The organism is Limnohabitans sp. INBF003 (assembly GCF_055396645.1).
Map to the genome: position 1 here is coordinate 1,690,110 of NZ_AP029222.1, position 56,929 is coordinate 1,747,038.

Below are 56,929 nucleotides of genomic sequence, written 5' to 3' on the forward strand. Positions count from 1 at the left end.
GAAATGGATCGGCGAAACCCAAGGGCCGCATATGCGACTGCGGGCCTTCTGGCGGCGGCGGCACATAAGGTGCGGCCATGGTGGGCAAATCTGCGCTGTTGGCAGCGACTGGGGCAATGGACGTGGCGTCAACGGTCATGGCAATCCGATCATCGGCAATGCGTTCAGATTACCCGGCGTGCACATGCTTGAACAGTCAGGAAACTACCAAGATGGTGCACAAATACACGGTGTGGCAAGCCCACCTAGGTGCTTTGCACTCAGGCCACGGGCAAGTGGGCTTGAGCCGATTGATGCAAGTCAAGAATCAAATCGTGCGCTGACTCCAGGCCTGTGGAAAAACGCACCAAGGTGCCACGCTTCAAATGCGCGGGCCAGCCCTGACGCATCGAGGCCAAGTCATAAGGCACGACCAAACTCACCGGCCCACCCCAGCTGTAGCCAATTTTGAAGAGCTTCAGGTGGTCGCAAAAAGCATCGACCTGCGCCTGGCTGTAACGGGCATCGATCATGACGCTGAACAAACCGGCGGCCAAGCCTGTGCCAGGGGTGCGTTCGCACACCGCTTGCCAATGCGCGTGACCGGGTGAGCCTTCAAATGCCGGGTGCAAGAGCTGTGCACATTGGGGCTGCGATTGCCACCAACTGGCCAATGCCCTAGCGGTCTGGTCATGCGCCTGGTAGCGCAACGCAATGCTGGGCAAAGAACGCAACACGGCTTCGGCGTCGTTGGCGGCCACGCCCAAACCCAAGCGCATGTGGCACAGCTTGATTTTCAGATGCAGGGCCGCGTCACGGGTGATGATGCTGCCCATCAGCACATCGCCTCCGCCACTGGGGTATTTGGTGAGGGCATGGGCGCTGATGTCAACAGCCAGACTGCCCTGCTCACCAGAGCCCGCGGCATCTGCCAGCAAATCAAACGGCTTGAAGGCCAAACCAGCACCCCAAGTATTGTCCAGAGCGGACAAAACGCCGCGAGCTTGGCAAAGGCGCACCAGCTCGGGCAGATCCGGAAACTCCATGCTGACCGATCCGGGTGCCTCCAGCCACACCAAGCGTGTGCGCGGGCCGATTTTGCGGGCCAGATCTTCCGGGTCCATCGGGTCGTACACCTGGTGCGTGATGCCGTAATGGCGCAACTCGCCTTCAGCCAGCGCCTTGTTGGGGCCGTACGCATTGTCTGGCAGCAGGACTTCATCACCCGTCTGTAAAACAGCCAAAGCCACGGTGGCCAAAGCGGCCAAGCCACTGGGCACCAGAACGCACTGGGCCCCACCTTCAAGGGTGCACAAACGCTCTTCGAGCGTGTAGGTTGTGGGTGTGCCGTGCAGGCCGTAGGTGTAGGCTGATTTGTCCTTCCATTCACGCTGGCGCATGTCGGCCACCGTCGGAAAGTAAACCGTCGACGCTTTGAACACGCCCTGCTGTGGCGCGTCAAAACCGGTGGGCGGCGTATAGGGGTGATGGATCAGCTGGGTGATGTCTCTGTGTGCTTTGCTCATCCCCACATCCTAATGCAAACGGCCTCCCGTAGGAGGCCGTTTGCAGGTGAAAAGAGGCGTTTAAAACAACGCTCAAACGCTCCACTTTTCCAGCAACTTCTCAGGACGCATGTTGTCATACGGCTCGAAGGGCTGGTGGATCCATGGGTTGGTGGGCAGATCATCGACCGAGTAATCGGGCTTGAAGGTGGAGACGCCTTTGGTCCAGATTACGGCAGTGCGCAATTCGGTCACGGGCTTGTAGTTGTTTTTCAACTGGTCCACCACGGCACGCAGGGTATGGCCGGTGTCGGCCAAATCGTCAACCAGCAGCACTTTGCCTGCGATCTCGCCTTTGGGTGTGGTGATGTAACGGGCGATGTCCAGATGGCCTTGGACCGTACCGGCTTCGGCACGGTAAGAGCTGGTGGACATGATGGCCAAGGGCTTGTCGAAAATGCGCGACAGGATGTCACCTGGGCGCATGCCGCCACGGGCCAGGCACAGGATGTTGTCAAACTCCCAGCCGGACTGGTGAATCTTGATGGCGAGTTTTTCAATCAGGTTGTGGTACTCGTCGTAGCTCACGTACAGGTGCTTGCCGTCTTCGGTCAACATGGGATTACTCCAAAAAAAATCAGGGGTTGAGGTCAGTGTCTGTTTGCCAAACCCGGCGCTCAGGCGCCAAAGGGGTTGTGCAACAAAATCGTGTGGTCGCGGTCAGGGCTGGTGGACACCACGTGCACGGGCACGCCCGTGACTTCGGCGATGCGTTCCAGGTAGCGGCGTGCGGTCGCGGGCAGCTTGTCCATCTCGGTGACGCCGACGGTGGTTTCTGTCCAGCCAGGAATCACTTCGTAAATCGGCTTGCAACGGGCGATCTCGTCCGCGCCCATGGGCAGGATGTCGATGGTTTCACCGTCCAGCTCATAGCCTGTGCACAGCAGCAACTCTTTCAGGCCATCCAGCACATCGAGTTTGGTGATGCACAAGCCCGACAGACCATTGACCTGTGCACTGCGTTTGAGCAAAGCGGCATCAAACCAGCCGCAGCGGCGCGAACGGCCAGTGGTCACGCCTTTTTCAGCGCCGACAGTCGACATGTGGTAGCCGGGTGTGCCGGGAGTTTCCCAGTCAAGTTCCGTAGGGAAAGGGCCGCCGCCCACACGGGTGCAGTACGCCTTGGTGATGCCCAAAATGTAGTGCAGCATGCCTGGGCCCACGCCCGAACCGGCAGCGGCATTGCCTGCCACGCAGTTGCTGGAGGTCACAAACGGGTAAGTGCCGTGGTCCACATCCAGCAAGGTGCCCTGAGCGCCTTCAAACAACAAATTGGCACCGGCCTTGTGGGCGTCGTTCAGCTCGCGCGAAACGTCGGCCACCATGGGCAGCAGCTCTTTGGCGTAAGCCATGGCTTCGTTGTAGGTGGCGTCAAAGTCGACAGGCGCAGCGCCCAGAATATTGACCAGAATTTCGTTGTGCAAAGCCAGGTTTTCGCGCAGTTTGTTGGCAAAACGCTCGGGGTATTTCAGGTCTTGCACACGCAGGGCACGGCGGGCCACTTTGTCTTCGTAAGCAGGGCCAATGCCACGGCCGGTGGTGCCGATCTTGGCGGTGCCAGCTTTTTCCTTGGCAGCTTCACGGCCCACATCCAATGCCACGTGATAGGGCAAGATGAGTGGGCAAGCCTCGCTCACGCGCAGGCGTGAACGCACCTCAACCCCGGCTTTTTCAAGCCCTGCAATTTCTTCGAGCAATTTGGGCACCGACAAAACCACACCGTTGCCGATGTAGCACTTGACGCCTGCACGCATGATGCCGCTGGGGATCAGGTGCAAAGCGGTTTTCACGCCATTGATCACCAAGGTGTGACCTGCGTTGTGGCCGCCCTGGAAACGCACCACGCCCTGGGCGCTTTCGGTCAACCAGTCGACCAGTTTGCCTTTGCCCTCGTCGCCCCATTGGGTGCCCACGACGACCACGTTACGGCCTTGCTTCATGTTCATGCTTGAAATGTTCTTTCTCAAAGAGCCTGTACCAACCACTGCCCCGCCGCTTCAACCAGCTCGCGGTCACAATGGAATTCGTCAACTTCGCTTTCGTGCCCGGGCAAAACACACACCACGGTTTCACCCTGGCTGCGCAATACGGCAATGGCCGAGCGCAAGCTCGCCGAGTTGCCCCAAGGCGCCCGGATCGCTGCACGCAGCGCCAAAGGTGTCACAGCCGACACCAATTCTTTCAAATCGAGGCTGAAGCCCACCGCCGGGCGATCGCGGTCAATGCGGTGACCAAATACCGCACCCACGCCGTCATAACGGCCGCCACGGGCCAATGCATCGGATGCGCCTTTGGCATAAATGGCAAAACGCATGCCGCTGTAATAGGCATAACCACGGGAGTCGCCCAGGTCAAAACTGATGGCAGCCCCCGGAATTTGCGCGGCCAACCAGCGCAATTGCGCCAGGGCTTCGGTGATCGCTGGGGTTGTGGGCAAGCGTTTGGCGGCCTCGTCCAGCACGCTGGCGTCGCCGTACAAGTTGACCAGCGTCAGCAAGCCATCGCGGTTGGCGGGCGCAAAGCCAGCCGTCAGACGCGCAATGGCGCTACCGTCCTTGATGGCCAGTGCGGCATGGATCTCGTGGCGCAAAGCGTCAGAAATAGCCTCGGCCTGCAGCAGACTGCCCACGATGCGGGCATCGGCCAGGTCCACCTGCAAATCGCCCACACGGGCAGCACGCAAGCAGTCCAGCGCCAACTGAAGGATCTCCAGATCGGCCTCAGGGCCGGCGTGGCCGTAAATTTCAGCGCCCAATTGCAAGGGTTCACGCGTGGCGTGAGGCCTTGCTGGGCGGGTGTGCAAAACAGGGCCGCAATAGCAAAGACGCGTCAGGCCTGCGCGGCCCAGCAAATGCGCGTCAATGCGGGCCACTTGGGGCGTGGTGTCGGCTCGCAAACCCAAAGTGCGGCCAGACAACTGGTCCACCAGTTTGAAGGTCTGCAAATCCAGCGCTTCGCCCGTGCCGGTGAGCAGGGACTCCAAATGCTCCAGCAGCGGCGGCATGACCAGCTCGTAGCCATAGCCACGGGCGGTATCAAGCAGTTCGCGACGGAGTTCTTCGATGTGGCGTGCCTCGGAAGGCAGCACATCGGCAATGTGATCCGGAAGGACCCAAGCAGACATGAGGATGGAGGGGGACTGTTAAAAACGAGATTTTACCGGCTTGCAGGCCCGTTTCCGGGATTCGATTCAGGAAACAAGCCAGAACAGCAACAATCCCGTGAGGACCATGAACATGCCGAAGAAGCGGATTTGCCCGTCTTCGAGCTGCAGCAGCTGCTCAAACAGGCGTCGCCAGCGCAGTGGCGACACCATGGGCATCAAGCCCTCCAGGATGAGCATGACGCCCAACGCCAGCAGGAGGGTTTCCAGCAAGACTTACTTTCGGGCAGGCGTGTTGCCCGACGAGCCGCGCATGCCTTTGAAGAACTCGGAGCTGCCCGGATCGAGCACCATCACGTCGCTTTTGCTGTTGAAGCTGGATTTATAGGCTTCCAGGCTGCGGTAGAACTGCGCAAACTGCGGGTCCCGGCCAAACGACTCGGCATACAGACGAGCCGCCTGTGCATCGCCCTGCCCTTTGATTTTTTGGGCTTCGCGGTAGGCGTTGGCCACCGTCACTTCGCGCTGACGATCGGCATCTGCGCGGATTTTTTCGCCTTCAGCACCGCCGGTCGAACGCAACTCGTTGGCCACGCGCTTGCGCTCGGCCTCCATGCGGCGATAGACCGACTCGGTGATGGTGTCCACATAGTCGGCACGGGTGATGCGCACATCCACCACATCCACGCCCCAAGGCTTGGCACCCTTGACCACAACCAGCACAGCCGCTTTCACGTCGTCCATAAGCTCTTCACGCTTCAGAGACAAAAGCTCTTTCACCGTGCGCTTGTTGATCTCTTCCTGGAAAGCATTGCGCACCACCCGGTTGAGCTGGCTGGTACCGGCCTTTTCGTCCAGACCCACGTTGCGAATGTAGGCCTGTGGATCGGCAATGCGCCAGCGCACATACCAGTCGATCACCACGCGCTGCTTTTCAGCGGTGAGCATCGGCTCGTTGTCGGGGCTGTCCAGCGTCAGCAGGCGCTTGTCAATGTAATTGACGTTTTGCAGCGGGGGGGGCAGCTTGAAGTGCAGGCCCGGCTCGGTGACGACTTCCTTGATTTGACCCAAGGCATAGACCACGCCGAATTGGCGCTGGTCGACCACAAACACGGTGGAGCTGAACAGCACAAAGGCCACCAGCAAGGTAGAAATCCACAATCCAATGCGATTCATTTTCTTTGTCCTTATCGTGGATCGCGGTCACGCGAACGCTGCAGGTCACGTGAACGGGTGTCCACAGCCCCATTGGCCGCGGCGGCAGGCACTGCTGCTGCAGCAGGCACATCAGCGACGGGCGGGGTCACGGTGGTGACCTGTTGCATGATTTTGTCGAGCGGCAGATACAGCATGTTCGAGCCCTGCTTGCTGTCCACCAGCACCTTGGTCACGTTGCTGTAAATCTGCTGCATGGTGTCGGTGTACAGCCGGTCGCGCATGACTTGCGGGGCCTTTTGGTACTCGGGCAGGATGGTCTTGAAGCGTTGGGCATCGCCTTCGGCCTGTGCCACGATGCGCTCGCGGTAAGCATCGGCCTCTTCTTTAAGACGCGATGCTGCACCGACAGCGCGGGGCACCACATCATTGGCGTAGGCTTGGGCTTCGTTCTTGGCGCGTTCGCGCTCTTGACCGGCTTTGAGCACATCGTCAAATGCAGCCTGCACCTGCTCAGGCGGACGCACGCCGCCTTGCTGCAAGTTGATGCCCACCACCTCGATGCCCACTTTGTAGCGGTCCAGGATGCTCTGCATTTTTTCGCGCACACGCGGTGCAATCTGGTCGCGCTCTTCGGCCAGGGCCGAGTCCATCTTCATCTTGCCCACCACCTCACGCACGGCAGTCTCGGCGGACTGCACCACGGCTTCGGTCGGGTTGCGGCTTTCAAACAGGTAGGCACGGGCATCGTTCAGTCGGTACTGCACGGCAAACTTGATTTCGACGATGTTTTCGTCTTCGGTCAGCATGGCCGACTCACGCAGGCCTGTGGCCTTGATGATGTTGTCGCGGCCAATGTCCACCGAGCGGATCTGCGTCACGAACACCAACTCGTGGCGCTGCACGGGGTAAGGCATGCGCCAGTTGAAGCCAGCGCCCACGGTGGAGTGGTACTTACCGAATTGGGTGATCACGGCTTGCTGGCCCTCTTGCACAATGAAAAAGCCCGTGCCCAGCCAAACCAGCAAAGCGGCCGCCAAAATGACGCCCAAACCAAGATTTTTGAGGAAAGCAGGCATGCCGGGGCCACCAGAGCCACCACCCGACCCGCCAGAACCTTGCGGGCCGCCTTTGCCACCAAACAACTGGCCCAGTTTACGGTTGAAGTCACGCCACAGCTCATCCAGATCAGGAGGACCGCTTTGTTGTGGCTGCTGACCGCGGGGCTGCTGCCAAGCGTCCGGCTTGGGGCCAGGCGGCGGAGGCACATCGCCTGCTGGCTTGTTGCCCGCATCGGGGGTTGATTTGTCGTCGTCCCGACCCCAGCGTGGGTCATTCAGATTGAACATGCCTCGGAGCTTTGCCGGGAGCAAGGACCATCGCAGGGCTGGCAGGTGAAAATTCATGGTGAAGTGTCTTTGTCAGAATGACGAATCCGCATTGTGCCGAATTCGGTTGGACTTCAATGCAGATCACCCGGATATTCCCGGGTCATGTCACGGGGATCTGCGGGTTCTTGAACAACTGGGGGCAAGGCGGCTTTGACGATGCCCGCCAAAGCCGAGCGCAGCAGGTCCAGGCCCGTGCCTGATTTGGCACTCAAAAATACCCTTGGCACGGCCACACCGTCTTGCTCGTACTGGTCCTGCATTTGCAGAGGGTAGCGTTCCGGATCGAGTGCATCCAGCTTGTTGAACACCAGCAACTGCGGCACAGTGTCGGCCCCGATCTCGGCCAGCACCTTTTGCACTTCGGCCATTTGTTCCGGGAAATCCGGATTGGCCGCGTCCACCACATGCAGCAACAAATCGGCTTCGGTCGCCTCTTGCAAGGTGGCTTGAAAAGCCTCCACCAGACCGTGCGGCAAATCGCGGATAAAGCCCACCGTGTCGGACAAGGAAACCGAGCGGCCAGCCTCACCCAAATAGAGCTGTCGGGTGGTGGTGTCCAAGGTGGCAAACAACTGGTCAGCGGCAAAGGCCCGGGCTTTGACCAAGGCGTTGAACAGCGTCGATTTGCCCGCGTTGGTGTAACCCACCAGCGAAATGTTGAAGGTGTCACGCCGCTCACGTTGGCGGCGCTGGGTGTTGCGCTGTTTTTTGACCTTGACCAAGCGCTCTTTGATGCGCTTGATCGAATCGTTGATCATGCGGCGGTCCAGCTCGATCTGCGTCTCGCCCGGGCCACCGCGCATGCCAATGCCACCGCTTTGACGCTCCAAGTGCGACCAGCGGCGCACCAGGCGGGTGCTCAGGTACTGCTGTCGGGCCAGCTCGACCTGCAATTTGCCCTCGTGGCTGCGGGCACGCTGACCAAAGATTTCAAGGATCAGCAATGTGCGGTCGTTCACCGGCAAGCCGATGTGACGCTCCAGATTGCGCTGCTGCGCCGGGCTCAGGGCCTGGTCAAACAAGACCTCGACCGCGCCGTGCATCAGGGCCAATTCCTTGATTTCGTCGGCCTTGCCACTGCCGACGAACAAGGCCGGATCAGGCGCTTTGCGTTTGCAGGTCAGGCGGGCGACGGGCTTGAGCCCGCCGGATTCGGCCAGCAGACCCAGCTCTTGCAGGTCGGCGTCGAAATGCGGCAGCCCAAAGTCAACGCCGACCAGTAAGGTCGGCGCGGGTGAGTTGGAAGATGTTTCAGACAATGTCAACAAGCTCCGGCGGTGGCTTCCAACCGCGGGTCGGGCAAAAACCGAATCAAGCGGTGATTTCGCCGGTTTCGGGTGTGCTGAAAGTCACAGAACGACCGGGAACGATGGTCGAAATGGCATGCTTGTAAACCATCTGGGTGACGGTGTTGCGCAAAAGCACGACGTACTGGTCAAACGATTCGATCTGGCCTTGCAGCTTGATGCCGTTGACGAGGTAAATCGAGACAGGCACATGCTCTTTGCGCAGTGCGTTCAGGAAGGGGTCTTGCAAAAGTTGACCTTTGTTGCTCACGATATTCTCCGTGTTCAGAAGTTTTGAAGAGAGTGACCTTACCACAGGGCAAGATGTCGACTTTTGAGGAAATCCGATTTCCTCAAATATCAACTGGATTCTTTGTCCGCATAAGGATTGGAGGATGTCTTCATCTCAATCCGCAGTGGCGTGCCGGCCAAACTGAAGGCTTTGCGGAAGCGCCCTTCCAGAAAACGCTTGTAGGTGTCGGTCACGTGCTCCAAGGAATTGCCATGAACCACGATGACGGGTGGGTTCATGCCGCCTTGGTGGGCATAGCGCAGCTTGGGGCGGAACATGCCGCCACGCTGAGGGCTTTGGAACTGCACGGCCTCGAGCAACAGGCGCGTCAAAATGGGCGTGCTCATCTTGCACATGGCCGACTTGTGCGCCTGGACGATCGAAGCCCAAACGGGGCCCAATCCCTGGCGCTTTTTGGCCGAAATGAAGTGCATGTTGGCAAAGCTCAAAAACGGCAACCGGTTTTCAATCGAGCGTTGCACCAACTGGCGCTGGTATTCATCAACGGCATCCCACTTGTTGATGGCCAGCACCATGGCGCGGCCGCTTTCGAGCGCATAGCCCGCAATGTGGGCATCTTGGTCGGTCACGCCCTGCTCGGCATCGAGCAAGAGCAAGACCACGTTGGCCGACTCGATCGCTTGCAGGGTTTTGACGACCGAGAACTTCTCAATGGCTTCAAACACTTTGCCCTTGCGGCGCAAGCCTGCGGTGTCGATCAGCTCGAATTTTTGGCCTTGGCGCTCAAAAGGCACCGAAATCGCGTCACGCGTGGTGCCCGGCATGTCAAAAGCCACCAGGCGCTCTTCGCCCAGCCAGGTGTTGATCAGGGTGGACTTGCCCACGTTGGGGCGCCCGGCCACCGCCAGCTTGATGACCGAGGGGTCTTCCTCGGTTTCTTCGGGCTCATCGGGCAGGTTGAGCAACTCGAAAGCCAACTCCACCAGACCACGCGTGCCTTGGCCGTGGGCTGCCGAGATGGCAATCACCTCACCCAGACCCAGCTCATAGAACTCGGTCAGCTGAATGCCTTCGAGCATGCCTTCGGCCTTGTTGGCCACCAAGAGGCAAGGCTTGCCGATCTTGCGCAGGTATTTGGCAATGTCATGGTCTTGGGCCGACAAACCGCCGCGCGCATCGACCACAAAAATGACCACATCGGCCTCGGCCACGGCTTGCTGCGTTTGCTTGGCCATCTCTTTGTAGATGCCCGTGCTGGCATCGGGCTCAAAACCGCCCGTATCGATCACGATGAATTCTTGACGGCCTTGCTTGCCGTTGCCGTAATGGCGGTCACGGGTCAAGCCCGCAAAATCGGCCACGATGGCATCCCGGCTCTTGGTGAGTCGGTTGAACAGCGTAGATTTGCCCACATTGGGGCGGCCTACCAGGGCCAGTACAGGTTTCACTTAAAAATTTTCCGATCCATCATTCAGGGCGAAATCCGAAGACGCCCCCGGTGCGTGTCACCACCACCAAAGTTTGGCCAGCGGCCACGGGTTTGCCCACAATGGCGCTGCCGTCTGTGCTCAAGCGTTGCAAGGGCTGTCCATCCTGACGCGCCAGAAAGTGAACCAAGCCCTTGTCATCGCCCAGCACCACCGAGCGACCCAAGACCAAAGGTGCGCTCAGACCCCGAAAGCGCAAGACGTCTTGCGTCCAGGCAGGCTGACCACCTTGACGCTGCCAAGCCACGACCTTGCTGTCGGACTCGGTGCCAAAAACCAGATTCTCATCACCGTCCAGGCCTTCGTGGCCTTGCGCGGGGCGCGTCCACAAAGTGGTGCCACGGTTGCCGTCCACACACGACACCGCCGACTGGAATGCGCGTACGCACACCGCATTGCCCTGGCGGCTGGCCCCTGCGACCAAGTCGACCAGACGCTCCACCTCGTTCGTGCCGCGCGACGAACCGATCAGGGTTTCCCAACGCACCGCGCCCGTGTCGGGGTTCAACGAGGCCAAACGCCCTCCCCAGCCCGCCAGCAAAGTGTCGCCAAATGGGATCAACAAACCGGCCTGCTGCAACACCAGCGGGTCACCCGTGCGCTGCTGGGTCCAGAGTTTTTGCCCGGAGGCACCATCCAGCGCCGTGACGGCACGGTCACCCGTCAGCACAAAAACGCGGGCACCGGCCACCAAAGGTGCTGTGTACGACAAGGCGGGCAAACGGTAACGCCAAATGACTTTACCCGCCTCGATGGCCACCACTTCGTTGTTTTGCGTGATCACGGCAAAACGCTGACCGTCGCCACTCACACCCGCCTGAATGGGGGCATTGAGGTTGAGGCGCCAAACGTCCTGCCCTGTGCTGGCATTGATCAAGGCCACTTGACCTTGTGTGGAGGCCACCGCCACTTGGTCGCCGTGAACAGAGGCAAACAAGGGAGAGGTCACGGCACCGATGGTGTTGGACCAGACTTTTTGCACTGCCACCTGACCCGACACAGCAGGCAACGCAGCAGGTTGTGGTTTTTCAGGCGCGCTGGAACACGCAGACATGGCGATCGCCAAGGCCCCCAACAAGGTCAAGCGGGTCCAGGTGTGCGAAAAAACAGTCATCACTTTGGGGTCTCCGAAAGAACAGCCGCGTCAGGCTCGATGCCCAAGGCATTGAGTTTGGCTTGCACCAAACGACGGTAATCAGGGGTTTCGGCCAGTTTTTGCCACGCTTGCTGGTAGGCCGCAATGGCTTCAACCGTTTGGCCTTTGGCTTGCAGCACATCGCCACGCAGGTCTGCGGCCAAAGCCAACATGGCCGGTGTGAACTCCTGACTCAATTGCTTCAGGGCTTCGTCGTAAGCCTTGGCTTCGAGGTGCATGGCTGCCAAACGCAAGCGGGCAATATCGCGGTAAGCCTTGTCAGGGGCACCATTGGCCACCCAGCTCAAGGCGTCACGCGCAGCGTCGGCTTTGCCTTGGGCCTGCAGGGTTTTGGCGGCCAGCAAAGCCGACTGTTGGGCAAATTGAGTGGAACCGAACTTGTCTTTCATGTCAGACAGACTGCGCTCCACGCGAGCGACATCACCTGCCGCTGCTGCACGTTCGACTTCGTCATACAGCGCGGCCGCTTTGGCGGCTTGGCTGCGCTCCCAATACTGGTAACCGTTCCAGGCGGCGTAGCTGCCCAAAATGGCAATGAGCACCCAGGAAATCAGGTTGCCCCAGGTCTTCCAGAAATGCTTGATCTGGTCGAGTTGTTCTTGTTCTTCGAGGTCGAGTGGAGTGGCCATGGTGTTTTTACTGCTGTGTCCGCATCAAAGCGTGGATTGTAGGCTGTGGGCCCAGTCGGCCACGGTGTTCAAAGGCGCGGTGCATTGAGCCCCTTCGCCATCGCGCAATGACTTGATGGCCACCCGCCCTTGCGCCAGTTCGTCGGCCCCGAAAATCAGTGCAAAACGTGCGCCGGAGCCATCGGCCTTCTTGAATTGGGACTTGATGCTGCCCATGCCGTCCCCCCCTCCGCCACTTGCACCCGCATGCATCTGCGCCGACAAACCACAGGCGCGCAGGGTCTGCAACACCTGCATGGCCACCGGCAAAGCGGCGGTTTCGGGGATGATGGCGTACACATCGGGGGCCAGGTCGGGCAAAGCATCGCCCTGCTCCTTGACGAGTTCGAGCACGCGCTCGACACCCAGCGCCCAGCCCACGGCAGGCGATGGTTTGCCACCAACTTGCTCAACAAGATAGTCATAGCGGCCGCCGCCGCAAATGGTGCCCTGCGAGCCCAGGCTGGTGGTGATGAACTCGAACACCGTGAGGTTGTAGTAGTCCATGCCCCGCACCAGGCGCGGGTTGATGCTGTAGGCCACGCCGTTGGCGTCCAGAATCGCTTTGACCGCATTGAAGTGGGCCAAAGAGGCCTCGCCCAGAAAGTCCAGCAAGCGGGGCGCGGCCTCGACCACGCTTTGCATGGCCGGGTTCTTGGTGTCCAGAATGCGCAGCGGGTTGCTGTGCAGGCGACGTTTGGCCTCTTCGTCCAGCACATCGCTGTGCTTTTCCAAGTGGGCGATCAGCGCCGCGCGGTGGGCCTGGCGTTCGGCGGGTTGGCCCAGGCTGTTGAGTTCCAGGCGCACGTCTTTCAGACCCAGCACCTTCCACAGGTCGTTGGCCAGCAAGATCAGCTCGGCATCGACCTCGGGGCCACCAAAACCCAGCACCTCGGCACCGATCTGGTGGAACTGGCGGTAACGGCCGCGCTGCGGACGCTCGTGGCGGAACATCGGGCCCATGTAATACAGGCGCTTGCCGCCTTCGTACAGCAGGTTGTGTTCGACCACGGCGCGCACCAGCCCTGCCGTGCCCTCGGGGCGCAGGGTCAGCTGCTCGCCGTTCAGGCGGTCTTCAAAGGAGTACATCTCCTTTTCAACGATGTCGGTCACCTCGCCCAGGCCGCGCACAAACAGCGCCGTGGGTTCGACAATGGGCAAGCGCACATTGCGGTAGGCATAGCGGGCCATCAGGCCGCGCACTTGCGCTTCCAACCACTCCCAGCGCGCCGAATCGGGCGGCAGGATGTCGTTCATGCCCTTGACGCCCACCAGCTTTTGCGGTTTAGCGGCTTTTTCAGCTTTCAGGGGGGTGTTTTCTTTGGGGGATTCGCTCATTTTTTCTCGGCAGATCCGGAACCAAAACGGTTCTCGATGTAATTTTCAACCAGCACCTGGAACTCTTGCGCAATGCCCTCGCCGCGCAAGGTCAAGCGCTTTTCACCGTCAATGAAGACCGGGGCCGCAGGGGCTTCGCCAGTGCCGGGCAGGCTGATGCCGATGTCGGCATGCTTGCTCTCACCGGGGCCGTTGACGATGCAGCCCATGACCGCCACCTTGAGGTTTTCCACCCCGGGGTAGCGCACGCGCCAAACCGGCATCTGGGCGCGCAAAAAGTCGTCAATCTGTTTGGCCAGCTCCTGAAAGGTGCTGCTGGTGGTGCGGCCGCAACCGGGGCACGCGGTCACGCTGGGCACAAAAATGCGCAAGCCCAGCGACTGCAAAATCTCAGACGCGATCACCACTTCTTGCGTGCGCGCTTCGCCCGGCTGCGGCGTGAGCGAGACGCGGATGGTGTCGCCAATGCCTTCTTGCAACAAGATGGACAAGGCGGTGGCCGAGGCCACGGTGCCCTTGGTGCCCATGCCCGCTTCGGTCAGGCCCAAATGCAAAGCGTAATCGGTGCGGTGCCCCAATTCACGGTAAACCGAGATCAGATCCTGCACGCCCGAAACCTTGCACGACAAGGCGATCTGGGCCCCGTTCAAACCCATGGCTTCGGCACGTTGGGCCGACGAGATGGCAGAGCTGATCAGCGCTTCGTACATGACCTGACGCGCTTCCCAGGGTTGGGCGCGCTGGCTGTTGACATCCATCAACTCGGCCAGCAGCTCCTGATCCAGGCTGCCCCAGTTCACGCCGATGCGAATGGCTTTGTCATAGCGCATGGCCGCTTCGATCATCTGACCGAACTGCACATCGCGCTTGTCGCCCTTGCCCACGTTGCCGGGGTTGATGCGGTATTTGGACAGCGCTTCGGCACACGCCGGATGATCGGTCAGCAGGCGGTGGCCGTTGTAGTGAAAGTCACCGATCAAAGGCACGTCGATGCCCATCTTGTCGAGCTGGTCGCGAATGTGCGGCACAGCCTCGGCAGCTTCGGGCGTATTGACGGTGATGCGCACCATCTCGGAACCGGCCAAGGCCAGCTCCTTGACCTGGATGGCGGTGCCGATCACGTCCACCGTGTCGGTGTTGGTCATGGACTGCACGCGCACCGGGGCGCCGCCGCCGACAGTGACGACGCGAGAACCCCAGACCACTTTGGACTGGCGGCTGGTGCGTTGTGCGGGCACAGCGATGGCAATGGCCGAAGGCGTGCTCATGGCTGCACCTCGAAACGTGCCACATTGACCTTGGTATGGGGTTTGAGATCGAACGCCTGGCCTTTGAACGTGACCTGAATGGCGTCTGCTCGGCCAATCACCACATTCACGGCTTGTGGGGCTGGCACACGGTTCGTTTCGCCCGCCTTCAACACACCACTCCAGACCACCTGGTTCTTGGTGTCGCGAACTTCGATCCAGCTGCTTTCTGTGGCGGTGAACTGCAATTGTGGTGCTTGCACGCTGGCAACAGACATTGGCGACTTGGGTGCGCTGTGGGCAGCCGCTGGAGGATTTTGAATGGCAACGGGTGTCTCGACAGCAGCAAGCGATGGCGATGACGCGGGCAGTGTCGCCACGGTGGGGACCACAGACACGGCCCCCAATGGCGCGGCATCCGCCGCAGAAGTCGAGGTCTGCGCGTCAGGCGCAGACATGACTGTGCGCACCTCGGGCTGGGATGTGGCGAATTGAGCCGACAAATCGTCCAGCCACACCCACTGCGAAGGGCTTGGCAACCAGATCAATGCCGCAATCATGACCAGCATGCTGACAGCGGCCCACCAGGCACGCGCAGGAATTCGAGGCGATGCGCCACGCATCCGGCCAAAGTCAGCGGGACGCTCATACGCTTGACGCACAGCGCCATGCGGCTCCAGATAAGTCCCGCCATGCGGCAGCAAAGACAAAATGGGCACAGGGTCGATGCGCAATTGCCGACAAACACTGGAGGCCAGGCCACGGACAAAAACAGGACTTTGCCCAAGCTGGTATTGGTCAGCCTCCAAAGCCTCCAACTGGCGAACCGGAATCTTCAGGGTGACGGACAAAACAGCCAAATGCACACCCGCCCGAAGCCGCGCAGCTTTGAGCAATTGCCCGGCGGTTTTTGCAGCCTCCGGTGCGCTTTCAGGCCTTGCCTGAACTTCATCCGGCCTTGGGTTTTCAGACATCACCAGACTCCTGGGGTTGAACAGAAGAAGCAGGCACCAGCATGATGGTGCGTTGCTGCGCCATGCGGCTTTGAACTTGCGTGCGGTCTTTCACATCACCGGCCAATTGCCCGCAAGCGGCGTCAATGTCGTCGCCTCGCGTTTTACGGACCGTGGTCACCAAGCCCGCTTCCTGCAGCTGTTTGGCAAAGGCCTGCACGCGTGCACTGGACGAGCGCAGCAAACCGGAAGCCGGGAAAGGATTGAAGGGAATCAGGTTGAACTTGCAGCGCAAGCCTTGGCGGGCATGCTTTTGCACCAGATCAATGAGCTGGCTGGCGTGCTCGGGCTGGTCGTTGACGCCATCGAGCATGCAATATTCAAAAGTGATGAAGTCGCGCGGCGCATGGGCCAAATAACCGATGCAAGCCTGCATCAGTTCATCCAGCGGGTATTTGCGGTTGAGCGGCACCAAGTTGTCACGCAATGCGTCGTTGGGGGCATGCAGCGACACCGCCAATGCCACCGGGCAATCGGCCGACAAACGCTCGATCATGGGCACCACGCCCGAAGTGGACACAGTGACACGGCGGCGTGACAGGCCATAGCCATGGTCGTCCAGCATGGCGCGCAAGGCGGGCACCAAAGCCGAATAATTTTGCAGCGGCTCCCCCATGCCCATCATCACCACGTTGGAGATGACACGGTCTTCGGTTTGCAGGTGCTTGCGTAAAAAATGCTTGGCAAACCACAGCTGCGCGAGGATTTCCCCGGTCGTCAGGTTGCGGCTGAAGCCCTGATGGCCAGTAGAGCAAAAACGGCATCCGACAGCACAACCGGCCTGGGAAGAGATGCACAAAGTGCCCCGGTCGTCTTCGGGAATGAACACCGACTCGATGGCATTGCCATCGCCAACGTCAAACAGCCACTTGATGGTGCCGTCGGTCGATATGTGTTGACTGATCACGGGCAGCGCTGAAACGTGCGCGTGAGATTTGAGTTTTTGGCGCAGTGATTTGGCCAAATCGCTCATCTGATCGAAATCAGCAGCGCCCCGCTGGTGAATCCAGCGGAACAACTGGGTGGCTCGGAAGCGCTTTTCGCCCAGCCCTTCACAAAAAACGGCCAAACCATCCAGATCAAATTCAAGAAGGTTGGCCGTCATGAAGGTCGGGGTCGCGCTGGAGCCGCGACGCTATCAGCGTGCGTAAACGTTCATGCCGGCGAAGAAGAAAGCGACTTCAGCGGCAGCAGTTTCAGGAGCGTCAGAACCGTGCACAGCGTTGGCATCGATGCTGTCAGCGAAGTCAGCACGGATGGTGCCAGCGTCGGCTTTCTTGGGATCGGTTGCGCCCATCAGGTCGCGGTTCTTGGCGATGGCGTTTTCGCCTTCCAGGGCCTGGATCATCACGGGGCCGGAGATCATGAAATCAACCAGATCCTTGAAGAAAGGACGTGCGCTGTGCACAGCGTAAAAAGCTTCGGCTTCGCCGCGCGACAGGTGAGCCATGCGGGCTGCGACCACTTTCAGGCCAGCAGCTTCAAAACGGGCATAGATTTGACCGATGACGTTCTTGGCGACTGCGTCGGGCTTGATGATGGAGAGAGTGCGTTCGATGGCCATGGTATTTCCTGTAACGAAAGTGTTTTGATGCATTTTTGCCCTGCGGCAAAGCCCGCTATTCTACCCTGAGCAAACCTGCAAATTGACGCCGTGGCAGCACATGCCCCCACGGCTGGAGCCGAAATTAACGGCTGCGGCCACCGCCGCCACGCCCACCACGGCCTGGACCGCCGGGGGCTTTTTTCAAGCGGTTGAAGCTTTCGGCACCAATGTACTTGGCTTCGCTTTTCGGCGCATCCGATTTAGCGTGCAAGCCGGAACCACCTGGCGCCTGGTTGGGCTTGGCCGCCGGTTTGGCACGCGGCACAGCCGTACCCGCCCTGCCCTGACCACCCGTGCGGGGACGGCGGTCGTTGCGGTCGGTTTTTGAAACCGGGCGCGGCACGGCTGTCCGGGTGCGATCAAGGGTGCCTGCAGCACGCATGAGCGCACGGATATCGGACTCGTCCAACTCCAGCCACGCGCCCCGGCGCAAGCCGTGCGGCAACACCATCGCACCGTAACGGATACGGATCAAGCGGCTCACGGCATGGCCCACCGACTCCATCATGCGGCGCACCTCACGGTTGCGGCCTTCAGAAATCGTGACGCGGTACCAGCAGTTGGAGCCCTCGCCGCCGCCGTCTTCGATCGAGCCGAACTGCGCCGGACCGTCGTCGAGGTTGACGCCGTCGAGCAGTTTTTGTTTTTCGTCTTTGCTGAGCGCACCCAGCACGCGCACCGCATATTCGCGCTCCAGCCCGAAACGGGGGTGCATCAACTGGTTTGCCAATTCGCCCGAGCTGGTGAACAGCAACAGGCCTTCGGTGTTCAGGTCCAAGCGGCCCACCGATTGCCATTTGCCGTTTTGCAGGCGTGGCAATTTGCGAAACACCGAGGGGCGATTTTGCGGATCATCGTGGCTGACGATCTCGCCTGCCGGCTTGTGATAAGCGATCACCCGGGCGGGCGGCGGGTCAATACGGATATGGATGGGCTTGCCGTTGACCTTGATCTGGTCACCGTATTGGACGCGCTGCCCCACGTGGGCAGGCTCGTTGTTGACCATGATGCGGCCTTCAGCGATGAGCTTTTCCATCTCGAGGCGCGAACCCATGCCCGCTTGCGCCAGGACTTTGTGCAGTTTGGGCGAGTCAGTCTGAGGGGCCAGCACGCGCTTGCCCAGGTCGATGGCGACGTCTTCGGAGGCTTCTTCATCGTCAAACTGACCCGACACCACATCGGCCAGTTCAATCGGTTTGTAGGTCGACTCGGTGTGCAGATCCGCCTTGGGTGCGCGGGCTGCGGTATCGGGCGTGGACGAACGCTTGTCGTCGTGAGGTTCTTGGTTCATGTATTGGAGGACTCTTCGCCATGCAGCGGACGGTCAGGGTGGTTATCTGGGTTCGCAGACAGGCTAGGATCATCGCTGTGATCGGGAGGCGCGCCAAAGGCGTCTTGAGGCTCAACAGCGGCGGCCGGTTCAGCCACCGCATCGGGCACGATGGGCATGTCAAAAGGCAAGGCGTTGATGGCCTCTTCCAAAGACAAAGAAGGCTGCACAGGCAGTTCACCCACCAGCCCTGACAAGGCAGATGTTTGACCGTCCACCTGCGAGAGCATGGGCAATTGGTCCAGTGCAGACAAGCCCAAATCGTCCAGAAACTGGCGTGTCGTGGCATACAAACCGGGGCGACCCACGGTTTCGCGGTGGCCAATCACTTCCACCCATCCACGGTCTTCCAACTGCTTGAGGATTTGTGAGTTGATGGTCACGCCACGGATGTCCTCCATGTCACCACGGGTCACCGGCTGGCGGTAAGCAATGATGGCCAGGGTTTCGAGCACCGCACGGGTGTATTTGGGCGGCTTTTCGGGGTGGAGGCGGTCCAGAAACGGGCGCAACTCGGGGCGACTCTGAAAACGCCAACCGCTGGCCACGCTGGTCAGTTCAAGGCCTTTTTGAGCCCATTCTTGTTGTAAATCTTGCAGCATTTGCCGCAGGGTGTCGGCCCCGAGCGCATCGTCAAATAACACGCGCATGTCGCGCAATGACAAAGGCTGACCTGCTGTGAGCAAGGCCGTTTCCAGGACACGCTTGGCTTGCGCCGTATTCATGTGTCGATCTTTCGGGAAAAAAACGCCTCACGGCGTCGAAGGTGCAGAGGTGATGGCTGTTTCTGCGAAAAAACAGCCCCGTTCTGGAGAGCTTGTGCCCATGGCCAAGCCCTGAATGCGCTCAAACCAGCGAATCTGGCTCAAGCTCCCTGAGTGGGCTGATTGTAGCTGAGCCCCCAAACAGCCAGGGCATCGGCCATGTCTGCGGGCAAAGAAGACCTCAGGTCAATCGATTGACCGGTGATCGGGTGAACAAACGCCAAATGCCAGGCATGCAAGGCCTGGCGCTCCATGCCTGCGGCTTTGGCACCGCCGTAAACGGCATCCGCCAACAAGGGGTGCCCGATGTGCGCCATGTGAACCCGAATCTGATGGGTGCGCCCCGTGTGCAGAGTGCACTGGACCAGACAAGCTTGATTGTTTTGATCCAGCACCTCGATCGTGGTTGCAGCGGTCTTGCCGGACTGGTACGTCAAATCCACCACCGCCATGCGCAAGCGGTTGGCAGGATCGCGGCCAATGGGTGCCTCGACGGTCATGGGGGACGGTGCTGTCCAGGGCTTGTGGGCGATGGCCAGGTATTGGCGATGCACGTCACGGGCCGCTATTTGCTGCACCAGGGCATCCATCGCCTGACGCGTGCGCGCCACCACCATCAAGCCGCTGGTGTCTTTGTCTAGGCGGTGGACAATGCCCGCCCGGGGCACATCGGAGGCCAGTGGGTCCAAAGCCAACAGCCCGTTGAGCAAGGTGCCGCGCCAGTTGCCCGGCGCTGGATGCACGACCAGACCCGCCGGCTTGTTGATGACACGCAGGTGCGCATCTTCATAGACCACATCGATCGGCATGTCCTCGGGCACAAACGCCTGCGACTGCGGCGTGGCCCGCAGCGTGACCTCGACCCGGTGACCCAAGCGGACTTTGGTCGACACTTTGGTCACGACCCGGCCATCGATCAGGGCGTCGCCCTGTTCGATCAGTTGTTGCAGGTAGTTGCGAGAGAACTCGGGCACCATTTGTGCCAAAGCGCGGTCCAGCCGCTGCCCATGCAAAGCCATTGGCACCAGGCTTGTGCGCACCTCTTCGTCCGACGCTTCCAGCGCACGTTCGCCATCTTCCAGCAAGGCGGAGGCTTCATCCATTTCGGGGTCGGTCGATATAATCAAGGGGTTCAACAGTACAAGGGTGTCACAGATGCGAAGCTTCAGATTATCGATGGTTCCAGCTGGCCTGGTTTTGGCCGTGGGCCTGTTTCTGTCGGGCTGCGCCAATACCCCCAAAGATGTGACCGCAGGCTGGACACCCGAAAAGATTTACGCCGAGGCGCGTGACGAGGCCAACGCAGGAGCATGGGACAAGGCCATTGGCTTTTATGAAAAGCTGGAAGGCCGCGCTGCGGGCACGGTTCTGGCGCAGCAAGCGCAGATCGACAAGGCTTACGCCCAATACAAAACCGGCGACAAAATCCAGGCCATTGCCACCTTGGACCGCTTCATCCGCCTGCACCCTGCCAGCCCCGCTCTGGACTACGCGATCTACCTCAAAGGCTTGGTCAACTTCAACGACAACCTGGGCATGTTCTCGTTCATCACCAAGCAGGATCTGTCTGAACGTGACCAAAAAGCCGCCAAAGACTCTTATGAATCCTTCAAAGAGCTGACCACGCGCTTCCCCACCTCCAAATACGCCCCCGAAGCACGCCAGCGCATGCTGCACATCGTGAATGCCTTGGCCGCTTACGAAGTCCATGTGGCCCGCTATTACGCCAGCCGTGGCGCGCATGTCGCCGCCGTGAACCGCGCGCAGCAAGCCATCGCAGAATACCCAGGCGTGCCTGCTGTCGAAGAAGCTCTGGGCATTTTGATCAGCTCATACGACGCCATGGGCATGAGCGCCTTGCGCGATGACGCCAAGCGCGTGCTGGAGAAAAATTTCCCCCAATCCGACTACCTCAAGGCCGAAGGCGTGAAGAAGTCGTCTAGCTGGTGGCGTCTGTGGTGAATTGACGCAGCGTCGATAAAAACTCGGGGTGCCCGCTCAGGCGGCGCATCTCCGGCAGCCCCCGGACCAACCTGCGTCCATACGACATGGTGGTCAATCGGGTGTCACACACCACCAACACACCGCGGTCTGTTTCACTGCGAATCAAACGCCCTGCCCCTTGTTTGAGTGCCACTGCAGCCTCGGGCAACGCATGGTCGGCAAACGCACTGCGGCCCTCGCGCGTGATGCGCTGACTTCTGGCCTCGAACAGCGGATCGCCTGGTGGCGGAAACGGCAGCTTGTCGATGACCACCAGCTGCAGCGCATTGCCGGGCACATCAAAGCCCTCCCAAAACGATGCAGAAGCCACCAGCACACAACCGGCGCGACCTTCTCCTGCGCCCTCCCTGAACCGCTCCATCAAGCGCCTCTTGGGGCTTTGGCCCTGTACCAGCACCTCGACATTCGCAGCCGGGTCCAGACGGGTCTGTAAATATTCACCGATGCTGCGCATGGCGTTCAGCGTGGTCGTGAGCACCAGTGTCCGGCCCCCCAGCAACTCCACCGCCTCCACCACCAGCTGCGCCACATGGCCCGCATGCCCCGGGTCACCCGGTTTGGGCAAATGCTCGGGCACATAGAGTGCGGCTTGCTGCGCATAGTCAAAGGGGCTGGTGACTTGCATCACCTGCGCCGAGGTCAAGCCACAAGGCTCGGTGAACCAGCGCAAACCAGGTTCATCGCCCAGCGTGGCCGAGGTGAAAATCCAGGCGCGTTGGCCAACGCCACTGCCTTGCGGGGCTTGAGCGCCTGCACTGTGGCGGGGATCTCCGGCCATCAAGGCTTGAATGGACTCGGGGTCTGAGGCCTCACCATCCAGAGCCTCATCACCCAAGGCCAAGGGGGCTTGCACGGGTTTCGTCAAAGCAGAAAACGCCTGAGCAATGTCCAGAGGCGACTCCACCAAACGAAGTTGCGCGCTGACTTCTGCCCAGCGGACGCCTTCGGGGTCGGGTGCGTTTGAAAACAAATCGGTCTTTTGGCTCAACTCGCGTGCACGCTCAAACAAGCGCTGAAAATCCGGTGCCAATTCGGCCACAGTTTCCAGGCCACTTTGCAATTGGTCCAAAGCCTGCACCACATTTTGCAGCGCAGGGGTCCATTCAGCGCCTTCGACACCTTCGGGCATCGCGTCTGTCCAGCGCAAACGAACTGAGCCCCGGTGCATGCCCGCAGCCAGACGCAAATCACGGGAAGACTTTTCCAGCCGGTCCGTCAGCGCATGCCAATCGACCAAACCCCGTGCCAATTGCAGGCCTGTGGCCAGCACATCGCGCGACAACTCCAGCAGCTGAACAGTTGACAACTGCTTGCCCAGAAAATTGACCCCGATCTCGTTGAGCTGGTGCGCTTCGTCGAACACCGTGACTCGCACGGTGGGCAGCAGCTCGGCCACACCCGATTCACGCACCGCCATGTCGGCAAAAAACAGATGGTGGTTGATGACCACGACATCGGAGGCCATGGCCTCTTTGCGCGCCAAGTTCACATGGCAGGCGCGGTAACGCGGGCAGCTCGAGCCCAGACAGTTGTCACGCGTCGAGGTGACCAAGGGCCACAAGGACGAACGCTCATCCAAGCCTGACAGCTCCGCCATGTCACCCGTGCGGGTGGCCTGCGACCAGGTTTCGATCTTGGCCAGCGCACGCTGTGCACCGGGCTGGGCCGCTTCGGCACTGTGCCTAGCTTGCTCCATGCGGTGCAGGCACAGGTAGTTGGAACGCCCCTTGAGCAAGGCCACACGGATGGGCAAACCCAAGACCTCCACCAGCCGGGGGATGTCGCGGGAAAACAATTGGTCTTGCAAGGCCTTGGTCGCCGTCGACACCAAGGCCCGCTGGCCGCTCAGCAGCACGGGCACCAGATAAGCATAGGTTTTGCCCACACCTGTGCCCGCCTCTACCACCAACTGGCCGCCATGCTCCAGGGTTTCGGTGACTGCCATGGCCATGTCGGTCTGCCCAGTCCGGGGCTGAAACCCGGGCACCGCCTGCGCCAAGGCACCATGGCTTGACAGGGTTTCGGAAACCCGTTGAAGAAGCAAGCTCAAGCAGGCTCCTTGGGGTCCAGCATCCACTGCAACTTGGCCATTTGGTCACGCAAAGCCAAGCGGCGTTTTTTCAGCCGCCGCAGCAGCAACTCGTCCAGCGGCTGAGTCGCGAGCACGGCTTGGTCAATCAAGGCATCCAGATCGGCGTGTTCCATCTGCCATTCGATCAACTGCCGCTGGGGCGAACGCTGATCGTCAAAGTGGTCGTGCGTCATGGCGTGCTGCGGTTTTCTGGCTGCTTGCCTTCAAGCCGGAGATGGCGCTGTTCGGTGCGCCACTGGCGCTCTTGCGCATTCAACAGCAAGTCTTGCTGCCGCAAGGGCTCCAGCGCTTCACGGCGTTTTCTTCGGGCATCGCTCAGGCAGGCATTCACTGCAAATTTTTGCCAGCAGGCTTTCGCATCGTCCTGGTAAACAGCCATGACCGCCTCGCGCTGCTTGGCGATCTCTTCGCGCTGCACACGGATGAATTCTGGCTCGCCCACCAAAGACTGAGCGCTCAGAGCGCCTGCGCTCAATGCGGCCAAGACCGTCAAGATGAAACGTTTCATGTGATGTGCGTGTCCACAGTGCGGTGCTCCAGCGCCAGAAATTCGCTGGACTGCATCTCATGCAGACGCGAGACGGTGCGTGGAAACTCGTGCGACATCGGGCCCGAGGTGTAAAGCGCCTCGGGTGCCACGGCGGCCGACATGATCAGCTTGACGCGGCGGTCGTACAGCACGTCGATCAGCCAGGTGAAACGCCTCGCCTCGGAGGCCATGCTCACCGGCATGTGCGGCACGTTGCTCAGCAGCACCGTGTGGTACTGGGTGGCAATTTCGAGGTAATCGTTTTGCGAACGCGGGCCACCGCAAATGGCTTTGAAGTCAAACCACACCACATCGCCTGCACGGCGCTTGGCGTTGATTTGCCGCGCCTCGATCTGCAGCGCCGTGTCTTCGTCTGGGCCCGTGGCCAAGCGGTTGAAGGCGTCGTTCATTTCGCGGTCAGCCTGCTCGCCCAAGGGCGTGTGGTACAGCTTGACCATCTCCAGCGTGCGGCGGCGGTAGTCGGTGCCGTTGTCCACATTGAGCACCTGCATGCGCTGGTTCAGCAAGGCAATGGCGGGCAGGATGCGGTCGCGGTGCAGGCCATCGGGGTAAAGACCGTCGGGCTCAAAATTGGAGGTGGTGACAAAGCCCACGCCATTGTCGAACAAGGCCACCAGCAAGCGGTGCAAGATCATCGCGTCGGTGATATCGGCCACATGGAATTCGTCAAAGCATATCAAGCGGTAGCGCTTGGCCATGCGCTTGCCCAACTCGTCGAGCGGGTTGACCGTGCCCTGAATCGCAGTCAGTTCGCGGTGTACCTCGCGCATGAACTCGTGAAAGTGCAAACGGGTCTTGCGCTGGATGGGCACCGCCGCAAAAAAGCAGTCCATCAAAAAGCTTTTGCCCCGCCCCACCCCGCCAAACATGTAAACCCCTTTGGGGATTTCGGGGCGGCTGCGTAACTTGCCCAACAAACCCGAGCGCTTGGACTTGTAGGCGGCCCACTCGCTGGCACAGCGTTCCAGCGCCTCAATGGCTCGCAATTGGGCAGGGTCACTTTGGTAGCCCCGTTTTTGGAGTTCTTCTTCGTAAACGGCACGAACGGACATGGGTGGCTTGCTCTTCGATTCAAAAACAAAACCCGGGACAAAGCCCGGGTTTTCAGGGATGCAAGAACTTTACCCCAACTCGCCGCCAACCACAGTCAGCGGCGGGTCAAAAGCTCAGAAGTTCAGGGTGCGCTTGTCCACCGCCAAAGCGGCTTCTTTCGTTGCCTCGCTCAAGCTGGGGTGCGCGTGGCAGATGCGGGCGATGTCTTCGGCGCTGGCGCGGAATTCCATGGCCACCACGGCTTCAGAGATCAGCTCGGACACCTGTGGGCCCACCATGTGGACACCCAGGATTTCGTCGGTCGTGGCATCGGCCAGGAATTTCACCATGCCGGTGGTGTCGCCCAATGCGCGTGCACGGCCGTTCGCGAGGAACGGGAATGTGCCGGCCTTGTACGCCACGCCGTCGGCCTTGAGCTGCTGCTCGGTGCGGCCGACCCAGGCGATTTCGGGGCTGGTGTAGATGACCCAAGGGATGGTGTTGAAGTTGACATGACCGTGTTGGCCGGCAATGCGCTCGGCCACGGCAACGCCCTCTTCTTCGGCTTTGTGCGCCAGCATCGGGCCACGCACCACATCGCCCACCGCCCACACGCCGGGCAGGTTGGTTTTGCAGTCAGCGTCCACCACAATCGCGCCACGCTCGTCGAGCTGCAAGCCCACAGCCTCGGTGTTCAGGCCGATGGTGTTGGGCACGCGACCGATCGAGATGATCAGCTTGTCCGCGTCCAACACGATGGCTTCGCCTTTGGCGTTGGTGTAGTTGACGGTGACGCCCTTTTTGCCATTGACGATCTCGCCGACTTTCACGCCGAGTTCGATCTTCAGACCTTGCTTGTCAAACGCCTTCTTGGCTTCTTTGGCGATTTGCTCGTCCACAGCGCCCAGGAAGGTGGGCAGGCCTTCGAGGATGGTGACTTCGGAGCCGAGACGACGCCAGACAGAACCCATCTCCAAACCAATCACGCCGGAGCCGATCAAGGCCAGCTTCTTGGGGACAGCGCCCAGGCGCAGAGCGCCGTCGTTCGAGAGCACATTGACTTCGTCAAACGGCGTACCGGGCAAGGCGCGGGCGTTCGAGCCGGTGGCGATGATGACGTGCTTGGCGGTGATGGCTTCTTCGGTCTTGCCTGCCACGTTGATCGTGTAGCCGCCTTCGGCTTGGCCGGCAAAGCTGCCGCGACCGTGGAAGAAAGTGACCTTATTTTTCTTCAGCAGGTACAAGATGCCGTCGTTGTTTTGCTTCACAACGCTGTCCTTGCGGGCAATCATCTTGGCCACATCCATCTTCACGCCGGTGGCGGTGATGCCATGGTCTGCGAAGTGGTGGTTGGCGTGTTCAAAGTGTTCGCTGGACTGCAGCAAAGCCTTGGAGGGGATGCAACCCACGTTGGTGCAGGTGCCGCCAGGGGCTGGGCCACCGGCTGCGTTTTTCCACTCGTCGATACAGGCGACCTGGAAACCGAGTTGGGCAGCGCGGATGGCTGCAATGTAGCCACCGGGGCCACCGCCGATGACGACGACGTCGAATTGTTTGCTCATGGTATTTGTCTTTTGGATGAAAAACGCCCCCTGGGCAGGGGGCATTCAAAACAAGGGAATCAGATGTCGAACAGCAAGCGGGCTGGATCTTCCAGCGCTTCCTTCATGGCGACCAGGCCCAGCACGGCTTCACGGCCGTCGATGATGCGGTGGTCATACGACATGGCGAAGTAGTTCATGGGGCGAACCACGACTTGGCCGTTTTCCACCATGGCGCGGTCTTTGGTCGCGTGCACGCCCAAGATCGCGGACTGGGGTGGGTTGATGATGGGGGTGGACATCATCGAGCCAAAAGTGCCACCGTTGGAGATGGAGAAGGTACCGCCGGTCATCTCTTCGATGCCCAGCTTGCCGTCTTTGGCTTTTTGGCCAAACTCGGCAATCTTCTTTTCAATCTCGGCAAAGCTCATCTGGTCGGCGTTGCGCAGGATAGGCACCACCAGACCGCGTGGCGAGCCCACAGCGATACCGATGTCGAAGTAGCCGTGGTACACGATGTCGTTGCCGTCCACCGAGGCGTTGAGCACGGGGAATTTCTTCAAGGCATGCACAGCAGCCTTGACGAAGAAGCTCATGAAGCCCAGCTTCACGCCATGTTCCTTCTCGAAACGATCCTGCATGCGCTTGCGCATGTCCATGACCGGGGCCATGTTGATTTCGTTGAAGGTGGTCAGGATGGCGTTGGTCGACTGCGATTGCAGCAGACGCTCGGCCACACGGGCGCGCAGACGGGTCATGGGCACGCGTTGCTCTGGGCGGTCACCCAGGTTAACGGCAGGCGCGGCCACTTGGGCCAGTGTCTTGGTCGGCACGCCTGTGGGGATCACGGCGGCAGTGGACTTGACGCCACCGGCCACGGCAGACAGCACATCACCCTTGGTGACGCGGCCGTCTTTGCCGGAACCAGTCACCGAACCTGCAGCCAAGCTGTTGTCGGCCATCAGTTTGGCGGCAGCGGGCATGGCCACGCCAGCCATGTTGCCACCGGTGGCTGCGGCTGCGGCCACAGGGGCAGCAGCGGTTGCAGCAGCAGGTGCGGCTGCTGGCGCCGCAGCGGCTGCACCTGCTTTGCCTTCGGTGTCGATGCGGGCAATCAATTGCTCGGCAGCCACGGTGCCGCCATCGGCCACGAGGATTTCCGAGATCACGCCAGCCGCAGGTGCCGGCACTTCGAGCACGACTTTGTCGGTTTCGATTTCGATCAGGATTTCGTCAGCAGCGACGGCTTCGCCGACTTTCTTTTTCCACTGCAGCATGGTGGCCTCGGCCACGGACTCGGACAGTTGGGGGACTTTGACTTCTACGATAGCCATGTTGAATTCTCTTTAAAGTTGTTCGGAAAGATCACTTGGTCAGCACGAAGCCCTTGAGCTTCGAGAAGGCCGCTTCGATCAGTGCTTTTTGCTGGTCCTGATGCAGGTGTGAATAACCCACCGCAGGCGATGCGGACGCTGCGCGACCTGCATAACCGAGCTTTTGACCTTCGAGCATGTTCTCGTGGATGTTGTGCTGGATGAAGAACCAGGCACCCTGGTTCTGTGGCTCGTCCTGGCACCACACGATGTCGGTCGCGTTGGGGTACTTCTTGATCTCGGCCGCAAACGCCTTGTGCGGGAACGGATAGAGCTGTTCCACGCGGATGATGGCGGTGTCGTCAGCGCCCTTGGCTTCGCGGTGCTTGACCAGGTCGTAATAGACCTTGCCCGAGCAGGCAATCACGCGCTTGACCTTGTCGGCCTTGATGTCCTTGGTTTCGCCAATGACGGTCTGGAAACTGCCTTTGGTGAATTCGGACACTGGCGATGTGGCGTCCTTGTTGCGCAACAGCGACTTGGGCGTGAAGATGACCAGCGGCTTGCGCAGGTCACGCACCATCTGGCGACGCAGCACATGGAAGATCTGGCTGGCCGTGGTCGGCTGCACGATCTGCATGTTGGTGTCTGCAGCCAGCTGCATGAAACGCTCTACGCGGGCCGAGCTGTGCTCGGGGCCCTGGCCTTCGTAGCCGTGCGGCAGCATCAAGGTCAAACCGTTCACACGGCCCCACTTGACTTCACCCGAGGCAATGAACTGGTCAATCACGACCTGTGCGCCGTTGGCGAAATCGCCGAACTGGGCTTCCCAGATCACCAAGGTGCTGGGGTCGTTCGAGGCGTAGCCGTATTCAAAGCCGAGCACAGCTTCTTCGGACAGGATCGAGTCGATGACGACGAATGGCGCCTGCTTGTCAGAAACGTTTTGCAGGGCGACGTAAGTGCCGGTGTCCCACTTCTCACGCTTTTGATCATGGATCACGGCGTGGCGGTGTGTGAAGGTGCCACGGCCGCAGTCTTCGCCCGACAGGCGCACGGGGTAGCCACTGGCCACCAAGGATGCGAAAGCCATGTGCTCACCCATGCCCCAATCCACAGGCGTGTCGCCACGGCCCATGGCTGCGCGGTCGTCATAGACCTTCTTGACCAGCTGGTGCGGTGTGACCGACTCGGGGATGGTTGTGATTTTCTCGGCCAGACGCTTCCAGTCGGCCAGGGGGATCGAGGTGTCACCGGCATCGGTCCACTTCTTGCCCATATAAGGCGCCCAGTCCACGGTGAACTTGGTCTTGAAGTTGGTCAGGACAGGTTCGGTCGTGTTCTTGCCAGCGTCCAATGCCGCGCGGTAGGCCTTGGCCATGTCGTCGCCAATGGTCTCGCCCAAACCTTGGGCAGACAGCTTGTCTGCAAACAACTTGCGGGTGCCGGGGTGGGTCGCGATCTTTTTGTACATTAGCGGCTGGGTCAAGGCAGGGGTGTCCTGCTCGTTGTGGCCCAGTTTACGGAAGCACACCACGTCCAGCACGACGTCTTTCTGGAACGTCATGCGGTATTCGAGGGCCAACTGCGTGGCCAACACCACGGTCTCTGGATCGTCCGCGTTGACGTGCAACACAGGCGCTTCGACCATCTTGACGATGTCGGTGCAGAACACGCTGGAGCGCATGTCGCGTGGGTCAGAGGTGGTGAAACCGATCTGGTTGTTGATGATGATGTGGACCGTGCCGCCTGTGGAATAACCACGGGTCTGGGCCAACGCCAGGGTTTCCTGGTTCACGCCCTGGCCACCAAAGGCCGAGTCACCGTGCACCAGCACGGGCAGCACTTGCTTGCCCAACGGGTCATCACGGCGGTCCATGCGGGCACGCACCGAGCCTTCCACCACAGGGTTCACGATTTCCAGGTGCGAGGGGTTGAAAGCCAGCGACAGGTGAACGGGGCCACCCGCGGTGTTCACGTCCGAGCTGAAGCCTTGGTGGTATTTCACGTCACCGGCAGGCAGCTCCTCGGGGGCGGTGTGGTCGAACTCGGCAAACAGGTCCGCAGGCAGCTTGCCCATGGTGTTCACCAGCACGTTCAGACGGCCACGGTGGGCCATGCCGATCACGACTTCCTGCACGCCTTGCGCGCCAGCGGACTGGATCAACTCGTCCATCGCCGCGATGAAGCTTTCGCCACCTTCCAGCGAGAAACGCTTTTGGCCGACGTATTTGGTGTGCAAGTAGCGCTCCAGGCCTTCGGCTGCGGTCAGGCGGTCGAGGATCTGCTTTTTCTTTTCAGCGCCGAAGTTGGGCTTGCTGCGGATGCTTTCGAGTTTTTGTTGCCACCAGCGCTTTTCAGCCTGCTCGGTGGTGTACATGTACTCGGCACCCAGCGTGCCGCAATAGGTCTCGCGCAGTGCATTGAGCAGCTCGCGCAAGGACATGTTGTTCTTGCCGAAAAACGTGTTGCTGGTGTCGAACACGGTTTCCTGGTCGGCGTCAGAGAAGCCGTAGAAAGCGGGGTCGAGGTCAGGAATATTGGGGCGCTCGGTGCGCTTGAGCGGGTCGAGGTCGGCCCAGCGTTGGCCGACGTTGCGGTAAGCGGCGATCAGCTGCTGCACAGAAGTGCGCTTGCGGCCCATCTCGACGTTTTCGCTCGCCATGACCACTTTGGTGCCACCGGCTTTGGCGCGTTCGGCGAAAGCATTGATGACAGGCTGGTGCGGCACGTCTTTGGCGTTGGAGCCGTCCACTGCAGGAACGTGCTGGAGGGCATCGAAGTATTCGCGCCACGAATCGGGCACGCTGCCGGGATTGGCCAAATAGTTTTCATACATCTCTTCAACATAGGGCGTGTTGCCCCCGAAGAGATGGGTGTTGCCTGAATAGGCAGAGTAGACGGAATTTGTCTCGCTCATGTTTCGCTGACCTCCGTTTCCCTCGGGGAAACATTAGTTGGTTGAGATTTACCTTCCGCGACACGGCTGAACCGGTTGGCGGATGCGACTGTGGCATGGGAAGGGCCTGAGTAACTCGCGCATTGTGCCATGGCTTGTCCGATGTCTAACTTACAGGTGCCAGAAGTCCGGATGAAAAAAGACCCCGCCAAAGGCGAGGTCCAGGGTCATCAGCCTTTGATCAGATCAACGATCTGCTGCAAGGCAGCAGGATCGTCCATCGTGGTCAGGTCGCCAGGGTCACGCCCTTCGGCCACCGCCTGAATCGCGCGGCGCAACAATTTGCCGCTGCGCGTCTTGGGCAAAGCCGTGACAAACAGCACCCGCGAAGGCCGGGCCACCGCGCCCAGCTGCGAGTCAACCACCTTCATGACTTCGCCTTCAAGCTTCAGGCGCGCTGCCGCGTCAGTCAGGCCCGTGGTGTCCTTGGCAATGGCAAATGCCATCGCCACCTGCCCTTTGAGCTGGTCGGCCACGCCCACCACCGCCACTTCGGCCACATTGGGGTGGCTGGAGATGCTTTCCTCGATCTCGCGGGTGCCGAGGCGGTGACCGGCCACGTTGATCACGTCGTCGGTGCGGCCCAGAATGAAGTAATAGCCGTCTTCGTCGCGCACCGCCCAGTCAAAGGTGCTGTAGACCAGCTTGTTCGGCACCGTCTTCCAGTAGGTCTTGACGAAACGCTCGTCGTCGCCCCAGATGGTTTGCAGGTTGCCAGGTGGCAGTGGACCTTCAATGGTCAACACGCCTTTCTGGTTGGCACCGGTCAGTTCTTCGCCCGTCTGGTCATCGACCAGTTTGACGTTGTAGCCGTAAATGGCTTTGCCGGGCGAACCGAACTTGCTGGGCGCTTTTTCCACGCCGTTGCAGATCGTCAGGATCGGCCAGCCGGTTTCGGTCTGCCAGTAGTTGTCAATGATCGGCTTGCCGTTCAGGCCTTCGGAAATCCACTTGGCGGTCGGCTCGTCGAGCGGCTCACCGGCCAGGAACAGGGCCTGCAGGCTCGACAGGTCGTATTTGGAGAGCAGCGCAGGGTCTTGTTTTTTGAGCACACGGATGGCCGTGGGCGCGCTGAACATGACGTTGACCTTGTATTTCTCGACCAGGCTCCACCAGATACCGCCGTCAGGGCGGATCGGCAGACCTTCGTACATGATGGTGGCCATGCCGCCGATCAGCGGGCCGTAGATGATGTAACTGTGACCCACGACCCAGCCGATGTCGCTGGTGCAGAAAAATGTGCCGCCAGGCTTGCCCTGAAAAATGTGCGGCATGCTGGCCGCCAAAGCCACGGTGTAGCCGCCCGTGTCGCGTTGCACGCCTTTGGGTTTGCCGGTGGTGCCCGAGGTGTAGAGCGTGTAGCTCGAATGGGTGGACTCCACCCACTCGCAAGGCACCACGGTATGAATGTGTTTGGCGCGCTCGGTGGCGTAATCCACATCGCGACCCGCGACGGGCGTGAAAGCCACCAGCTGGCGGTCCACCATGATCACGTTGGCAGGCTTGTGAGCCGACAAGTTAATGGCTTCGTCTAGCAAAGGCTTGTAAGGCACACCCTTGCCGCCACGCGAACCGGCGTCGGCGCTGATGATGACTTTGGGCGAAGCGTCTTCGATGCGGGTGGCCAGCGAGTGCGAGGCGAAACCGCCAAACACCACCGAGTGAATGGCACCCAGACGGGCGCAGGCCAGCATGGCGAACGCGGCTTCGGCGATCATGGGCATGTAAATCAGCACGCGGTCACCTTTGACCACGCCCAGGTCTTTCAGGATGGCGGCCATGCGCTGCACTTCGGCATGCAGGTCACGGAAGGTGTAGGTTTTTTCCTGATCGGTCTCGGTCGAGACAAAGATCAGCGCAGGCTGGTCAGCCCGCTCGGCCAGGTGGCGGTCTACCGCGTTGTGGCACAGGTTGGTTTGACCGCCCACGAACCACTTGGCAAAGGGCGGGTTGCTGTAGTCGCAGATTTGCTGCGGCTGGACTTTCCAGTCCACCAGCTTGGCCTGCTCGGCCCAGAAGGCGTCGCGGTCGTTGATTGAACGTGCGTGAAAGTCAGCAAAGCTGCCCATGAAAGTCTCCTGAATGCCTGCAAAAATGAACTTTTGGAGGGTGTGTCAGGCCTCTGACGGCCACCCTTCTGAATTCATAATTATGGGCAAGGGACTTGCAACAAGCTGACTTTATGCCGCGCAAGTCTTGGCGCACGACGGACCCCTGTTCAAGACCTCATCCATGCGCTCAAAGATCACTTGAACAGGCTTTGCAGCAGCTTGAAATCCGGGTGTTCAGCGGTGCGAATCCACTCAAAAGCCACCATCTCGGCCGTCACCAACTCGGCCCCTGCCCCGGCCAGACGGTCGTAAGCGGCATCGCGGTTGCGTTCGGTGCGCGAACTGCAGGCATCGGTGACCACCCAAACCTCGAACTCGTCTTCGAGCAAATCCAAGGCGGTCTGCATCAGGCAAATGTGCGCTTCACAACCGGCCAGCACGATGGTTTTGCGCTCTTCGGCGCCCGCCTGGGGCTTTTGCAGGTGGCGCGGCAGGCTTCGGGCATTGCCACGCGGAGCTTGAACCGGCTCGGGCTGCAGCCATTCGCCCAAGCCCTCTTCCACCGCGCTGAACTGCATCTTGGCCAGCACTTTGCGGCAGTGGCTGCGGATCTCGGGGGGCATTTCACCCAAGCGCGATGGGTTTTGCTCAGTGCCCCAGGTGGGCACGTCCAGGGCTTGGGCCAAAGTGGCCAGCTTGGCCGCATTGGCCCAGACCGCGTCGGCGTCCAGCATCACCGGCTTCAAACGGGCCTGAAAATCCACCAGCACCAATTGGCTTTCATCTGCATCCATCAACATAAACGTTCCCTCTGTAATGGCCGTGATTGTCGCAGGAGGCCAGTCGGGCATCCGTTATGCTCGAAGAAACCGAACCCCACAAAAAATGAAAACACAAATTGACCACCTCGTGGTGATGGCCTCTACGCTGGACGCGGGCGTGCAATGGTGCGAGGAAACGCTGGGCATCACACCCGGCCCAGGCGGCGAACACGAAAAATACGGCACCCACAACCGCCTGTTCAAAATCGCGTCGCCCAAATTTCCTTTGGCCTATTTTGAAATCATCGCCATCAACCCGGCGGCGGTGATTCCCAAACGCTCACAAGTGCCGCGCTGGTTCGACATGGACAACAAGGCCTTGCAAAAGGCGGTGTCCGAGCAACCCAGGCTGATCCACTTTGTGGCCAGCACCGAAGACGTCAAGGCCGCCCGGCATGTGCTGCGCACCCAAGGCATCGAACGTGGGCAGGTGGTGCATGCCAGCCGCAAGTCCGGCAAAGGCACGCTCAACTGGCAAATCACCGTGCGCGAAGACGGTGAGCGGCTGTTTGACGGCACCCTGCCCACCCTGATCCAATGGGGCAAGCCCGATGCGACCGAGCCGCTGCGCCTGCACCCGCGCAACAGCTTGCCCCGCTCGGGCGTGACCTTGCAAAGCCTGAGCGTCAGCCACCCCAGTGGCGTCAAGCTGCAAACCGCTTACACGTCGATTGGGCTGGAAGACATCACCGTGGACACCAGCCCCGCCAATTTGGTGGCCACCCTGCAAACGCCCAAAGGCTTGGTGACCCTGCAAAGCCTGGGGCTCTGAGCCCGATTCATGGCACCAAATCCTGGTGCAAAATGGCCTTGCGATGACACCAGACTCGGCTATGCACCGTACTGCACAACGCGGTCATCGTGCTAACGGCTCCTTCGGGAGCCGTTTTCTATGGCCTTGGCGTTTGTTGAATCAAGTGGCCTTGTCGTCTTCGGGCAAGGTGGCCAGCAAGGCCATGCCCGCTGCCATGACCGCCGCCGTCAGCCACAAAGCCCCCTTGAATGTACCGGTGGCCTGCGCCATGGCACCGGCCACCACCGGGGCAATCACCTGCGCCGCCCCATAGCTCAAAGTGAGACGGGCCATGGCCTTGCCCGGGTTGTGTGGGGCGCGCCGCCCCACCAGCGCCAGCGTCATGCTGACGATGCCGATGAAGGTGGCCCCATAACCGATGGCACCGCCCAGCGCCGCTGCCAGTGAGCCCGACATGGCGGGCAAGATGACCGACGCGGTTTGCAAGCCAAACGCCAGCAGCAAGGCCCGGGTGTCACCCCAGCGCCGGGCCACCTTGTCCCACAAAAACACCGCAGGCATGGCCGCCAGGCCCACCAGCGCCCAGGCCAATGCGCCCTGCCCGGCCAAGGCCGGTTCGCGCTCCACAATCGCGACCGTGAAGGTGGCGCTGATCACAAAACCCCAACCCGCCGCAAAGTAGCTGCCCGCCATGGTCAGCATCCACCGGCGCGACACCTTGGGGCTGGCCTCTGCACTGCCCAGGGCAGCCGGTGCAGGCGGCACTGGCGGACGCCACAACCAAGCGGGCACAAAGAACACCAGTCCGATGGCTGCCATGGCCAGCCATTGGTGCGACCACAAAGCCCAAATCTGCGACACGCCCCAGACCCCCACTGCAGACACCACAATGCCCAGCCCCAGCCCGATGAAATGCACGCCCAGTTCGGGCCTGCGCCCCTGACGCATCAGCCAGCCGAGCACCAGTCCGGCCCCCAGCAACATGCCCGTGGCACCGCACAAGCCGCCCAGATAACGCCACAGCGCCCAAGCGGGCATCCAGGTGGACAGCGCCATGCCCGCCACCGTGAGCAGCGACAGCCACAAGCCCATGCTGTAGAGCCGGTGCCGCCAGCGCACATCGTCGATCCACGCCGCTGCCAGCGCCCCCGAGATGTAGCCCGCGTAATTGATCGCAGCCAACGCCCCGGCGCTGGCGTCGTTCAGCCCGGTTTGCAGTTGCAAGGCGGGCAGCAAGGGCGTGTAGGCAAAGCGCGCCAGCCCGATGGTCAGCACCAGCCCAAAAATGCCGCCGATGATGACTTGCCAAGGCTGCAGCGAAGGGTGTGTGGAGGAATCTTTCATGTCAGGCGCAAGTATCCACCCAATGCCCCACGCCAAGGCAGACCGAAACGACAGCGGCTGACACCTTGGCAACACATCGGGCAAGACACCGGTGAATCACGGGCAAATCACGGGCAACAGCCCCCGGCGTCGCAGACATGACAAGCACAGGGGCAGTGCAAAGGGTTTTCACCATGCCTGCAATCGGCCATGCCGCCTAAAGTGAAATGCCAAGGAGGAACCTTCATGCGTCCACGTTTTGCCCCCATCCGCTTGCTGAACTCACCCACCTCAAGGGCCATGGCTTCGCCGCTTCGGCGCAGTTTGGGGCTTTTGCTTTTGGGCTTAGGGGCATTGGTCGCCACAGGGGCCAACGCCCAAAGCTTTCCGACCAAACCCTTGCGTTTGGTGGTCACCTTTCCGTCGGGCGGTGCGCCCGACATCCTGGCCAGGCTGTTCAGTGAAAAGGCCCAACTCGGCTTTCCCATCGTGGTGGACAACAAGCCCGGAGCAGGCGGCAACATCGGTGCCGACATCGTGGCCAAGTCGCCAGGCGACGGTCACACCATCGTCATGGGCACGGTCGGCACCCACTCGATCAACGGGGCGCTGTACGAAAAAATGCCTTACGACATGGTGAAGAACTTTTCACCCATTTCACTGATTGCGTCGGCCCCCAACTTGCTTGTGGTCAACAACGACCTGCCCGTCAAAACCGTGCCCGAACTCATCGCCTACATGAAGGCCAATCCCAACAAGCTGTCATTCGGCTCCCCCGGCATCGGCACCTCGGTGCACGTGTCGGGCGAGTTGTTCAAATCGCTCACCGGCACCAGCATGACGCACGTGCCCTACAAAGGCCGGCAATACGCCATCCCCGACCTGATCGGCGGCAGCATCCAGCTCATGTTTGACAACATGCCTTCGGCTTTGCCCATGGCCAAGGAAGGCAAGATCCGCGCACTGGCCCAAACCACCGCCACCCGCTCGCCCGCCGCACCGGATGTGCCGACCGTGGCCGAATTTGTGCCCGGTTTTGAGGCCACCACCTGGTTTGCCCTGTTTGCCCCGGCCAATGTGCCGCGCCCTGTCATCGACAAACTCCACGCCGAAGTGGTGCGTGTGTTCAAGCTGCCCGAAGTGCAGGACAAGCTGAAAACCCTGGGCCTTGACCCGGTGCTGTCCAGCCCCGACGAGCTGGCACGCTACCAGGCAAGCGAGATCACCAAGTGGGCCAAAGCGGTGAAAGACTCGGGCGCTAAGGCGCAGTAAAGCGCAGTGAAGCCCAACTGTGTGCTGAAAGGCGTGATCAAAGGCGTTTTAAAAGGCGTGCACAACGCCTGAGTGGTTCAGCGTCGGGTGCCGGGTTTGGCAAAGTCGGCGTCAACCCAGGCTTGGGCCGTCTGGCGGTTGAGTTTGAAGCCGGCATCCACCCGGACTTCGGCCAATTCGTCGCCGCCATCGTCTTGCGCGCTCAGCACCGCATAAGGGTTGTCGTCATCGGGCACGATGCGCAACAGCACGGTGACGCGGCTGTCCTGGCCGTTCACGGTCACGCTCTGGTTCAGTTGGGCGTGCAGTTGCTGCTCGCTGCGGCGCACAAACTCGCTGGCGGTTTTCACCAGCGTGATGAAGGCCGTGCCGTCCAGCGGCTTGGGGTTCTTCTTGTCGCGGCCCATGGTCCAGGGGCCGATCAGCGCTGGCTCGGATTCACCGTCCTTGTACATGGCCACCGCCCAGCCGTCGTCATCGTCATTCTTGATGACCTTAGCAGTCCATTGCTCGTTTTGCCAAAGGCGGGGTTCCTGAACCAGGGGCGTGTCTTGTGTGTCGTCGGTCATTGTGAAACAGCAAAAAAGTTATGGCGATCATGCCTCAAGGCCGCAAGTGCAAGGCCAGCAACAGCACTTGGCTGACGCCCTGCTCGCGCAAAAGTGCTGCCGCCACGGTGGCCGTCCAGCGCGTTCGCACGTCGGTGGCCACCAGCAGCACCGGCCCGTTGGGCATGGCGGCGTCGCTCGTCCAGCGAATGACCGACTCCAGATGCGCCACAACGGGGGTGGAGGCGGCATCCTGAGGCGCGGGTCCGCCCGTCCAGCTGAAACCATCGAGCAGCATCAGCCGTCCCTTTTGCGCGATGTGCTCGGCCATGCGCCGGTTGGACGCCATGTCGGGTGCAGGCAAGGGCACCACACACACCGGACGGGCGGGCCAGCGTTTGGCCCAGCGCCCCAGCGTGGCCACCGCACCCGCCAGCCACTCGGCAGGCACCTCACCGGGCGCGGCGGTGCGCAAAGCCTGCAGCTCGGCCATCCAGCCCGGATCGTCGGCAAACGAAACGGCCCGGCCGGCATCAAAGCCCTGGATGCCGCCTTTGCGCCCCACCCCGCCCGGCCAGCGCTTGCGCGGCTCGATGTCCACGTCCATGCCGCGCAAAAAGTCGCGGGCGGCGATCAGTTTGTCTTGCGAGGGCGCAAGCCCCGGAAACGGCAAATGCCCGGTGCACACCGAGCAGCGCCCGCAAGGCGCGGGCGATGGGTCGTCCAAAGCGGTCTGCAAATAGGCCATCAGGCAACCCTGACCATGCGCGTACTGGCGCATGATGCCCGCCTCTTGCTGGCGCACTTGGGCCAGCGCCGTCCACTTGGCAGTGTCGTGCACATAGGGCACGCCCGTGGCGCGCCAGGCCGAACCGTCTTTGTCCACCACGCCCTCGACGGCCAAAATTTTGAGCAAAGCCTCCAGCCGCCCCCGGCGCACGCCCGTGTCGGCTTCCAGCTCGATCAGGCTGTGCCCATCACCGGCCAGGCTGTGCAAGACCTTGGCCGCTGTTTGCGGGTCGGGAATCGACGCGGTGGCGAAATAATCCCAAATGCGTTCATCAGCGTCTGACGGCAGCAACACCCCTTCGGCATGCGCAACAGCGCGCCCTGCCCGGCCGACTTGCTGGTAATAGGCCACCGGGGTGGACGGCGAGCCGACATGCACGCAAAAACCCAAATCGGGCTTGTCGTAACCCATGCCCAGCGCCGAGGTGGCCACCACCGCCTTGACCTGGTTGTGGCGCAGGCGGTCCTCCACTTTCTGCCGGGTGTCCGCATCGGTCTGGCCGCTGTAGGCCTCAACCGCATGGCCGAATGTGCGCAAAAACGCGGCAAGCCGCTCGGCTTCGGCCACCGTCAACACATAAATGATGCCCGAGCCGGGCAGCTGCTCTAGCGCGTCGGCAATCCAGGCGTAACGCTGCAAGGGCGACAAACCGGGCACCACCGACAGCGTGAGCGAGGTGCGGGCCAAAGTGCCGCGGAAGGTGACCGTGCCCGCGCCCAATTGAGCGCCAATGTCGTGCGTGACCCGCTCGTTGGCCGTGGCCGTGGTGGCCAGCACGCTGGCCGTGGGCGTTGACAGGAGCGCCCGCGCCAGCCGCTGGTAGTCGGGCCGGAAGTCAAAACCCCAATCGCTGATGCAATGCGCCTCGTCGATCACGATCAGGCCCACCCGGGCCAGCAAAGCGCCCAGCCGGGCCGCAAAGCGCGGGTTGCCCAATCGCTCGGGCGAAACCAGCAGCACGTCGATGGCGTCCGCATCGAGCCGCTGGAACACAGCGTCCCAGTCGTCGATGTTGGTGGAATTGACCGTGGCCGCCTTCAGCCCCGCCCGCTCGGCCGCGCTCACCTGGTCGCGCATCAGCGCCAGCAAGGGCGACACCACCAGCGTAGGCCCCGCGCCCGTGCTGCGGATGGCGTGGGTGGCCGCCCAATACACCGCCGACTTGCCCCAGCCCGTGGCCTGCACCACCAGCACCCGCGAGGCCGGTTGCAGCACGGCGTGCACCGCGTCCACTTGGTCAGAACGCGGCTGCGCCCCTGGCCCGGCCAGACGGGCCAGGATGGTGTGCATGTGCTGTTCTGCGAATTCGCGGGATATTTGGTCGGCTTTGGTCATGTTGGCGCTCCCCTGACGCCTTGGATGGCGTTTGTAATGAAGTCCATTTTGCGGCCAAAGCTTCATCCCTCAGCCGAAATTGCATGGTCTTTTGCCAACGGGCACCCAACGGCACACCAGACATCAGACGCATCAATGCCACGACATCCCAGCTTTGGCAGAGATGGACTCGTGAACCGTCATTTTGAGCAAATCATTTCAATTATTTTCAATTTTTTCGACAAATTCCAATGAGAAATCCCCAATTAGGGATATGCAACCAAATCATTCTTCTTGAAAATTGAAATGCAAATTCAATGATGATTTTGATATTTAGAGCATTGAAATGAGCAAAAAAACCAGATCCCAAAGGACCAACAAAACAATATTCATAGGTTTTAGATGCGCAAAAGTGCGTCAAAGCCCATGACCGGTAATGAATATCAGATGAGATCACCTGCCACCATGCTTTCTGCAACAGACACTCCAGAACCTCAAATCTCTGAATTTTTGACCAGCTCCCAAGCCGCAAAACGTTTGGGTTTGTCCATGGCCACCATTCAAAAACTGGTCGACAACAACATCCTGCAAGCCTGGAAAACCTTTGGTGGGCACCGTCGCATTTCACTGGCCTCGGTTTTGAACTACCAGACATCGAACACATCCAGCCAGCAAACCAGCGCACCGAGCAACAGGCCCTACCAAGTGTCGATGGTGATTGAATCGCCTGAACTGATCAAACGCCTGACCAAAGACGCCACACAATGGCAACTGCCCCTGAAAGTGTCATTTTTTGAGTCGCTGACCGAAGCCCTGCTGGAGTTGCTGAACCAAAAGCACGACTTGCTGATCATGCAAATGAGCTCCCCGCGCAAGCAGCAGGAAAAGATTCTGGAAATCTTGCAAAAATTCATGGGCTCACGCCACACACTGGCCCACACCTTGATCTTGACGCCCGAAACAGACTTGCTTCCCCCCTCCAAGCCGGGAGACAGCGCGGGCGGCATTCAAGTGGTGAACAACGATTTGTCCTCCTTGTGGCTGTCGGCTTATCTGGCCGGTTTTGTGGCCCAGCGCCGCAACTGAGCGCCAAGGCCTCAACCGGAGGGGCCATGCGCCCCAACCAGCGCCCTCGTATTTAGGGCAAAAGCCTCATGCGGTGCTGCACAGCTTGGGGCTGCTGTTGCAAACCCACATACCCGCCTTGTGCCCACCGCACAGCCATGCTTCGGCTGCGTGGGTCAAACGCATGGCCTGACTGGCCGGTCTGGTAAATGAACACAGACTGATCGGGTTGCGCCAAGTCGTACACCGCACGCATGGATGCGGCATGCCGGTTGGCAAAAGGCGCTTGTTTGTCATTGGCCCAGTACTGCCCCACGTTGACGGTGAACAAATCGCCAGCACTTTCCACGCGCACATCAAACAACGCATTCAGATAAGGCACTTTGCCAAAAGGCTTGTGGCTGCTGATGGCCGGGTGCCAAGCGCCCCAGCGCCAGGCCTTCACATCGCGCCCTTGACTGGCGGAGATGCGATCAAGTGCCCTGTCCAGCGCCGCAGCCACCTGCACCGAACACCCGGATGTGCCACACCAGAACGCATCGGACCGGTCCAGAATGCCTTCTACGGCAGCCCTGAAATGGCGCTTGCCATACAGGGACTGAAAGCGCTCAGCCCCCAAATGCGGGACCAACAAGCCCCGCGTCAGCTCATCGGCCCAGACGTTCAATACCAGCGCAGCCGCGCTGTCGGTGCGCATCTGGCCATCAAATTCAGCCACCAGCTTCAAGGCAGCGGGTGCCAAAGGGTGCGATGACGGCTGACTGGACAGATGCTTGCCCAATTGGGTTTGCAAGGCCTTGGCCCCCAAGGACAGCACATCGTTCTGGATGGCCTGCATGGATTCACGGTTGTGCTTGGGCGTGGCGGCCAACAACTGCTCGATGCGCTGAAAACGCTCGGGCGTGGTCCAGTCGCCTCCCACAAAGTGGGCATAGCCTGGCGGCAGGATGTTCTGGTTCGCGGTCGCGTGCCAGCCTTTCTTTTCAATTTGGGCGCCATCCACGGCCGGGTTTTGTGCATAAGGCAACCAGCCCGTCCAGTCGTACTGGGCCAGCCAGCCCGGAGACGGCGCCACACCGCGAATGTCGTTTTGGGCGGTACGCATGGGCACCTTGCCAACGGCCTTGTAAGCCACTTCACCCAAGGTGTCGGCCATCACCACGCTTTGCATGGGCGCATGGTGCTCGGCAAAGGCCTGCTGCAACTGCGGCACGGTTTGCGCCCAATTGGCCTGCATGCCCGCATCGATGGTTTTGTTGTCAGGCGTGAGGGCCGACCAGCGCAGGCTGACGGCATAACGGTTCGTGTCGATCACGCCTTGGTATTGCGGCTGCACATCACTGATAACCGGGCCATGACGGGTGCTACGCACCTTGAGTGCCACATCGGCTTGGCCTTTGACGCGGATGGTTTCGCTGCGTTCGGCAAAAGCGGCCCAGCCCTCTGGCGTGCGGTATTGGCCAGGTTTGGCCGCATCCATTTGCTCCAGATACAAATCCTGCACATCCGGGCCGGTGTTGGTAAAACCCCAGGCGACGCCCGATGTGCGCCCCAGCACCACAAAAGGCAAACCGGGCAAGGTGGCACCGATCACATCCAGCGCCGGGTGTTTTTGCCCCCCGGGCAACTCACCCGCTGGGGCTTTCAAGTGGGCGTAGTACCAGATGGCCGGGGAACTCAAGGCCAAATGCGGGTCGTTGGCCAGCAAGGGCTTGCCCGAAAACGTGTGGCTGCCGGGCACCACCCAGTTGTTGCTGCCCTTGCCTTCCAGAATGCCCATGTCACGCACCCAGTCGGCAGACCATTGGGCCAAAGGTGTGTTGGCGGCAGGCAAAGTGGCCGCCTTGGCCGCATCGGGGGCATAAACGCCCAAGCCACGGTACAAAGCCGGCAAGTCCACCGCTGTGGCGGGCTTTTCGCCGGGGTAAGCGGGCAGCAATTGCCACAGTTGCGCGTTGTTCAGCACTTGGCCAGCGGACAAACGGGCAAACTCCTGCCCCCAATTGCCGCCCAGATCCAGCGCCATCATCAAGGCCCAGCCCACGCTGTCTTCGGGCGTCCACGCTTGGCCATTTTTGCCACCGGCTTGGGTGCCCAGCAGCTTGAACTCGGGCGACGGGCGCACCGCACCGCTTTGCCAAGCCGTCTGAATGCCCTCGCTGTAAGCCTGCAGCGCAGCTTGGCTCGCAGGCGACAAACCCTTGAGTTGCTGCTGCGCCATGCCAATGATGCCCAGGGTGCGCATCAGTTTGTCGGTGTCCAGCGTGGCTGTGCCCAAAATCTCGGACAACTCGCCACGCATCACACGGCGGTTGAACTCCATCTGCCAGCCCCGCTCTTGCGCATGCACAAAGCCCATGGCGCGCCATGCATCCAAGGCGCTGCTGGCGTTGATGTGGGTCACATCAGCCCCATCGCGGGTGATTTGAACCGGGCCGGACAAACCTTTGAGTTGAACCTCACCGTCAAGCTGGGGCAAGCCGCGCAACAGGTGCACGCTGACCACGCCACCCGTGGTCAAGACAGCCACCACGCACAGCAATGCCAATCGTCCAAACCATTTCATGTGTCTCTCCAGTTTTTACTGTTATTCGTCACTGTCGTTTAGGGCACCTATGCGGAGATAAAGCCACCCGACCTGCAACACAGCCCGCAGGTCGGCATCTTCTAGGTCCGACATTGAACGGGCTTAAATGTGGCCCCAAACCATCAGCGCGTCACGCCCTTCGGTGACAAGGTCCACCTTGGCCCCAACGGGCAGCAGCACCTTGGTCTCCACGTGACCAAACGGCAGGCCGGTGAGCACGGGCGCCTTGATCTGGCTGCGCAGCCGATCCACCACCGTGGCCAGCTTGAAGCCTTTGTCGTGCGCAGGCACCAGTTTGTAGTTGGTAAATTGCCCGATCAGTACCGCTTTTTGCTGGGCCAGCACGCCTGCATGCAAAAGCTGCGTGAGCATGCGCTCAATGCGATAAGGGTGCTCGCCCACATCTTCCAGGAAAAGCACGCCGCCCTTGACCTGCGGAAAATACGGCGTGCCCAACAGCGAGGTCAGCACCGCCAGGTTGCCGCCCCACAGCGGCGCGTCTTTCACCAGCACGCGGCGCTCGGCCTCCGCCTTGGGCAATTGCCAGCCCGTGCCCTCGCCTTGCTCCAGCAGCAGGTCGTCAAAACAAGCCTGCATGATGTCGTCGGGCTCTTGCTCTGGCCCAAAGTCTTCGCCCAGCGCCGGGCCCTGCCAGCTGATTCGGCCAGTCTTGGCAAACACCGCCTGGTTGAACGCTGTGAAATCGCTCAGGCCCACAAAATGCGTGCCGTTGTCGATCGCTTTGGCGATCTGTTTGTAGGGCAAGCCGGGCAGGATGCGCGTAAGGCCGTAGCCGCCGCGCGAGATCAGCGCCACATCGGCACCGCTGGCCGCGGCACGGCCAATGGCGGCAATGCGCGTGGCATCGTCACCCGCAAAACGCATGTGGCTGGCCAGCGCCGCCTCGTCAACTTCGACCTCATGCCCTTGGGCTTGCAAGCGCTTGAGGCCCCGGCGGAAAGCAGCTTTGTCACGGACCGCGCTGGAGGGTGAAAAAATGTAAATGTGGGCCATGCCGAACTTCCTGTAACAACACGCAAGTGTCGCACGCCAAACGCGCTGTTTTGGCTGCACCAGACATTCGGCCGCAGGGGCGGCCTCCCACAAACACCCTGCACGTCCTGGCAGACAAGTGCGCTTATCCCTGTGGGAGATGGTATGGATGCCTCCCTCCTTCGGGAAGGGGCAGTGGATTGGGGCAGATGACGGCAACCAGATGGGGTGGACCCTCTGGCGGATACGGCATCAAAGTGCCCAAATCGTGATAGACCAGAGTCTTCACTAACACCGCAGAGGATCCGACATGAATCGTAATACAGGTATGTACGCAGGCCAAGTCATTGGCTGGATGGGTGGACTCCAAGTCGTGGGCATGGACATCGCCAAAAGCGTGTTCCAGCTGCACACGGTGGACATGCACACGGGCGAACTGCAGGACAAGCGTCTGTCGCGCGACAAGGTGCTGGCGTTCTTCAGCAACCGCCAGCCCTGTGTGGTGGCCATGGAGGCATGCGGCGGGGCCCACCACTGGGGGCGCAAGCTCCAGCAAATGGGGCACCAAGTCAGGCTAGTGCACGCCAAAGCGGTGCGCCCCTTTGTGCTGGGCAACAAGACCGATGTGACGGACGCCCGGGCGATCTGGCTGGCGGCGCAGCAATCGGGCATGCGCTTTGTGGCCGTCAAGACCACCGAACAGCAAGCCACGCTGGTGCTGCACCGCCAGCGCCAGTTGCTGGTGAAGATGCGCACGATGGAGCTCAACGCGCTGCGGGGCATGCTCTACGAGTTCGGGGCGGTGTTTCCCAAGAGACGTGATGCGTTGCTGGGGGAGGTGCAGCAGGCGCTGGACAAGTTGCACGATGTGCTGCCCCAAGCGGTGCGAGACAGCCTGAGCGAGCAAGTCCAGCGCATCCGCTGCTGCAGCGAGGCCATTGCGGCCACGGAAATCCGCCTGAAGCAACAACTGGCTGCAGACGAGCAAATGCAGCGGTTGGTAAGTATCCCCGGGGTGGGGTTGCTGACCGCGACGGCGGCCATTGCCACGATGGGCCAGGCCAGCCAGTTCAAGTCGGGGCGGGAGTTTTGCGCCTGGCTGGGGTTGGTGCCAAGGCAAGAGGGCACGGGAGGCAAGGTGCGACTGCTGGGCATCAGCAAACGGGGAGACAGTTACCTGCGCACGCTGCTGGTGCACGGGGCGCGTTCGCTGGTGTGCCGAGGCAAGACACCCAGTGCGTGGCAAAGCGAATTGCTAGAGCGCAGGCACAAGAACGTGGTGATCGTGGCGCAGGCGGCCAAGACGGCGCGGATCATTTGGGCGGTGACGGCCAAAGGACAGGCGTACCAAGGGGGGCATCAAAGCAGCAGGCCAGAGCAAAAGCAGGCTGAACAGGAGAGTGCGATGGCGCAGAGCTGAGAACCTGAAGCCTAAAAATCGAAGCAAACAAAGCGATACAGCCTTGAAAGGCTGACGGGCAGCAAAGCAAGATCATGTGAAACAGGTCAGACCGGGGCAGGCCAAACCTGAGAGGCTCGCGGGACGAGAAAAGTCCGGGTGGGAGATTAAGGCGCTTGCCAGCGGATATCCATGAGGGCCACGGACGAATGTTCGAAACAAGGCCGAATATAAGGATGCAGCCGACTTCTTTACAGAAATCATGCAAAGGTGCTTGTCAACCGGGAGGCATCCATATAAGCGAGCCCCCGCTCGCGAATGCCTGAATCACCCCCTACACCTGTTGATCAGCACCGCCACCAGCAACCCAACGTGACAACGCCCGTGCCCCCGCTCGGTAGCCCTTGTCTGGATAAGGCGCATCACACCAGCCCTTTGGCAAAACTGCAGGGTCTTGGGCAGGCAGCAAGGTGTAACGCGAAGGCTGCAAAGCCAGCAACGCCATCAACAAGGGCTGAATGCACTTTGGCCCCACCAGTTGAACTTGCTTTAACCCCAGGCGGTCACACAAGGCATGCAAGGCAAGTGCGTGCGTTTGAATCTGGTGAAAACTCTCTTTTTTGGGCTTGTCGCTGCGGCCAAACCCGAACAAGTCGGGCACGATGTGCCGTAACTCCTGCTGGCCTAATGCAGCACTCGCCGCCATCACCGCATCCCGCCAAGCCAATGACCAACTGTCCGGGCCATGCAAGCACAGCACCGCATCGGTGGCGTCGGGCGGCCCCACATCTGCGCAGTGCAGACGCAAACCCACCACACCGGGCAAATCGGTCAAGCACCAAGTGCGGCCCGGCCATGCGGGGGCACCCTCGAAAGCCGCATCGGGTGTGCGCAGCGCGTCTTCGCGCACCGGGTCGGCATTCACACGGCGGGGTTTGAAAAAATCCTTCAGCAACTGACCGCATTCATCGGCCAGCACGCCACCCAAGACCAGCGTCTGGTGGTTCAGCTGCGTGTGCCCAAACAGGTTGAGCACCGAGCCCGCCACGCCCGTGCGCGGGTCGACCGCGCCAAACACCACACGGTCCACCCGGGCGTGCAGCATAGCCCCGCTGCACATGGCGCAGGGCTCCAGCGTCACATACAGGGTGCAGCCGTCGAGCCGGTAATTGCCCAACAACCGGGCCGCTTCACGCAGCGCCACCACCTCGGCATGTGCTGTCGGGTCATGGCTGGCGATCGGGGCATTGCGGCCAGTGGCCACAACTTGACCGTCCTTGACCACCACGGCCCCCACCGGCACCTCGCCTGCAGCTGCCGCAGCGCGGGCCTGCTCCAGCGCGAGGCCCATCCAGTATTCGTCGCGGTTGTCGCTTGTGGTGCTCACACCAGCCCCAGCTTCTTCATCCAAGCGGCCAAGGCCTGTTCCTGCGCATGGCCAGCGGCATAGGCCGTGTGCATGGCCGCATGGACTTCGGGTCGGTGCTGGTTGAGTTTGACGGCGCATTGCAAATCGATGATCTGCATCTCAAACGCAACGATGCCGTTCAGCATGGCCCCGGTGTAACTCTCGGGCAAGTCGCGCCACTGCTGCGCATAAGACGGCTCATGGTCGGCAATCAGGCACTTGAGCAAACGATCCCGGTCTTCATGCGGGTCGATGATGCGCGTTTGCACCTTGGCCTGCACCGCCAAATAAGACCAGGTCGGCACGCGCTGCTTGTCGGCATACACGCCAGGCGACATGTAGGCCTGCGGCCCCATAAAGCTCACCAAGGCCTGCGGCTGCGTGGCCAGCAACTGCGCATGCGGGTTCGCACGAGCGCAGTGCCCGAGTAAGACACCATGCTCGGTCGAAGCGGCCTCGCCCCAGAGCGATGCAGCTTGCCAGTGCATCGGGATGTGGCTGAGCACCGGAAACCCGTCGGTGCCCACCGACACAATGGACGCCAAAGGGTGCTCGCGCATGATGCGCTGTGCGATGGCGGGGTCGGTGTTGTGGAATTGTTTGGGCAGGTACATATCAGAATGAATGTACCAAAACAAAGGCACCCGAAGGTGCCTTGTTGGTCATTCCCACTCAATAATTACCTTGTAAATTGTTGTTTATTTTCAACAACTTACAAGCGTGATTTTTCTGTGTGTAACTTTTGTGCAACTTCATGTTTTATTGTTTTCTCATAGTTACGGGACGCATTTGGCACGTGAGCATTGTACGTGAACTAAATGTTACACGTTGTGCAATTTTTGATCATGGCAAAACAGAGTGCACTTAAATCAAAACCCAAACTAAAACACTGCACGAATTTCGCACGCCTAATTTGACGCAGCTAGACAAGACTAGGCAACGTAACTACGTTGCCAGCACCGTACTGCCCTTCAAGCAACCAAAGTGCGTCCTGTGCAGTGTTTGCTTGGACACGTGTTTTGACGAACATATTGTTGGACTGGACACGCACTGTAGCTTCGTATGTGTTCATGTGGTCTCCTACTGTTAATGGAAGCTGCCCTGAAAACAGTGACGCAGCTCATGCCCAATTTGATGCATGGTCGTTTGCTTGCCAGTAACAATCAAACAGGTGTCTTTGCGCCAAAAGCTGCATGCCGAGATTGCATGACCAAAGCCACCTAAACCACTGTCCTTGCTAACAGCTTCACAAGTCGCTTGCACATTTGAGACAACCATCCAGCTCACAACCAGCGTTTCAGTTCGATTTGGCTTGGTGCTGAACATTGCATCTCCATCACGCCAATCCGCAGCAACAGCGAAACAAGGTGCAACTACCAAGGCAAGAATGAATTTGAACTGCATGCTCAGTACTCACTTGTCAGCATCACAATCCACTGCCCAACTTCCCAGCAACCATATAGACGCATGCTGGCAAGCGGAAAATCCGTGTAGTCAATAAACTGCGTAGCCAAAATCTTGTCGTTGCCATCCTCAATATGCACAATGGCTGCCGACTTGAGCACTGCCATTTTGAGTACGGTGAATGGGTGTTGGTCAAAATCAATGCCTGTTAGGTGTGACCAGTACAAGTCCAACAGCCAAAAGCAATTGGCCTGCTCTGCTAAGAATTTCACGCCATCTGTAATAAGCATGTTGGCGTGCATGCGGTAGTAGTGCTCTGTGCCAGTAAACAGTGACAGTTGCTGCTCAAAGTCTGTATTGCCCATCAAAATTCCTTAGCCACCCGCAGCACCCATACGTCATCATCAGTAGCAGTGCCATACAGCTTGTAGCAAGCAACAGCACCTGAGCTGGACACATTGCTGGCCTGCTCGTAGCTGTCATTAAAAATAGTCAGCTCAATGCCATGCTCGAAAACCATCGCCACGCCAATAACTAGCCGCTTTGTTCCCAGCTGCAAGCGCATCGAGCTTGACGCTGCATGAACAAGCCAGAAGTGCTGCTCATCACGTGGAACTGGCAAACGTGGAAGACGATGCTTGCGTACAAGGCTTGGCTTGAAGAAATGCATCTCCGTGCGCAAATAAGGTGCCATTCCTTCATGTAACTGCTCAACAGCAGCCTTACTTGCGTACAGCATTGCTCTTGCTTGCATTAGCGTTGAAAGCCACCACGAATTTGCCCAGACACAGCTTCGATCTGTGCATCCAGCTCGCCAGCCAAAACAGCAGTGTTAACTGTTTCCAGTGCGCCAATCAATGCATCTGCGTCAGCGCATTCAACTGCGTTCGACTTGCTATTGAGCATCAAGGTCTTTGCGCCATAACGCACTTGCAGCACAACCTTGTTGCCATCAACAAACCACCAGGGTTTGATGCGTTTAGGCTGTGTAACTTGCACACGCTCACCAGCAGCGTTCGTAGTGGTTTTGATGCGTGTAGGTGCGTAAACCTCGCCCAATTTCAGCGCACGTGCGTACTGCAACTGCTCCAGCACTTTCAAGCTGAGCTTGTTGCGACGGTGCTGAATTGGGTCTTTGTGCGCAGGCTTTTTAGCTGCTACAAGTTTGAGTGAAGTAAGTGTTGCCATTTGCGTTTCCTTTCAAAGTAGTTTGGAAACACAAATTTATTTTCAGCTGCCAATGCGAACAACCGAAAAGATTAGGACTGATAACGCTGCATCCATTTTTAATTGAAAAAATATTCAGTCTGCATAAATAAATGCATGAAGAACAGTAAATTTTTAAATGAAAAGCAAAAAGCTATACAAAGCAAAAGCAGACGCGATAACAACGCTACAGACAAGTGGTTGCGTAAAAATGGCATAAACCCACAATTCGTTGGTAGCACGGATACAAAGCTTTTGAAAGCACAACAAGAGGCGCAAATTCTGCTAACGAACTACAGGCACTTACTAACCAATAGCCAAATAAAGAAGCTCAACAACTTCAAACGAAAAATGAATACAAATGAAATTCGCGTCCAAATGAAACCTGATGCAGCCAATAAAGTCTTTAACATCAGCACAAAAATAGTACGCACCCTACACAGGCAACAACAGGCAAATTAAAAGGCAAGAACACGGTACAACCAACCGTACCCAACAGGTAAAACTCAAGCTGCAATATGACGGCTAATGAGCTCGAACTGCTGTAGTTAGCAAGGCTACAGAACAACAGTGGATGCCGAAGAGTGTGCGCTTTGCGCTGGGAGTTTCAACACATCCGTCTCCCTTAAAACTCTATTGCAAGTGTGTCTGTGCAACTCGCATCAAACTACACACGGCGGCTGTGCGCTTTAATTTCCAACTGCGCATAGCCGTCGTGCGCCCATACAATCTGCATCAACCTAACAGCACCAATAGCTACTGCGTAGCTATCGGCTTTCATTCAATATTCAAACATGTGCAAAGCAATGTGAGTGAGCGAATGCGATACGAAACATTGATGCAGCACAAGCGAACTGTAAGTTCGCTTTCATATGCCAAACAGGAAATGCAAATCTAATGCTTCTTCCAGCTCTTTAACTGCCTTGGAAGCACGTCGAGCATCAGTAACTTTGTACTTCTCCCATTCCAAGTCATTAACGATGTGTACGTGGACTGCATGACGTGCATCCCACATCCACGTAATTTCATCATGCAGCTTTTGAGTGATGATCTTGTCAGTCAGTAAGTGCTTAAGGCGTTTTGGGAACTTACCTTCTGCATATTTAAGCTGCACTGCTGCTGCTTCAAGTAGTCCTTCTGCAATTGACGAAACAACCACAATGGCGTGCTTGTAAATCATTTCACGTGCAGTCACAGCTATATCAGTTCGATTAGCTACCCAACGCAGCACGTCATAAAAGATGTACTGGTACGAGAGATTGCGCTTGAGAACCTCGTTCTCAATCCAGTCGTACTTCTTGCTGTGCTTGCCAACACTGCCAAGAAAGCCACGCGGGAAGCGCACTTTGCCTTGTGCTTTAGGGTTTGCGTCTAGGTAGTCACTTATAAGCTGCAAGCCACCACCAACAGCTTCAACTGCTGCCTTCAAGTCAGCTTCGTTTTCGATTGCGTCAGGTATCTTCGCCATTAGCCAAAAATCCACGTTTTTCCATCAATATTGCCTACAGCATAGCCTGTCTGCCTATCAGCATAAGAAAGCAGGACTGCAAGACCAAACAGCGATTTTGATTCGTTTTCGCGGTTCTAGCCATGCGCTGAATAGAAGGAATCTTCGAGCATGCTTTGTGAGGCTAGCTAGTAAGTGCAAAAGCCCCGCTGTAGCTTGAAGAAGCAAACTGGATTTGGCTTTGGAAAATGGAATATGTGTGGAAAATCCGTGCAATCCAAATCCCCAAGCCAAAGCATCAAGGCATAAACAGGGGATTGCACGCTTTTTTGACGGCTATTGCTCCATGTATCGCAGCAACTCCGCAATGCTGCTTGCAACAGACGAGCTTTGTGTTTTGTCGTCCATCAGCTCCCTCAAAACTTGTCTGTATGAAACTAGCTCAACACCAAGCTGCTTCATGTACTCAAGCTCTGTTTCATCACGCAGCACACCATGCACAAACACGTAACGCCAGTTAGCGTCAGGTAGCACCTCGTTGCGCCTAGCGACCTTACGTTCACTTGTGTACTTTTTCTCAACCCACTGCTCTACGCCTGCTCGAATCTCGTCCGCAGTGCGTTTGCGTGCATTAGTGTCGCCACCAACATAGCCAATTGGTCTAAAGCTGACCTGCACCTCAACGTGCAAACACTCGTTTTCAGTAGCGCCATGGTGCACTGCCAGCAGGTCAATTTCATCAACACCGCACTTAATGCCGCGTATCGTAAAAAAGTTCTTCCTGTTCAGCCATTCCTCAACAAGCTGTTCATCAAGTAGTGCCATGCTCAGCCTTGCACCACTTGTTTAATCAAGCTCATTATGTATTCAAGGTCTTTGTCGCTATCCACTTGAACTTCGTAATCACCAGTGCCGTAATGCCCAATGTTTGAAACGTCCTTAGCAATATTCTTTGGATCGTCAAGTGCACCAGCCTTTGCACCAATATAAATCTTCATCTTCTTTTTCTGCATTTCCAAGCAGGCCACGTTGCCATCTTTCTTAAAAGCAACGTAAAACTTTTGCGGCTTGATCTCAATGTCGCTAGACAAGTTCAATATGGCATTACGAAACTGCTCATAAAGCTCGTATATCTCTTCACTCGTGTTGCTGCGGTGATCGTCTTCTGTGTACACCTTTATTTCATCAGCAATTGCTTTAAGCTCTGTATTCTGCTGCGTCAGCGGCTTAATGCTGGTTGCTGACTTGGATTTTTTGATTGGTGTAATTGAGACTGTGCCATTCGTGTAGCGTCTAATTTCCCAAAGCTCAATCGCAATATCTTTAAAGTTCGTTGCTTGAACTTGGTTATCAGTAAAGCTAGGCGATACAAATGCAACGCGAGTTTGCGTCCAATCAACGTCTGTAATTTTTAGATTGCTATTCAGTTGAACTTGGTGCTCAAGCACAAAGTCAGCCCTGTTTTCCAGCATCAAGCCCAAGTAAGTAAAGCCTTGGTCAACTACGCTCACATTTTTATCGCGCTTGTACTCAATAATGATAAAAGCTTTCGCTTGCTCGTCATAAGCAAGTGTGTCGATGCGTTTATTCTTGATCGAAAACTCACTACGAACAAACTTCAAGCCCATTACCTCAGCTAAGTTTGCTTCAAACAGCTCTTGTATTTCACGCTCAAGCTTAAAAGGCGCTTCGTGTATTTCGTCCAGCTTATTGTTTTTGATTGAGTAAATGGTCATATTCTTCTCGCGTTTTATGCAACTGCCCTTTGCCGTATGTCCTCAATCACAGCAAACAGCCGTTCAACCTTTGCAAGGCCAAAAACTGTGTCAGGGCCAGTCGATGAAATAGCCGTGAATGGTGTTTCGTACAAGCGTCCAGCCTCAATAGCACCATCCACAGTCAAGTACTCAACAATCATCTTGGCAAACTCAAGCTGGCTAGCTGTAGCGTTCTTGTCGTTCAAAAACTCAGCCATTGCCTCTACTGCTGCGTTACGGTCAAGCCCAACAAGCGACCGCACCCACAAGCCAAGCCCATGCCCTTCTTCACGTGCCATGTCCACGTAACTCGCATTGCCACTTGCCTGCTCAAGCAGTATCTTTTCCAGCTCCTGCAAGTCACTAGCTGTAACTGGCAAATTTCTACGTAGCTTTTGCAGTGCAAGCCTGTCGTCGTGCTGCTTCAAAAAGGCACGTGTTTTCGCTTTGAATTTTTCGTAGTCAAGGCCAGCAGGGACTAAGGGCAAGTCAACGCCCTCACCTTCACCAATTTCATCCTCAAATTGCGTGTAAATGATCGACTTAGAACCTTTTTCGATCAGCTTCACCAGCAGCCTCAACTGCTTACGTGCTGCTTCAAGCATGCCAACCGTGATGTCTTGCCACCACTCATCTGTGCCAATGCTCTGTATTAAGACCATCTGCGCACGTATTACAGGGATGCTTTCTTGTAACTCCAATGCAGCTGCGATTTTTTGTATGGTTGTTTTCAGTCCATCAAAGCCAGGCGTTTTGTTAAGTACGCAAAGCTGCATCTTCAACATCAGCAGGTCAAAACGTTTTGCCTCTTCCTCAGTATCAATAAGCTGCGATGGAAGATTAGCTAACTCGTTGCCAATCTCTACTGCCTCTGTTGGTGTAATTGCCTTCCATGCATCAGCCACGCTGTACTTTTCAACATGTCTGCGCTTAGTACGCACAATCATGTTGGCAAACGTCATGTGGCTAACGATACTGTGTAGGTGTGCTGCTGTTTCTTTTCTCAACGCACCATCTTGTTCTTCCTGCTTGCCAGTCTTGTTGTCGCCAGCACTCGCATCCAAGCTAGTAATCAACTCAAGCCTTGCTTTGAACAATCGAGCTTCTAACGAGGCTGTTGCAGCACCGTCAGTAGCTTCTGGATTTTCGGCAAAGTACTCTAGGTTTTGCAGGAAATCGAAGATGTAAAAGAACTTCTTGTCTTGGTTCGGTGCGTACAGGTCTGGGCAAAGCCTTGTGCCACGCCCAATCATCTGCCAAAACTTTGTCTTGCTTCGAACGAGCTTGAAGAACACCAAGTTGACAACTTCCGGCACGTCAATGCCTGTGTCCAACATGTCTACGCTGATTGCGATGTGCGGCTCTTTGTCTTTCACGCTAAAGCTGTCAATCAAGCTTTGTGCGTACTCGGTTTGGTACGTGATGACACGTGCAAAGTGTCCTTTGTACTCAGGGTAGTTAATGTTGAAGCGTTCAGCTATGTATTCAGCATGCCTGTTGTTTTTTGCAAAGATGATGGTCTTGCCAAGCCTGTCACCACTTGCAACACGCTCACCTTTAGTCATCAAGTGCTCAAGCACCAAGTCAACTGTCTGTTCGTTAAACAGCCAATTGTTTAACGCAGCTGCATCAACTTCGTCTGGCGCTCCCTGTTCACCCCAGTCAAGTTCATCCCATTGCGCTTTTTCCTCATCGCTCAATTCGCTGTACTTAATACCCTTGCGCTGAAATTTAAGCGGGACAGATACAGCTTTGGGTGGAACTAGGTAGCCATCAGCAATTGCATCTTCAAGTGCATACGCATAGGTTGGAACGCCACGTTGCAACTGGAACATGCCATACGTGTTGTGGTCGATTTCATCTTTCGGCGTAGCTGTTAGACCAACTAGATAGCTGTCGAAGTAGTCAAAAATTGCACCGTATTTTGCGTAGATGCTGCGATGAGCTTCGTCCACAATCACCAAATCAAAGTGTCCAACACCAAACTGCCGTGTGTCGTCCTTGTCGCTGTTGATTAAGTTGAGCATGGTTGGATATGTGCTGACATACACACGGCCTTGACCATCTTGGCTATCAAGCAAATTTACAACACCAGCGTTTGGTAGATGCTTGTTAAATTCTTTGGTTGCCTGCTTGACCAAGCTCACCCTGTCAGCCAAGAACAGCACACGCTTCACCCAGCTGCAACGCGAAAGCAAATCCACCAGCGCAATAACAGTTCGCGTCTTGCCCGAACCAGTAGCCATAACAATCAAACTGCGGCGCTGGTTATGCTTCTCCATAGCCTCAGTAACGCTGCGAATGGCTTGCTGCTGATAGCCACGGCCTGCAATGTCACTGTTAATTTGTTCTAGTGCGATTGATTTTTTGCCTGTCCTGCGCTGCATCAGCAGTTCAAGCTCAGCCTTTTTGTAAAAGCCCTGCACACGCCTTGGCGGTGCTGCTTTGTCATCCCAAAACCAGTACTCGTATCCGTTTGTGTAAAAAATTACGGGTCTACGCTTGTACTGCGCTTCAAGGCAGTCTGCGTACAACTTGGCCTGCTGCTGTCCAACAGTAGCATCACGCTTTGTTCGCTTTGCTTCAACAACTGCTAAGGGCAAACCGTCATCACCCCATAGCACGTAATCAACATAGCCAAGGCCTTTGTTGTTCGGCATGCCCTGAACTTCAAACTCTCTGTCCTGTTCTTTATCCAGCGCCCATCCTGCTTCATGCAGCAGCATGTCGATAAAGTAGTCTCGTGTTTGTTCTTCGTTGTAGTCGTGCGTGTCTTGTGTCTGTGTGTTTGCCGCTTTAGCTGCTGCAATCTCTGCACGTAACGCTTCAAGCTCTGCATGTACAGCGCCTAAGCCATCCAGCTTTTCTTTCAGCGCAGCGTTTTCAGCATCCTTAGCCTTTAGCGCATCCTCTTGTCGCTTCAACTGCTCAACAGTTACTGCGCTTTCCTGCTTAGCAGCTGGCACCAGTGCTTCATCAAATTGCAATGCAGGGTTAGGTCTTGCACGTTCACCATATGTCCTAGCCAGCCAATAAGCAACGTGGAACAGTTCCTGTATTGCAATGACTGCATCAGCTTTCTTTGTTGCCTTGGCATGTGCTGCACGGTTGCCAATGCCAATCACCACAGTAGCTTTGGTAAAGATTGCTTCGCCTACGTTTGCACGAAAGCTCGGGTCATGTACACGTGCACCAAGACTTGTTTCGTAGCACTTAAAGTTGTTGTCGTACCTGTACAGCCAATCAACAATCTGTTCCAACGTCATACGTGCATACCAGCAAGCAGCACGAGCGTCTGTATTCAAATAGCCTTCTGCCTTCGTTGCGCTGTCACAAATCGCAAAGAATTCTTTTTGCAGAAAGGCAAAGTTACTCATGCATTAAACCCTGTTGTAAACGCTTGGTGTTGGAGTGACGATGTCAATTGAGTAGTAGAAAGAGATGTTGCAAAGGCTTTCGCTTTCATCGCCTCTATCAGCAATACCTTTTTTTCAAACTCATTTTGCAACTGAATTGGGGGGCAAATTACATTGAGCTTGGATAAGTCGCCCAAGTTAACTGTTTTCTGCGCAACACCTCTAGCTACTTTATCCACTTGTCGCCTAACAAAATCACATCGAAGCATTGAAGCCATGAATTGTGAATTGACTATATTACGCTTTGGCTTGATGTGTGCGATGTGGCGCTGGAATGCAAATTTCTCATCGTTACGTACTAACGCGATGTTTCCGTATGACCCTACAGTCGTGTACAGCACATCGCCTATATTAATTGAGCAATTTCTTGTTAACTCGTCATAAGTGCTACTGGAAATAAATTTACTTGTATTTAAATTAATTTCGCCATTCACAATATTGCTAATGAAAATAAATGGAATTCCGTTCTCAACCCATTTTGGTGATTGGTGCGTTCCATCAGTTATTCGCTCGCAAATACTGCGAAGTTCCACCTTATCATT

At 58.4% G+C, this 56,929-nt stretch carries 52 protein-coding genes (2 of these 52 only partly in view); 6 read left to right on the forward strand and 46 right to left on the reverse strand.

The window, feature by feature from the left end; translation table 11 throughout:
- The 21 genes from ACZ5VE_RS07680 to ACZ5VE_RS07780 all read right to left on the reverse strand — a co-directional run.
- A protein-coding gene (locus tag ACZ5VE_RS07680; protein WP_464457408.1) for a DUF2189 domain-containing protein crosses the window boundary here: on the reverse strand, positions 1–139 show its 5' portion. 737 nt of this gene lie to the left of the window's left edge; only the first 139 of its 876 coding nucleotides appear in the window; its start codon is at positions 137–139; its stop codon lies off the left edge, out of view.
- A gap of 121 nt (positions 140–260) precedes the next feature.
- Complete coding sequence (locus ACZ5VE_RS07685; RefSeq protein ID WP_464457409.1) at positions 261–1,505, reverse strand: PLP-dependent transferase; 1,245 nt, start codon at positions 1,503–1,505, stop codon at positions 261–263.
- Positions 1,506–1,577: 72 nt separating this feature from the next.
- Positions 1,578–2,102 carry a phosphoribosyltransferase gene (locus ACZ5VE_RS07690; protein ID WP_416561182.1) on the reverse strand — a complete coding sequence of 175 codons (525 nt, stop codon included), beginning with the start codon at positions 2,100–2,102 and terminating at the stop codon, positions 1,578–1,580.
- A 59-nt stretch (positions 2,103–2,161) separates the two neighbouring features.
- Positions 2,162–3,490: an adenylosuccinate synthase gene (locus ACZ5VE_RS07695; protein WP_108313296.1), complete on the reverse strand. Its 1,329-nt coding sequence runs from the start codon at positions 3,488–3,490 to the stop codon at positions 2,162–2,164.
- 17 nt (positions 3,491–3,507) lie between these two features.
- Positions 3,508–4,668 carry an ATP phosphoribosyltransferase regulatory subunit gene (locus ACZ5VE_RS07700; RefSeq protein WP_464454625.1) on the reverse strand — a complete coding sequence of 387 codons (1,161 nt, stop codon included), beginning with the start codon at positions 4,666–4,668 and terminating at the stop codon, positions 3,508–3,510.
- 66 nt (positions 4,669–4,734) lie between these two features.
- Positions 4,735–4,920, reverse strand: a complete 186-nt coding sequence (locus ACZ5VE_RS07705; protein ID WP_464454626.1) for a DUF2065 domain-containing protein — start codon at positions 4,918–4,920, stop codon at positions 4,735–4,737.
- 3 nt (positions 4,921–4,923) lie between these two features.
- Entirely contained in the window at positions 4,924–5,823 is a 900-nt protein-coding gene (gene hflC, locus ACZ5VE_RS07710; RefSeq protein WP_464454627.1) for a protease modulator HflC, read from the reverse strand.
- Positions 5,824–5,834: 11 nt separating this feature from the next.
- On the reverse strand, positions 5,835–7,208 hold the full coding sequence (gene hflK / locus ACZ5VE_RS07715; RefSeq protein ID WP_464454628.1) for an FtsH protease activity modulator HflK: 1,374 nt from the start codon (positions 7,206–7,208) through the stop codon (positions 5,835–5,837).
- Between the two features lie 56 nt (positions 7,209–7,264).
- Entirely contained in the window at positions 7,265–8,461 is a 1,197-nt protein-coding gene (gene hflX, locus ACZ5VE_RS07720; protein ID WP_464454629.1) for a GTPase HflX, read from the reverse strand.
- Positions 8,462–8,504: 43 nt separating this feature from the next.
- Positions 8,505–8,750, reverse strand: coding sequence for an RNA chaperone Hfq (gene hfq, locus ACZ5VE_RS07725; RefSeq protein ID WP_019429044.1), 246 nt, complete (start codon positions 8,748–8,750; stop codon positions 8,505–8,507).
- 89 nt (positions 8,751–8,839) lie between these two features.
- Entirely contained in the window at positions 8,840–10,180 is a 1,341-nt protein-coding gene (gene der, locus ACZ5VE_RS07730) for a ribosome biogenesis GTPase Der (RefSeq protein WP_464454630.1), read from the reverse strand.
- 19 nt (positions 10,181–10,199) lie between these two features.
- On the reverse strand, positions 10,200–11,333 hold the full coding sequence (gene bamB, locus ACZ5VE_RS07735; RefSeq protein ID WP_464454631.1) for an outer membrane protein assembly factor BamB: 1,134 nt from the start codon (positions 11,331–11,333) through the stop codon (positions 10,200–10,202).
- On the reverse strand, positions 11,333–12,004 hold the full coding sequence (locus tag ACZ5VE_RS07740) for a YfgM family protein (RefSeq protein WP_464454632.1): 672 nt from the start codon (positions 12,002–12,004) through the stop codon (positions 11,333–11,335). Before ACZ5VE_RS07740 ends, bamB begins: the two co-directional genes overlap by 1 nt.
- 24 nt (positions 12,005–12,028) lie before the next feature.
- A complete protein-coding gene (gene hisS / locus ACZ5VE_RS07745; protein WP_464454633.1) occupies positions 12,029–13,381 on the reverse strand; it encodes a histidine--tRNA ligase in 1,353 nt (450 codons plus the stop codon).
- Positions 13,378–14,649, reverse strand: coding sequence for a flavodoxin-dependent (E)-4-hydroxy-3-methylbut-2-enyl-diphosphate synthase (gene ispG, locus ACZ5VE_RS07750; RefSeq protein ID WP_464454634.1), 1,272 nt, complete (start codon positions 14,647–14,649; stop codon positions 13,378–13,380). The genes hisS and ispG overlap by 4 nt, the downstream gene beginning before the upstream one ends.
- Positions 14,646–15,602: a helix-turn-helix domain-containing protein gene (locus tag ACZ5VE_RS07755; protein ID WP_464454635.1), complete on the reverse strand. Its 957-nt coding sequence runs from the start codon at positions 15,600–15,602 to the stop codon at positions 14,646–14,648. Before ACZ5VE_RS07755 ends, ispG begins: the two co-directional genes overlap by 4 nt.
- Positions 15,595–16,746: a dual-specificity RNA methyltransferase RlmN gene (rlmN, locus tag ACZ5VE_RS07760; RefSeq protein ID WP_464454636.1), complete on the reverse strand. Its 1,152-nt coding sequence runs from the start codon at positions 16,744–16,746 to the stop codon at positions 15,595–15,597. The genes ACZ5VE_RS07755 and rlmN overlap by 8 nt, the downstream gene beginning before the upstream one ends.
- Positions 16,747–16,779: 33 nt before the next feature.
- A complete protein-coding gene (gene ndk, locus ACZ5VE_RS07765) occupies positions 16,780–17,205 on the reverse strand; it encodes a nucleoside-diphosphate kinase (protein WP_464454637.1) in 426 nt (141 codons plus the stop codon).
- Between the two features lie 124 nt (positions 17,206–17,329).
- Positions 17,330–18,538, reverse strand: a complete 1,209-nt coding sequence (locus ACZ5VE_RS07770; protein WP_464454638.1) for a pseudouridine synthase — start codon at positions 18,536–18,538, stop codon at positions 17,330–17,332.
- Positions 18,535–19,302, reverse strand: coding sequence for an SMC-Scp complex subunit ScpB (gene scpB / locus ACZ5VE_RS07775; RefSeq protein ID WP_464454639.1), 768 nt, complete (start codon positions 19,300–19,302; stop codon positions 18,535–18,537). The genes ACZ5VE_RS07770 and scpB overlap by 4 nt, the downstream gene beginning before the upstream one ends.
- Positions 19,303–19,442: 140 nt before the next feature.
- Positions 19,443–20,444 carry an RluA family pseudouridine synthase gene (locus tag ACZ5VE_RS07780; RefSeq protein ID WP_464454640.1) on the reverse strand — a complete coding sequence of 334 codons (1,002 nt, stop codon included), beginning with the start codon at positions 20,442–20,444 and terminating at the stop codon, positions 19,443–19,445.
- 52 nt (positions 20,445–20,496) lie between these two features.
- On the opposite strand from ACZ5VE_RS07780, the gene ACZ5VE_RS07785 reads away from it, so the two are divergent.
- Positions 20,497–21,303, forward strand: a complete 807-nt coding sequence (locus ACZ5VE_RS07785) for an outer membrane protein assembly factor BamD (RefSeq protein ID WP_464454641.1) — start codon at positions 20,497–20,499, stop codon at positions 21,301–21,303.
- On the opposite strand, the gene ACZ5VE_RS07790 is transcribed toward ACZ5VE_RS07785, so the two are convergent.
- From ACZ5VE_RS07790 to ACZ5VE_RS07830, 9 genes are all read right to left on the reverse strand, one after another.
- The gene (locus tag ACZ5VE_RS07790; protein WP_464457457.1) at positions 21,281–23,296 is read right to left on the reverse strand and encodes an ATP-dependent DNA helicase; all 2,016 of its coding nucleotides are present in this window, start codon (positions 23,294–23,296) and stop codon (positions 21,281–21,283) included. The two genes, ACZ5VE_RS07785 and ACZ5VE_RS07790, sit on opposite strands and share 23 nt — an antisense overlap.
- Before the next feature lie 95 nt (positions 23,297–23,391).
- Positions 23,392–23,610, reverse strand: coding sequence for a DUF465 domain-containing protein (locus ACZ5VE_RS07795; protein ID WP_464454642.1), 219 nt, complete (start codon positions 23,608–23,610; stop codon positions 23,392–23,394).
- The gene (locus ACZ5VE_RS07800; RefSeq protein ID WP_464454643.1) at positions 23,607–23,945 is read right to left on the reverse strand and encodes a hypothetical protein; all 339 of its coding nucleotides are present in this window, start codon (positions 23,943–23,945) and stop codon (positions 23,607–23,609) included. The genes ACZ5VE_RS07795 and ACZ5VE_RS07800 overlap by 4 nt, the downstream gene beginning before the upstream one ends.
- Positions 23,942–25,039 (reverse strand): cell division protein ZapE, encoded by a 1,098-nt coding sequence (gene zapE / locus ACZ5VE_RS07805; protein WP_464454644.1) that lies wholly within the window; start codon positions 25,037–25,039, stop codon positions 23,942–23,944. Before zapE ends, ACZ5VE_RS07800 begins: the two co-directional genes overlap by 4 nt.
- A 114-nt stretch (positions 25,040–25,153) precedes the next feature.
- Complete coding sequence (gene lpdA, locus ACZ5VE_RS07810; protein WP_464454645.1) at positions 25,154–26,581, reverse strand: dihydrolipoyl dehydrogenase; 1,428 nt, start codon at positions 26,579–26,581, stop codon at positions 25,154–25,156.
- A 59-nt stretch (positions 26,582–26,640) separates the two neighbouring features.
- The gene (odhB, locus tag ACZ5VE_RS07815) at positions 26,641–27,894 is read right to left on the reverse strand and encodes a 2-oxoglutarate dehydrogenase complex dihydrolipoyllysine-residue succinyltransferase (protein ID WP_464454646.1); all 1,254 of its coding nucleotides are present in this window, start codon (positions 27,892–27,894) and stop codon (positions 26,641–26,643) included.
- A 31-nt stretch (positions 27,895–27,925) separates the two neighbouring features.
- The gene (locus tag ACZ5VE_RS07820; protein ID WP_464454647.1) at positions 27,926–30,793 is read right to left on the reverse strand and encodes a 2-oxoglutarate dehydrogenase E1 component; all 2,868 of its coding nucleotides are present in this window, start codon (positions 30,791–30,793) and stop codon (positions 27,926–27,928) included.
- 209 nt (positions 30,794–31,002) lie between these two features.
- On the reverse strand, positions 31,003–32,901 hold the full coding sequence (locus ACZ5VE_RS07825) for a propionate--CoA ligase (protein ID WP_464454648.1): 1,899 nt from the start codon (positions 32,899–32,901) through the stop codon (positions 31,003–31,005).
- A gap of 176 nt (positions 32,902–33,077) precedes the next feature.
- Positions 33,078–33,683 (reverse strand): isochorismatase family protein, encoded by a 606-nt coding sequence (locus ACZ5VE_RS07830; protein ID WP_464454649.1) that lies wholly within the window; start codon positions 33,681–33,683, stop codon positions 33,078–33,080.
- Positions 33,684–33,768: 85 nt separating this feature from the next.
- Between ACZ5VE_RS07830 and ACZ5VE_RS07835 the strand changes: the two genes are divergently transcribed.
- Positions 33,769–34,476, forward strand: a complete 708-nt coding sequence (locus ACZ5VE_RS07835) for a VOC family protein (RefSeq protein WP_464454650.1) — start codon at positions 33,769–33,771, stop codon at positions 34,474–34,476.
- A 141-nt stretch (positions 34,477–34,617) separates the two neighbouring features.
- On the opposite strand, the gene ACZ5VE_RS07840 is transcribed toward ACZ5VE_RS07835, so the two are convergent.
- Positions 34,618–35,802, reverse strand: a complete 1,185-nt coding sequence (locus tag ACZ5VE_RS07840) for a YbfB/YjiJ family MFS transporter (protein WP_464454651.1) — start codon at positions 35,800–35,802, stop codon at positions 34,618–34,620.
- Between the two features lie 279 nt (positions 35,803–36,081).
- Between ACZ5VE_RS07840 and ACZ5VE_RS07845 the strand changes: the two genes are divergently transcribed.
- Positions 36,082–37,053: a Bug family tripartite tricarboxylate transporter substrate binding protein gene (locus tag ACZ5VE_RS07845; protein WP_464457458.1), complete on the forward strand. Its 972-nt coding sequence runs from the start codon at positions 36,082–36,084 to the stop codon at positions 37,051–37,053.
- 77 nt (positions 37,054–37,130) lie between these two features.
- Here ACZ5VE_RS07845 and ACZ5VE_RS07850 read toward each other — a convergent pair whose 3' ends face one another.
- Together ACZ5VE_RS07850 and ACZ5VE_RS07855 are read right to left on the reverse strand one after the other, a co-directional pair.
- A complete protein-coding gene (locus ACZ5VE_RS07850) occupies positions 37,131–37,622 on the reverse strand; it encodes a hypothetical protein (RefSeq protein ID WP_464454652.1) in 492 nt (163 codons plus the stop codon).
- Positions 37,623–37,656: 34 nt separating this feature from the next.
- Positions 37,657–39,726 (reverse strand): RecQ family ATP-dependent DNA helicase, encoded by a 2,070-nt coding sequence (locus ACZ5VE_RS07855; RefSeq protein WP_464454653.1) that lies wholly within the window; start codon positions 39,724–39,726, stop codon positions 37,657–37,659.
- Between the two features lie 489 nt (positions 39,727–40,215).
- Between ACZ5VE_RS07855 and ACZ5VE_RS07860 the strand changes: the two genes are divergently transcribed.
- On the forward strand, positions 40,216–40,791 hold the full coding sequence (locus tag ACZ5VE_RS07860) for an excisionase family DNA-binding protein (protein WP_464454654.1): 576 nt from the start codon (positions 40,216–40,218) through the stop codon (positions 40,789–40,791).
- A 52-nt stretch (positions 40,792–40,843) separates the two neighbouring features.
- Here the strand turns inward: ACZ5VE_RS07860 and ACZ5VE_RS07865 are convergent, their stop codons facing one another.
- Both ACZ5VE_RS07865 and ACZ5VE_RS07870 read right to left on the reverse strand, forming a co-directional pair.
- Entirely contained in the window at positions 40,844–43,336 is a 2,493-nt protein-coding gene (locus tag ACZ5VE_RS07865) for a penicillin acylase family protein (protein WP_464454655.1), read from the reverse strand.
- Positions 43,337–43,459: 123 nt separating this feature from the next.
- The gene (locus ACZ5VE_RS07870; protein ID WP_464454656.1) at positions 43,460–44,371 is read right to left on the reverse strand and encodes an LD-carboxypeptidase; all 912 of its coding nucleotides are present in this window, start codon (positions 44,369–44,371) and stop codon (positions 43,460–43,462) included.
- A gap of 334 nt (positions 44,372–44,705) precedes the next feature.
- Between ACZ5VE_RS07870 and ACZ5VE_RS07875 the strand changes: the two genes are divergently transcribed.
- A complete protein-coding gene (locus ACZ5VE_RS07875; protein ID WP_464457420.1) occupies positions 44,706–45,770 on the forward strand; it encodes an IS110 family RNA-guided transposase in 1,065 nt (354 codons plus the stop codon).
- Positions 45,771–46,083: 313 nt separating this feature from the next.
- On the opposite strand, the gene tadA is transcribed toward ACZ5VE_RS07875, so the two are convergent.
- The 6 genes from tadA to ACZ5VE_RS07905 all read right to left on the reverse strand — a co-directional run bounded on the left by tadA (position 46,084) and on the right by ACZ5VE_RS07905 (position 49,749).
- Entirely contained in the window at positions 46,084–47,136 is a 1,053-nt protein-coding gene (tadA, locus tag ACZ5VE_RS07880) for a tRNA adenosine(34) deaminase TadA (protein WP_464454657.1), read from the reverse strand.
- Positions 47,133–47,771 carry an FMN-binding negative transcriptional regulator gene (locus tag ACZ5VE_RS07885; protein ID WP_464454658.1) on the reverse strand — a complete coding sequence of 213 codons (639 nt, stop codon included), beginning with the start codon at positions 47,769–47,771 and terminating at the stop codon, positions 47,133–47,135. The genes tadA and ACZ5VE_RS07885 overlap by 4 nt, the downstream gene beginning before the upstream one ends.
- A gap of 472 nt (positions 47,772–48,243) precedes the next feature.
- Positions 48,244–48,561, reverse strand: coding sequence for a hypothetical protein (locus ACZ5VE_RS07890; RefSeq protein WP_286262195.1), 318 nt, complete (start codon positions 48,559–48,561; stop codon positions 48,244–48,246).
- Positions 48,562–48,563: 2 nt separating this feature from the next.
- On the reverse strand, positions 48,564–48,926 hold the full coding sequence (locus ACZ5VE_RS07895) for a DUF6876 family protein (protein ID WP_286262193.1): 363 nt from the start codon (positions 48,924–48,926) through the stop codon (positions 48,564–48,566).
- The gene (locus ACZ5VE_RS07900; protein ID WP_286262191.1) at positions 48,926–49,300 is read right to left on the reverse strand and encodes a hypothetical protein; all 375 of its coding nucleotides are present in this window, start codon (positions 49,298–49,300) and stop codon (positions 48,926–48,928) included. The genes ACZ5VE_RS07895 and ACZ5VE_RS07900 overlap by 1 nt, the downstream gene beginning before the upstream one ends.
- Before the next feature lie 14 nt (positions 49,301–49,314).
- Complete coding sequence (locus ACZ5VE_RS07905) at positions 49,315–49,749, reverse strand: DUF6641 family protein (RefSeq protein ID WP_286262189.1); 435 nt, start codon at positions 49,747–49,749, stop codon at positions 49,315–49,317.
- Between the two features lie 135 nt (positions 49,750–49,884).
- On the opposite strand from ACZ5VE_RS07905, the gene ACZ5VE_RS07910 reads away from it, so the two are divergent.
- Positions 49,885–50,229: a hypothetical protein gene (locus tag ACZ5VE_RS07910; protein WP_286262187.1), complete on the forward strand. Its 345-nt coding sequence runs from the start codon at positions 49,885–49,887 to the stop codon at positions 50,227–50,229.
- Positions 50,230–50,635: 406 nt separating this feature from the next.
- Here the strand turns inward: ACZ5VE_RS07910 and ACZ5VE_RS07915 are convergent, their stop codons facing one another.
- The 5 genes from ACZ5VE_RS07915 to ACZ5VE_RS07935 form a co-directional block, all read right to left on the reverse strand.
- Positions 50,636–51,250, reverse strand: coding sequence for a hypothetical protein (locus ACZ5VE_RS07915; protein ID WP_464454659.1), 615 nt, complete (start codon positions 51,248–51,250; stop codon positions 50,636–50,638).
- A 300-nt stretch (positions 51,251–51,550) separates the two neighbouring features.
- The gene (locus ACZ5VE_RS07920; RefSeq protein ID WP_464454660.1) at positions 51,551–52,039 is read right to left on the reverse strand and encodes a hypothetical protein; all 489 of its coding nucleotides are present in this window, start codon (positions 52,037–52,039) and stop codon (positions 51,551–51,553) included.
- Positions 52,040–52,041: 2 nt separating this feature from the next.
- Positions 52,042–52,950: a DUF5655 domain-containing protein gene (locus ACZ5VE_RS07925; RefSeq protein WP_464454661.1), complete on the reverse strand. Its 909-nt coding sequence runs from the start codon at positions 52,948–52,950 to the stop codon at positions 52,042–52,044.
- Between the two features lie 14 nt (positions 52,951–52,964).
- The gene (locus ACZ5VE_RS07930; protein ID WP_464454662.1) at positions 52,965–56,348 is read right to left on the reverse strand and encodes a DEAD/DEAH box helicase family protein; all 3,384 of its coding nucleotides are present in this window, start codon (positions 56,346–56,348) and stop codon (positions 52,965–52,967) included.
- Positions 56,345–56,929, reverse strand: partial view of a restriction endonuclease subunit S gene (locus ACZ5VE_RS07935; RefSeq protein ID WP_464454663.1) — the final stretch only. Its footprint extends 603 nt past the window's final position; the window shows 585 of its 1,188 coding nt (coding positions 604–1,188); its start codon lies beyond the right edge, outside the window; its stop codon occupies positions 56,345–56,347. Before ACZ5VE_RS07935 ends, ACZ5VE_RS07930 begins: the two co-directional genes overlap by 4 nt.

Excerpts from the sequence above, each read along its gene's own strand:
- ACZ5VE_RS07840 (WP_464454651.1), bottom strand. The coding sequence starts at position 35,802 with ATGAAAGATTCCTCCACACACCCTTCGCTGCAGCCTTGGCAAGTCATC.
- ACZ5VE_RS07795 (WP_464454642.1), bottom strand. The coding sequence starts at position 23,610 with ATGACGCACGACCACTTTGACGATCAGCGTTCGCCCCAGCGGCAGTTG.
- ACZ5VE_RS07800 (WP_464454643.1), bottom strand. The coding sequence starts at position 23,945 with ATGAAACGTTTCATCTTGACGGTCTTGGCCGCATTGAGCGCAGGCGCT.
- ACZ5VE_RS07740 (WP_464454632.1), bottom strand. The coding sequence starts at position 12,004 with ATGGCCACTCCACTCGACCTCGAAGAACAAGAACAACTCGACCAGATC.
- ACZ5VE_RS07895 (WP_286262193.1), bottom strand. The coding sequence starts at position 48,926 with ATGGGCAATACAGACTTTGAGCAGCAACTGTCACTGTTTACTGGCACA.
- hflK (WP_464454628.1), bottom strand. The coding sequence starts at position 7,208 with ATGAATTTTCACCTGCCAGCCCTGCGATGGTCCTTGCTCCCGGCAAAG.
- ACZ5VE_RS07790 (WP_464457457.1), bottom strand. The coding sequence starts at position 23,296 with ATGGCCATGGCAGTCACCGAAACCCTGGAGCATGGCGGCCAGTTGGTG.
- ACZ5VE_RS07785 (WP_464454641.1), top strand. The coding sequence starts at position 20,497 with ATGCGAAGCTTCAGATTATCGATGGTTCCAGCTGGCCTGGTTTTGGCC.
- ACZ5VE_RS07830 (WP_464454649.1), bottom strand. The coding sequence starts at position 33,683 with ATGTTGATGGATGCAGATGAAAGCCAATTGGTGCTGGTGGATTTTCAG.
- ACZ5VE_RS07870 (WP_464454656.1), bottom strand. The coding sequence starts at position 44,371 with ATGGCCCACATTTACATTTTTTCACCCTCCAGCGCGGTCCGTGACAAA.
- ispG (WP_464454634.1), bottom strand. The coding sequence starts at position 14,649 with ATGAGCACGCCTTCGGCCATTGCCATCGCTGTGCCCGCACAACGCACC.
- ACZ5VE_RS07845 (WP_464457458.1), top strand. The coding sequence starts at position 36,082 with ATGGCTTCGCCGCTTCGGCGCAGTTTGGGGCTTTTGCTTTTGGGCTTA.
- ACZ5VE_RS07900 (WP_286262191.1), bottom strand. The coding sequence starts at position 49,300 with ATGCTGTACGCAAGTAAGGCTGCTGTTGAGCAGTTACATGAAGGAATG.
- ACZ5VE_RS07910 (WP_286262187.1), top strand. The coding sequence starts at position 49,885 with ATGAAGAACAGTAAATTTTTAAATGAAAAGCAAAAAGCTATACAAAGC.
- ACZ5VE_RS07925 (WP_464454661.1), bottom strand. The coding sequence starts at position 52,950 with ATGACCATTTACTCAATCAAAAACAATAAGCTGGACGAAATACACGAA.
- ACZ5VE_RS07890 (WP_286262195.1), bottom strand. The coding sequence starts at position 48,561 with ATGCAGTTCAAATTCATTCTTGCCTTGGTAGTTGCACCTTGTTTCGCT.
- ACZ5VE_RS07875 (WP_464457420.1), top strand. The coding sequence starts at position 44,706 with ATGGGTGGACTCCAAGTCGTGGGCATGGACATCGCCAAAAGCGTGTTC.
- hflC (WP_464454627.1), bottom strand. The coding sequence starts at position 5,823 with ATGAATCGCATTGGATTGTGGATTTCTACCTTGCTGGTGGCCTTTGTG.
- ACZ5VE_RS07825 (WP_464454648.1), bottom strand. The coding sequence starts at position 32,901 with ATGGGCAGCTTTGCTGACTTTCACGCACGTTCAATCAACGACCGCGAC.
- hisS (WP_464454633.1), bottom strand. The coding sequence starts at position 13,381 with ATGAGCGAATCCCCCAAAGAAAACACCCCCCTGAAAGCTGAAAAAGCC.
- ACZ5VE_RS07920 (WP_464454660.1), bottom strand. The coding sequence starts at position 52,039 with ATGGCACTACTTGATGAACAGCTTGTTGAGGAATGGCTGAACAGGAAG.
- ndk (WP_464454637.1), bottom strand. The coding sequence starts at position 17,205 with ATGGCCATCGAACGCACTCTCTCCATCATCAAGCCCGACGCAGTCGCC.
- ACZ5VE_RS07905 (WP_286262189.1), bottom strand. The coding sequence starts at position 49,749 with ATGGCAACACTTACTTCACTCAAACTTGTAGCAGCTAAAAAGCCTGCG.
- rlmN (WP_464454636.1), bottom strand. The coding sequence starts at position 16,746 with ATGACGGCCAACCTTCTTGAATTTGATCTGGATGGTTTGGCCGTTTTT.
- ACZ5VE_RS07930 (WP_464454662.1), bottom strand. The coding sequence starts at position 56,348 with ATGAGTAACTTTGCCTTTCTGCAAAAAGAATTCTTTGCGATTTGTGAC.
- ACZ5VE_RS07855 (WP_464454653.1), bottom strand. The coding sequence starts at position 39,726 with ATGACCAAAGCCGACCAAATATCCCGCGAATTCGCAGAACAGCACATG.
- ACZ5VE_RS07700 (WP_464454625.1), bottom strand. The coding sequence starts at position 4,668 with ATGTCTGCTTGGGTCCTTCCGGATCACATTGCCGATGTGCTGCCTTCC.
- ACZ5VE_RS07685 (WP_464457409.1), bottom strand. The coding sequence starts at position 1,505 with ATGAGCAAAGCACACAGAGACATCACCCAGCTGATCCATCACCCCTAT.
- ACZ5VE_RS07780 (WP_464454640.1), bottom strand. The coding sequence starts at position 20,444 with ATGGATGAAGCCTCCGCCTTGCTGGAAGATGGCGAACGTGCGCTGGAA.
- ACZ5VE_RS07755 (WP_464454635.1), bottom strand. The coding sequence starts at position 15,602 with ATGTCTGAAAACCCAAGGCCGGATGAAGTTCAGGCAAGGCCTGAAAGC.
- ACZ5VE_RS07850 (WP_464454652.1), bottom strand. The coding sequence starts at position 37,622 with ATGACCGACGACACACAAGACACGCCCCTGGTTCAGGAACCCCGCCTT.
- ACZ5VE_RS07835 (WP_464454650.1), top strand. The coding sequence starts at position 33,769 with ATGAAAACACAAATTGACCACCTCGTGGTGATGGCCTCTACGCTGGAC.
- ACZ5VE_RS07885 (WP_464454658.1), bottom strand. The coding sequence starts at position 47,771 with ATGTACCTGCCCAAACAATTCCACAACACCGACCCCGCCATCGCACAG.
- scpB (WP_464454639.1), bottom strand. The coding sequence starts at position 19,302 with ATGAATACGGCGCAAGCCAAGCGTGTCCTGGAAACGGCCTTGCTCACA.
- ACZ5VE_RS07770 (WP_464454638.1), bottom strand. The coding sequence starts at position 18,538 with ATGAACCAAGAACCTCACGACGACAAGCGTTCGTCCACGCCCGATACC.
- ACZ5VE_RS07820 (WP_464454647.1), bottom strand. The coding sequence starts at position 30,793 with ATGAGCGAGACAAATTCCGTCTACTCTGCCTATTCAGGCAACACCCAT.
- ACZ5VE_RS07695 (WP_108313296.1), bottom strand. The coding sequence starts at position 3,490 with ATGAACATGAAGCAAGGCCGTAACGTGGTCGTCGTGGGCACCCAATGG.
- bamB (WP_464454631.1), bottom strand. The coding sequence starts at position 11,333 with ATGACTGTTTTTTCGCACACCTGGACCCGCTTGACCTTGTTGGGGGCC.
- lpdA (WP_464454645.1), bottom strand. The coding sequence starts at position 26,581 with ATGAGCAAACAATTCGACGTCGTCGTCATCGGCGGTGGCCCCGGTGGC.
- ACZ5VE_RS07690 (WP_416561182.1), bottom strand. The coding sequence starts at position 2,102 with ATGTTGACCGAAGACGGCAAGCACCTGTACGTGAGCTACGACGAGTAC.
- zapE (WP_464454644.1), bottom strand. The coding sequence starts at position 25,039 with ATGTCCGTTCGTGCCGTTTACGAAGAAGAACTCCAAAAACGGGGCTAC.
- odhB (WP_464454646.1), bottom strand. The coding sequence starts at position 27,894 with ATGGCTATCGTAGAAGTCAAAGTCCCCCAACTGTCCGAGTCCGTGGCC.
- ACZ5VE_RS07865 (WP_464454655.1), bottom strand. The coding sequence starts at position 43,336 with ATGAAATGGTTTGGACGATTGGCATTGCTGTGCGTGGTGGCTGTCTTG.